Here is a 57,671-nt window from a genome sequence, read left to right on the forward strand (position 1 = left end):
CACGCTGGGGCACATCAGCCCAGAGGCCTTCGAGGCCAGGATGTGTGCTTAAACCCGTGTCCACGGCTGCTGGGCAAGATCACCCTTGGCCATTTCCTGCATCTCAATCGCTAGCCCCGACTGTGCACAGACCGACATCAGGCGCGTGGTAAAGTACCGCTACGACGAACACGGCCAGCTGACCACGGTGATCAACCGCAACGGCGACACCGTGCGCAGCTTCAGCTTCATCACATCGTAATTTCCAACTCAACGGACGTCAGAATGATTGCCTTGAGGAAACAGATGAAGGAGCTGGGGGTCGATATCAATAACAGGAAAAACGGCATCTGGTTACCAAATACAGAGTCTGCAAGGTCCCCGGCACACTTGCAACGCCACACAAGGGCGCCGGCATACATGGTAATGCCTACAAACAACACGTGTATGGTACGCTGGCAGGCAAGACAACCAAGAAAAAGTTCTTGAATGGACGTGCCGAACTCAAAGAGCAGTTAAGTGGCGGTAAAACATTTGCTGTTAGGAGGTAGTTGTGATTCCAGATAAATTTACGGCCTTATTCGAAAAATTACAGTCTAAGCTTGAAATGGACCCTCCCGACGTCGCGGGTGCGCAGCGCATCAAAAATGAAGATGTGAAATGGTCGAAGGGGCCTAGTTTTTCAATATTACCCTATGGGTTGGAGTTGGCTGGAGTGACTCCTTCACCTATCCTGGGAAATGAGCCAAAAAGCAAAAAAAACTGCTTTAAATTTTATTGTAACGAGGCGGGGGAGATCTATAGGTCAGATATATATGGTGTGAGCTCGACAATAATAGAGACTGAAATATGTCAGGTGGAGGGTCAATTGAGGTCTTCAGTTCGATTTGACGACGATGGAAAGGCAGTTCGCGCTTCTGGTGTTGTTTTTGAAAGCGGAAAACCATATATATCATGCCGTCTAGAGGATGATGGTGAGTACTGGTGCTATGAGTATAAGTGTGAGGGGCAACAAGTGGCTTCAATGATTGTTTATGCCTCTAATAGCGTGCCTGGTACCGAGATATTTGTAGAGCGGGATGGTGAGGTTTTGATTGGTCTGTATTTCTCTAGTAAAGAATCAAAGATTTACGTTTATAGGGTTTAATTGAGGCTCGAATGAGCCGATGTGGTGGATCTTCATTTTAGATGCTTATAAGGTGTATCTCTCCAAGGTCGCGATTGCGGTGTACAAGATGAGCTTTGAATAAATGTTTGTCTAGGTTCAACAGGGTTCACCTCTGGCTAGGCGTGAATTTTTCCGAAGAGGAAGAATATCTGAAATACTTTGAAATCGACTACTCAGGCGACTATGAGGTTGACGACCCTCAATACCCGGTCTGTCAGTTCTGTACCGATGTCGGCGAACGCTGGTACGACGAGGATTTCATTGGCATCATCCCACGCAAACCCACACTGGTTGATATCGACGCCATGCTGGGTGACTCCGCAATCGACAGAAGCGAATGGAACAGGGTCAAAGCCATTTGCTTGAGTCTTGGCATTGTGAAGATGAATGCAATGTTCTGGTATTCTGATGGCAGCTTGGTGATCCCGACACCGCTCAAAGAACATTATAACGGCCTGCGCTATGTTGGCTTGTTCGAAGGCGAATGATGGCCATGGAGTCGGAGTGGTCAAAGCGCAAGTAACCTGAATGGAAATGGACTTTCAAATGCCCGCAAGGACGACAAAACGCAAGAAAATGCCACCGCATCCCGGCGCTGAGGTCCACGACCACCTCGTGGAAATGGATTTCTGGGTAAAGTGTGCCTACCTGTTCACGCCGGCGTTCCTGGCGCTTTTGGGTGGCCTACGTGCCGCGATGATCGCCATCTTCATCTACCCCGTGATCAGCATCATCTACTTCATCATCCGCCACCGTTACCTGAAAAGCGTGCCGCCTGAGAAGCTGGTCGATGTGGTGCCCTGGAGTTACATCTACGAAGGGCGAAGCCTGTCGATGATCATCCTGAACCTCTGCGTTCTGGCATGTGGATACGCGCTCTACAATCACTTTTTCTAAGGTGGTTCCACTACGCGGAACCACATTCGTTTGTACTCCCTCGCCACTCGCGCTTATCTGTCGCCAAGCACGACCTGCCTTCCCCGTCGTGATCTCAAAGCGAACAACAAGAACGGGCCCCACCCGCGCGAGGAGATTCCCCATGCAGCAACACCAGCACATCCTGGCCTGGCTCAACGACGTGGCCAGCGACCTGCACGCCATCCGCCACGATATCCACGCTCACCCTGAACTCGGTTTCCAAGAAAGCCGCACTTCGGCCCTGGTCGCCACGCTGCTGCAGCAGTGGGGCTACGAGGTGCACACCGGCATCGGCAAGACCGGTGTGGTCGGGGTGCTGCGCAACGGCAGCAGCCCGCGCAAGCTGGGCCTGCGCGCCGACATGGACGCGTTGCCGATCCATGAGGCTACCGGCGCCGCCTACAGCAGCCGCCACCAGGGCTGCATGCACGCCTGTGGCCATGACGGCCACACCACCATGCTGCTGGGCGCAGCGCGTTACCTTGCCGCTACACGGCAGTTCGACGGCACGTTGACGCTGATCTTCCAGCCGGCCGAGGAGGGCCAGGGTGGGGCCGAGGCGATGCTCGCCGACGGGCTGCTGGAGCGCTTCCCTTGTGATGCACTGTTCGGCATGCACAACATGCCGGGGCTGCCGGCAGGGCACCTTGGCTTGCGCGAGGGGCCGATGATGGCCTCGCAGGACCTGCTCACCGTCACCCTCGAGGGCGTTGGCGGGCATGGCTCGATGCCGCACCTGACGGTCGACCCGTTGGTGGCGGCGGCCAGTGTGGTGATGGCGCTGCAGACGGTGGTGGCGCGTAACATCGATGCCCAGGAGGCGGCGGTGGTCACGGTCGGCGCGCTGCAGGCGGGCGAGGCGGCCAACGTGATTCCGCAGCAGGCGCTGCTGCGCCTGAGCCTGCGGGCGCTGGATGCCCAGGTGCGGGCGCAGACTCTGGAGCGGGTGCGGGCGATCATCGTCAGCCAGGCCGAGAGCTTTGGCTGCACGGCCAGCATCGAGCACCGGCCAGCGTACCCGGTGCTGGTCAACCACGCCGCGGAGAACGCCTTTGCCCAGCAGGTCGGCGAAGCGCTGCTGGGCGCCGACAAGGTCGATGGCAACACCCGCAAGCTGATGGGCAGCGAGGATTTTGCCTGGATGCTGCAGCGCTGCCCGGGCGCCTACCTGTTCATCGGCAACGGTGTGCAGCGGCCGATGGTGCACAACCCGGCCTATGACTTCAACGATGACATCTTGCTGACCGGCGCTGCCTACTGGGGCGCGCTGACCGAGAGCTGGCTCAAGCCGGCCTGATCGACCCTGTATTGACGACTGCCGCTGGCACCCGGGTGCGGCTGCGCCTGGGCGATCACTTGAACAGAAGATGGAGTGTTCCGCATGCAGATTTCCAATACAGGCGCGTCGCGTACCCGGCAAGTGGTGGCGGCGGTCATCGGCAATGCGCTGGAGTGGTATGACTTTATCGTGTACGGCTTTCTGGCGAGCATCATCGCCCGCCAGTTCTTCCCTTCGGACGACGAATACAGCTCGTTGCTGATGGCCCTGGCCACCTTCGGCGTGGGCTTTTTCATGCGCCCGGTGGGTGGGGTGCTGCTGGGTGTGTACTCGGACCGCAAGGGGCGCAAGGCGGCGATGCAGCTGATCATCCGCCTGATGACGGTGTCGATCGCGATGATCGCGTTTGCCCCCGGCTACCTCGCCATTAGCATGGGCGCGCCGCTGCTGATCGTGGTCGCGCGCATGCTGCAGGGCTTTGCCACCGGCGGCGAGTACGCCAGTGCCACGGCGTTTCTGGTGGAGAGCGCACCGGCCAACCGCAAGGGGCTGTATGGCTCGTGGCAGCTGGTGGGGCAGTGCCTGGCGGTGTTTTCCGGGGCGGCGATGGTCGCGCTGGTCACCCACCTGTGCACGCCCGAGACGCTGGACAGCTGGGGCTGGCGGATTCCGTTCGTGCTCGGCTTGCTGATCGGCCCGGTGGGGCTGTGGATTCGCAAGCACATGGAAGAGCCCGAGGAGTTTCTGCAAGCACGAGAGCAGGCCAAGGGGCAGGCGCCGGGCCTATGGCAGGTGCTGCGTGAGCACCGCCGCAGCCTGCTGGTGTCGATGGGCCTGGCCTGTGGCGCGACGGTGTCGTTCTACGTGGTACTGGTGAACATGCCGACCTTCGCCCACAAGAACCTCGGCCTGCCGCTGGACCAGGTGCTGCTGGTGCAGATGCTCGCCGTGGGCCTGATGACCGTGGTGATTCCGCTGTCTGGCGCGCTGTCGGACCGGCTCGGCCGGCGCCCGGTGCTGATGGCCTTCACCCTGGCGTTCTTCGTCATGGTCTACCCGCTGTATGTGTGGGTGGCCGCAGCGCCTTCGATCGAGCGCCTGCTGGTGATGCAGCTGCTGCTGTGCACGGCCATCGGCGGTTTCTTCGGCCCGGCGCCGACCGCGCTGGCCGAGCAGTTCCCGGTCGAGGTGCGTTCCACCGGCGTATCGGTGGCCTACAACGTGGCGGTGATGGTGTTCGGCGGCTTCGCTCCGCTGATCGTCACCTGGCTGAGCAAGGTGCTCGGCACCCCGGTGGCACCGTCGTTCTACGTGCTGTTCGCCTGCCTGCTGACCCTGCTTGGCACCTATTGCCTGAAAGAAGCGCCGCGCGCCAGCAAGGCCGTCGCCTACAACCTTGGAGTGAAACCGTGAACGCGTTAGCTATCGACCCGATCGTCGCCCTCGACGCCGAGGCCCTGTCCCGGGCCATCCATGCCCGCCAGGTGGCGTGCCGCGAGGTGATGCAGGCTTACCTGGGCCATATCGAGCGCTGCAACCCGCAGGTCAATGCGCTGGTGTCGCTGCGCGCCACTGAAGACCTGCTGGCCGAGGCCGATGCCTGCGACCGCGAACTGGCGCGCGGCCAGTCCCGTGGCTGGATGCACGGCATGCCCCAGGCGATCAAGGACCTGGCCGCCACGGCCGGGCTGCGCACCACCCTGGGTTCGCCGTTGTTCGCCGGGCAGGTGCCAGCACACGACGCCATCAGCGTGGCGCGGGTACGGGCCAGTGGGGCGATCATTATCGGCAAGAGCAACGTACCGGAATTCGGCCTGGGCTCGCAGAGCTACAACACGCTGTTCGGCACCACCACCAATGCCTACGACCACAGCCGCGTGGCCGGCGGCAGCAGCGGTGGCGCGGCGGCGGCACTGGCCATGCGCCTGCTGCCGGTGGCCGATGGCAGCGACATGATGGGGTCGCTGCGCAACCCGGCGGCGTTCAACAACGTGTTCGGCCTGCGCCCGTCGCTGGGGCGGGTGCCTTATGGGCCGACGCCGGAGCTGTTCATGCAGCAGCTGGCCACCGAGGGACCGATGGGGCGCAGCGTCACCGATGTGGCCCGCTTGCTGACGGTGCAGGCCGGGCATGATGCGCGGGTGCCGTTGTCGCTCAATGACGGCGGGCGGGATTTTGCGGCCGGGCTGCAGCGAGATTTCAAAGGCGCACGGATCGGCTGGCTGGGTGACTACGACGGCTACCTGCCGATGGAGGACGGCGTGCTGGGCCTGTGCGAAGCGGCCCTGGCCGATTTCGCCGAGCTCGGCTGCGAAGTGGAGGCTTGCCAGCCTGCGTTCGATCAGGCGCGGTTGTGGCAATGCTGGCTGACTCACCGCCACTTCCTGGTGCACGGCAACCTGGCGGCGGCCTATGCCGACCCAGGCAAGCGGGCGCTACTCAAACCCGAGGCGCAATGGGAAGTGGAGGGTGGCCTGCAGCTCAGCGCCGCCGCCGTTTATCAGGCGTCGCTAGACCGCAGCGCGTGGTACCAGGCCCTGCACACACTGTTCGAGCGTTACGATTTCCTGCTGTTGCCCTCGGCCCAGGTGTTCCCTTTCGACGCAGCCGAGGCCTGGCCGAAGGTGGTCGGGGGGCGGCGCATGGACACCTATCACCGCTGGATGGAGGTGGTGGTCGGGCCGACCCTGGCAGGCCTGCCGAGCATGAGCGTGCCGGTCGGTTTCAATGCTGCGGGGCTGCCCACGGGCCTGCAGATCATAGGCCCGGCCCAGGCTGACCATGCCGTGCTGCAGCTGGCCTACGCCCATGAACAGCTGACCCGCTGGGTGGCGCGGCGACCACCGCCAAGCCTTCTGGCACGCTGAAGGGGCTGGCCCGGCCCGTATCTTGCTGGGCATGATGACCATCCACGCACAGACAGGGAGGTCGGATCCATGGGCACAGCGACAGACAGCGGCGGCGTGCGTTCGGTGGAGCGTGCGTTGGCCATCGTCGAATTGCTTGGCGAGCATCAGGCCCTGGGCCTGGAAGAGCTGCATTACCTCACCGGCCTGCCCAAGGCCACGGCCTCGCGCATGCTCGCCACCTTGCAGGAGCAGGGTTGGGTTTACCGCGGGCTCAGCGACCGGCGTTACCGCCTGTGTGCCCGCCGCCTGTTCGGCGACCGCCAGCAGCGCTTCAAGCGCCAGTTGGTAGAAAGCGCTGCGCCACTGCTGCTGGAGCTGAGCGAGCGCACCGGGCTGGTGGTGGACCTGTCGAGCTTCGACGGCGAGCGGCTGGAGGTGATGGAAAGTGCGATTCCGCGGGTGTTGCGCAAGCGTTATCCGAGCAACTGCCAGATCGTCGGCCAGCATGCCAGTTTGTTCCATTCGGCGATGGGCCGGGCGTGCCTGAAGGAGCTGGAGGTAGATGAGGTGCAGCGCCTGGCCCGGCATGAGCGGGGCGGCGGCGAAGAGCTGATGCGTGGCCTGGAAGGGGATGCGCTCAAGGGGTTCGGGCAGCGCACCGAGGGGTATTGGGAGTATCCGGTGCGTTTGCCGTTCCTGATCCGGGCGATTGCCTTGCCGGTGCGGGTACAGGGGCAACTGGCCGGGAGCATTGCCTTGCACTGGCCACTGGATCAGGCGCCGGTGGAACAGGTGATGAGCCTGCACCTGAACAGCCTGGCGGCGACTGTCGGGGAAGTGCAGCATGCGTTGGTGGGTTAGGGGTGTTTGGCGGTAGATGCTTGGTGGTTTCGAGATCGAGCGCCGCCACAAATTTCAAGGCATACACTTGCAATTACCTCCCCAAAGGCAACTCCCATGCTGGTCATCGAGCACCTGCACAAGTCGTTCCCCACCGCCCAAGGCCCGCTCCAGGTCCTGCGCGGCGTCGACCTGACCCTTGCACGCGGCAGCAGCCTGGCCCTGATGGGCGAATCCGGTAGCGGCAAAAGCACCTTGCTGCACCTGGTCGCCGGCCTCGACCGTGCCGACAGCGGGCGCATCCTGATCGACGGCGAACCCCTGCATGGCCACGGCGAATCTGCCCTGGCCCGTTGGCGGCGCGAGGGCATCGGCCTGGTGTTCCAGCAATACAACCTGATCAGCAGCCTCGACGTGGCGGCCAACCTGGCCTTCCAGGCGCGCCTGGCCAAGCGCCACGATCCGCAATGGCTAGCCTACCTGGCCGAGCACCTGGGCTTGGCGGCGTTAATGGATCGCTACCCGGAACAGCTGTCCGGCGGCCAGCAGCAACGGGTCGCCATCGGCCGGGCACTGGCCAGCCGGCCGGAGCTGTTACTCGCCGACGAACCCACCGGCAGCCTCGACGAAGCCAGCAGCGACGAGGTGCTGGCCTTGCTCCTGCAACTGGTCGGCGAGGCCGGCAGCAGCGTGCTGATGGTGACCCACAGCCCGCGCCTGGCCGCTTGCCTGCAACACCGCTGCGTGCTGCACCAGGGCCAGGTGCAAGGGGCATGAGCAACCTGCTGATTGCCCTGCAGGCGCTGGGCAGCCATTGGTGGCGCCACCGCTTGCAGTGCCTCAGCATCTTCACCGGCCTGTGGCTGGCCACGGCCTTGTGGACCGGCGTGCAGGCCCTCAACGCCCAGGCGCGCAGCGACTATGCCCAGGCCAGTGCCGTGCTGAGCGGAACGGCGCACCTGCAGATCGTCGCCCGCGATGGGCCGCGTTTCGACCAGGCGCTGTATGTGCAGCTGCGCAGGCAAGGCTGGCAAGTGACGCCCGTGCTGGAAGGGCGCTTGCGCCTGGCCGGCGAGCCAGCCGTTGCCGTCAGGCTGATCGGCATCGAGCCGTTGAGCCTGCTGCCGGGCATGGCCGTCGCGGGTGCCGACCCGGCAAGCTTCGACTTGCCGGCCTTCATCGGCAGCCCCGGGCAAGCCTGGGTCGGCCCGGATACCTTGCGCCAATTGGCGGGCAAGCGGCGCACGGTCGATGGCCAGGCGTTGCCGCCGCTGATGCTCGATGAACAGCTGGCCCCCGGCGTGATGCTGGTTGATGTCGGTGTGGCCCAGGCCTTGCTCGATGCGCCGGGGCAGCTGTCACGGCTGGTCAGCGACACCGACCAGCCGTTGCCGCAGACGCTCGCTGACCGTTTGAAGGTACAGCCAGCAGACGATGACACCGACCTGCAACGCCTGACCGCAAGCTTTCATCTGAACCTGACGGCCCTCGGCCTGCTGGCATTCGTGGTCGGGCTGTTCATCGCCCATGCGGCCATCGGCCTGGCGCTGGAGCAACGGCGCGGTCTGATGCGCACCTTGCGCGCGTGTGGTGTCAGCCTGAAGGTGTTGCTGGCGGCTTTGGCCCTGGAACTGGGTGTGTTCGCCGTGGCCGGTGGCCTGGCCGGTGTGGCGGCGGGTTACCTGCTGGCAGCGCTGTTGCTGCCCGATTTCGCTTCCAGCCTGCGCGGCCTGTATGGCGCCCAGGTCTCGGGGCACCTGCATCTGCCGTGGTACTGGTGGTTGATGGGCATAGGTGTGAGCCTGCTCGGTGCCTTGCTGGCCGGTATCGACAGCCTGTTGCGCGCAGCGCGGTTGCCGTTGCTGGCGTTGGCTCAACCTCAGGCTTGGCGTTTGGCACAGGTGCCCTGGTTGAAGCGCCAGGCGATGGCCGCCGCCGTGCTTGCGGTAGTTGCGCTGGGCTGCGGTTACGTCGGCAACAGCCTGCCCAGTGCCTTCACCCTGCTTGCCGCGCTGTTGCTGGCGGCCGCCTTGTCGTTGCCAGGCGTGCTGGCCCTGTTGCTCGCGGGGCTGGCGCGGCATACCCGGCGGCCGCTGGCGCAGTGGTTCGTCGCCGACAGCCGTCAGCAATTGCCGGCGCTGAGCCTGGCGCTGATGGCATTGCTACTGGCATTGGCCGCCAGCGTCGGCGTGGGCGGTATGACCGAAGGTTTCCGCCGCACTTTTGTCGGCTGGCTCGACCAGCGCCTGGCCGCGGACCTGTATGTCACACCCCGCGACGGCACTCAGGCGCTGCAGATCTACCAGCAGTTGCAGCATGACCCCGACGTCAACGCCGTGCTGCCAAGCTGGCGAGTGGAGTGGCGCCTGCAGCATTGGCCGGTGCAGGTGCAAGGGGTGATCGATCATCCGTTCTACCACAGCCATTGGCCACTGCTGGAGCAGGCTCCGCACGCCTGGGCGCAGGTGGCCAAAGGGCAGGGCGCCATGCTCAGCGAACAGTTGGCGCGGCGCCTTGGCGTGGGCATCGGCGATGAAGTTCAGCTGCCGGGCGAGCCGCCGCAGGGCATGCGGGTGGTGGGCATCCACGCTGACTATGGCAACCCGAAAGGGCATGTGCTGGTCAATGCCGGCTGGCTGCGCGAGCATGCGACGACGGCCAGCCTGAGTGGCTTGAGCTTGCTGATGCCACGCGGGCAGGTTGCGGTGGTGAAGGAGGATTTGCAAAAGCGCTACGGCCTGGACGACTCGCAACTGGTGGAACAGGCCAGCCTGAAAGCCTGGTCGACGCAGGTATTCAGCCGTACCTTCGCCGTCACCGCAGCCCTGAACAGCCTCACCCTGGGTGTCGCTGGCGTGGCGCTGTTCATCAGCCAGCTGACATTGGGCCAGCAGCGCCTGGGGCAGTTGGCACCGCTGTGGGCGCTGGGCGTGCCGCGCCGGTGGCTGGCCTGGCTGAGCCTGGGCCAGATGCTGATGCTCAGCGGGTTCACCGTGCTGCTGGCGATCCCCCTCGGGTTGCTGCTGGCATGGTGCCTGGTGGCGGTGGTGAACGTGCAGGCATTCGGCTGGCGGCTGCCTTGGCACGTGTTTGCCAGCCAACTCGCGCAACTGGCCGCGCTGGGTGTGCTGACCAGCCTGCTGGCCAGCGCCTGGCCCCTGTGGCAACTGGCGCGGCGCCAACCGGGCGAGCTGTTGCGGCGGTTCAGCGATGAGGGTTGAAACCTGGCTGTTGCTGGCCTGCCTGCTGCTGGCCGGGTGTGACGCGCCTGCGCCGCCAGCCAGGAGCTATGCCGGCCTCGGCGCCGAGGCGGCAGCGTTCAAGCAGGTTAGGCGCGACACTGCGCTGGTGTTCCCCCGCGACCACGGCGCCCACGATGGCTATCGCATCGAGTGGTGGTACGTCACCGCCAACCTGCGCGATGCCCAGGGCCGTGACTGGGGGGTGCAATGGACGCTGTTCCGCTCAGCCTTGCGCCCCGGCCCCGAGACCTACGGCTGGAACAGCCCCAACCTGTGGATGGGCCACGCCGCCCTGACCGACCCCGGCGGCCACCAGGTCAGCGAAACGCTGGCACGCGGCGGCATCGGCCAGGCCGGCGTCGAAACCGGGCCGTTCCGGGCGTGGATCAACGATTGGTCGCTGCAAGGCGATGACAGCATCCAGCGCTTGCAGATGCGCGCCAGCGGCCAGGGTTTTCGCTATGACCTGACCCTGGCCAGCGACAAGCCGCTGGTGCTGCACGGCGATCGGGGGTACAGCGAAAAGTCCGGCAAGGGCCAGGCTTCGTACTATTACAGCCAGCCGTTCTACCAGGTCAGTGGCGAGGTCGAGCGGGACGGGCAGCGCCTTGCGGTAACCGGGCAGGCCTGGCTTGACCGGGAGTGGAGCAGCCAGCCGCTGGCGGCCGGGCAGAGTGGCTGGGACTGGTTTTCGCTGCACTTGGGCAGTGGCGCCAAGCTGATGTTGTTTCAGGTGCGTGAGGATCAGGGGCAGCCGTACCGGGCCGGCACCTGGGTTGGCCCTGACGGGCAGGTGCGGGCGTTGCAGGCGGCTGAGGTCGAGCTGACGCCGTTGGCCTGGACTGATCAGGACAACGGCAAGCGCGTGCCGACCCGCTGGCGAGTTCAAGTGCCCGCGGTGCAACTGGATGTGCAAGTCGAGGCGGTGCAGACCAAGGCCTGGATGGGCACGCGGTTCCCCTATTGGGAGGGGCCGGTGCGGGTGAGTGGCAGCGCGCAAGGGCGGGGGTATCTGGAAATGACGGGGTATTAGCTCAGGCAGTACATTACACCGGCTTGTCACCGCGAAACGCACTCGGGCTAACCCCGCACTGCTTGCGAAAGAACCGGCTGAAATACCCCACATCGGCAAACCCCAACTCATGGGCAATCGCCTTCACGCTAGCATCCGAATGCCCCAGCACCCGCTTGGCCTCCAGCACCAGCCGGGCGTTGATCACGTTCATCGGGGTCATCCCCAGATGCTCCTGGCACAAGCGCCCCAACGTCGCCAGGGTCATGCCCAGTTCACTGGCATAGAAGCCCATCGGCCGGTGCTCGCGGTAATGCCTGTCGACCAGTTCACGAAACCCGGTCAGTTGCTGGCTGCGCCGTGATACCGGGCGCTGTCCGAAAGCCGGCGGTTCCTGAGCATGGCGCAGCGCCTGGATCAGCAGGGTCAGCAGCAGCGCCATGCTGCTGGCCACGTGTTCGCGGGCGCGGTTGTGGTACTCCTCGCGCAGGGCGAGGCACAGCGGCAAAAGCGGGTCTTCTTCGGCGGGCCACTGGGGCAAGGCGATGACCTGGGGTTTGCGGATCGGTGCCAGCAGGTTGGGCGCAAGTACCTGGGCGACGCTTTCCAGCGGTGGCTGCGCAGCGGTGATCACCTGGCCTTCGACCGCACCGGACCAGTGGAAACCGTGCACCACCTGCGCGGGCACATACACCACGCAAGGTGCGCAGACCTGCACGCGCTCGCTGTCGAACAGCACTTCGCCGCTGCCACTCTGCAGGTACAGCAGCTGCAGCAGGCCGTCGTGGCGGTGCGCGGCGATTTCCCAGTTGTGCGCGCCGGAGCGCTGGGAGATCCGCTCCACATGCAGGGACTCGTGCCACACTGGCTGCGCGGTTTCGCCGTACAGGGCGTAGTTGGGGATCTTGTTCATGTGCTTGTAATTGTTCTGATCGCTACCGGGCCACTGTGCCACAGCCAGGCGCCGGCTTCAGGGGGCAGGTACAAAATTGAGCGGAATGTGGCGACGCTTGCAGGTTTTGTCCATTCTGCCGGCCGGCCCGTCGGCCCTAGGCTGTTCGCCAGATCAAGCGACACTCTGGAGAGCAGCATGCATAACAACAAGATTTACTCCAACTGGCTGGGCCTGGATTCAGCCGTTTGCGTGGTTACCGGTGCGGCCGGTGGCATCGGCGCGGCGCTGGCCGCCGCGCTGGTCGAGCAACAGGCCCATGTGGTGTTGCTGGACCGTGACTTTGACAAGTGCCGCGAGCTGGCCGCCAGCCTGGGCGAGCACAGTGTTGGCGAAGTCAGCGCACTGGCCTGCGACATTGCCGACCCAGCCAGCGTCGAACAGGCCGCCGCCCAGGTGCAAGCGCTGCATGGGCGCTGCGATGTGCTGGTGAACAATGCCAGCGTGCTGCGCCCGGGGGCACTGGAGGCCCTGAGCCTGGAGCAATGGAACCAGGTGCTGGCGGTCAACCTCAGCGGCTACTTGCTGTGCGCGCAAGGCTTCGGCCGCGCGATGCTTGCCCGTGGCCAGGGGCGCATCGTGCATGTGGCCTCGATCGCCGCGCATTACCCGCAGCCCAACAGCGGTGCCTACAGCGCGGCCAAGGCCGGGGTCAGCATGCTGTCGCGGCAAATCGCCGTGGAGTGGGGGCCGCGTGGCGTGCGCAGCAACGCCGTGTGCCCAGGGCTGATCCGCACGCCGCTGTCGGCGGCGTTCTATGCCGACCCGCAGGTGGAGCGCCAGCGCAGCGCAATGACCGCCAACCAGCGCATCGGCGAGCCGCAGGATATCGCCGATGCCGTGCTGTTCCTCGCCAGCCCGCGCGCGGACTATGTCAACGGCGCTGAACTGACCGTGGATGGTGGCCTGGAGAGCATGCCCATGGCGCTGATCCCGCGCCCCGGCTTCGAGGGGGTGAAGGCATGAACACGCGCAGCTGCGATGTGCTGGTGATCGGTGCCGGGGCGGGTGGCCTGGCGACGGCGATCACCGCCAGGAAGCATGGCCTGGATGTGCTGGTGATCGAGAAGGACGACTGCTTTGGTGGCACCACGGCCTTCTCCGGTGGCGTGCTGTGGGTGCCGGGCAACCGGCATGACGTGAACGGCAGCCATGAACAGGCGTTGACCTACCTACGCAACGAAACCGGCGCCTGTTTCGATGCCGCTGGCGTCGAAGCGTTCTTGCAATATGGGCCGCAGATGGTGGCGTTTTTCGAGCGTGAGACCACGGTCAAGTTCGTCCCCACGCTGTACCCGGACTACCATCCGCAGGTCGAGGGCGGCGTCGATATCGGCCGCTCTATCCTGGCCGAACCCTACGATATCCGCGGCCTCGGGGCGGACATGGCCCGGCTGCGCCCGCCGCTTAAGACCATCACCTTCATTGGCATGATGTTCAATTCGTCGAATGCCGACCTCAAGCATTTCTTCAATGTCACCCGTTCGCTGACCTCGTTCAGCTATGTGGCCAAACGGCTGTTGACCCACTTCAAGGAACTGCTGCTGTACCGTCGCGGCACCCAGGTCACCAGCGGCAATGCCCTGGCGGCGCGGCTGGTGAAGTCGGCGCTGGACCTGGGCATCCCGATCCTCACCGGCACCCCGGCGCGGCAGCTGCTGCGCGAAGGCGGGCGGGTGAGCGGGGCGCTGGCGCAGCAGCAGGGGAGTGAGTTACGGATAGAAGCGCGGCGCGGTGTGGTGTTGGCGTGCGGTGGTTTTTCCCATGACCTGCAGCGTTTGAAAGAGGCTTACCCGCATGTGCGTCGGGGCGGCGAGCACTTCTCGCCGGTGCCGGCTGGCAACACTGGCGACGGTGCGCGCATGGCCGAGGCATTGGGCGGCAAGGTGGATATCCGCCTGCAGGCTGCGGCGGCCTGGATGCCAGTCTCCAAGGTGCCGATGGCCGGTGGCAAGCAGGTGGCGTTCCCGCACCTGCTCGACCGTTACAAGCCTGGGGTGATTGGCGTGCTGCGTTCAGGCAAGCGCTTCACCAATGAATCCAACTCGTATCACGATGTCGGTGCGGCCCTGATCGACGCGTGCGCCGACCAGCCGGAAACCGCCATGTGGCTGGTTTGCGACCGGCGCACCCTGGCCAAGTATGGCCTGGGCTATGCCAAGCCAGCGCCGATGCCGCTGGGGCCGCTGGTGCGCAATGGCTACTTGCTCAAGGGCAACACCCTTGCCGAACTGGCAGCCAGGGCGGGTATCGATGGCCAAGGCCTGGAGCGCACGGTGCGCGAGTACAACCTGGGCGCGGTACACGGCGAGGACCGGCAATTCGGCCGTGGCAGCAACACGTTCAACCGCTACCTGGCCGACCCGCAACAACAGCCCAACCCTTGCGTGGCGCCCGTGGGTGACGGGCCGTACTTCGCGGTGAAGGTGGTCATGGGCGACCTGGGCACCTTCGATGGCATCCGCACCAGCGTGGTCGGCGAGGTGCTCGATGGCGAACGGCGCGCCATCAGCGGGCTTTACGCGGTGGGCAACGACCGGGCCAGCATCATGGGCGGCAACTATCCCGGTGCGGGCATCACCCTGGGGCCGATCATGACCTTCGGCTACATCACCGGGCGCCACCTGGCCGGGGTCGAGCAGGGGCTGGCCAGTGCCGCTCAGGCACGGGAGGTGGCGTGATGGACAAGGCGATTGTCGACCACCGCATCTACACCATCCGGCCGCGTTGCATGGCGGCGTTTCTCGAAGCCTTCGAGCAGTTGGCGATGCCCATCCTGCGCCGGCACCTGGGTACGCCGCTGGGGTTCTATGTGAGCAGCATCGGGCCGCTTAACCAGGTGGTGCACCTGTGGGGCTATGACAGCCTGGAGGATTTCGAGCGACGCAGCGCTGCGCGCGATGCCGACCCGGATTTTGCCGCGTACCTGCAGGCTACCCGCGACCTGGTGGTGGCGCAGGAAACGCGAATCATCAAGCCGGTGCACCTGCGCAGTTGATGTTGCCCGCTAGCCAGCACCCTCAATAAGAACAACAAGAGGTCAGGTAAATGAATCACGCAATCGACATACGCCAACTGATCGACCAGCAACCCATCGGCGCCTACCAGAAGTGGGTGGTGTTCCTCGGCTTCCTGATCATCGCCCTGGATGGCCTGGACGTCGCCATCATCGGCTTCATCGCCCCGCAACTGAAAAGCGAATGGCAACTCGGTGCCCAGGCGCTCGGCCCGGTGCTCAGCGCTGCGCTGATCGGCCTGGCCCTCGGCGCCCTGGTCGCAGGCCCCTTGGCTGACCGTTACGGGCGCAAGGCGGTGCTGCTCGGCAGCGTGCTGCTGTTCGGCCTGTGGACCTTGGCCTCGGCCTTTTCCCCCAACCTGGAAACCCTGGTTGCGTTGCGCTTTCTCACCGGCCTGGGCCTGGGCGCGGCGATGCCCAACGCCAGTACCCTGGTCAGCGAATACGCCCCGGCGCGCAGCCGCTCGTTGCTGATCACCCTGGCGTTTTGCGGTTTTTCGCTGGGTGCGGCGCTGGGCGGCTTCGTCAGCGCCTGGATGATCCCCAACCTGGGCTGGCGCAGTGTGCTGGCGCTGGGCGGCGTATTGCCACTGCTGGTCTTGCCGTTGCTGTGCTGGCGGCTGCCCGAGTCGGTGACCTTCCTGGTCAGCCAAGGCGCCGACCCGCAGCGCATCCGACGCATCGTCCAGCGCTTGGCACCGGCGTACTGCGGCCCCGACAGTACCTTCGTGGTACCTGCGGTCAGCGCGCACAAGGGCGGCGCCATCGCCACCATCCTTTCGCCGCGTTACCGCTTTGGCACGCTGATGCTGTGGACGGGCTATGTGCTGGCGCTGTTCCTGGTCTACCTGTTCAGCGGCTGGCTGCCGACCCTGGTGAAGGAGGGCGGTGGCTTCTCGGTGTCACAAGCTGCCATCGTCACCGCCTGCTTCCAGATCGGCGGGCCGCTCGGCGCGGTTTCGGTAGGCTGGGCGATGGACCGCTGCCACCCGCAGCGGGTGCTGATGCTGACCTTCCTGTTCAGTGGCGCGGTGATTTTCGCCATTGGCCAGGTGGCCGGTGATTTCGCCTGGCTGTGCGCCATCGCCTGGGCCGTGGGCTTTGGCCTGAACGGCGCGAGCGTGGGCATGAATGCGCTGGCGGCCGCCTTCTACCCGACCGAGGCCCGCGCCACGGGGGCCAGCTGGATGAGTGGCATCGGCCGTTTGGGTGCCATCCTCAGCGCCTTTGCCGGGGCGCAGATGCTGGCGCTGGGCTGGAGTTTCGCCCAGGTGTTCGCCTCGCTGCTGGTGCCAGCAGGTCTGGCGGCATTGGCGGTGTTGCTGCAGGGGTGGTACGCCAAGACCGAGAGGAGTACAGATGTACTCCATTCGTCGCGAGGTTGACGCAGGCTTACTTGAAGCCCGTCACCGCATGCGGCACATAGGGCGCTTCCAGCCGGGCGATTTCCTCGGCGCTCAGCTGGAATGCCAACGCCGCAATCGCGTCATCCAGCTGTGCCACTTTCGACGCCCCGACAATCGGCGCTGAAACACCGCGCTTGCCCAGCACCCAGGCCAGCGCCACCTGCGCCATTGGCACGCCGCGCTCGCCGGCGATCTGCTCGACCACGTCGATCACCCGGCCATCTTCCACTTCGGTCTTTTCGTAGAACGACTGCCCAGAAATGTCGGTACGGGTACGTGCGGTCTGCTGCCCATGGGGTCGGGTCAGCCGGCCGCGGGCCATCGGGCTCCAGGGCATCAGGCCGACACCTTGGTCGAGGCACAGCGGGATCATCTCGCGCTCTTCCTCGCGGTAGATCAGGTTGAGGTAGTTCTGCATCGACACGAAGCGGCTCCAGCCGTTGCTGGCCGCCACCTGCTGGGCCTTGGCGAACTGCCAGGCATACATCGACGACGCGCCGATGTAGCGCGCCTTGCCGGCCTTGACCACGTCGTGCAGGGCTTCCATGGTCTCTTCGATGGGCGTGTGGTAGTCCCAGCGGTGGATCTGGTACAGGTCGACGTAGTCGGTGCCCAGGCGGGCCAGGCTGGCGTCGATGTTGGCCATGATCGCCTTGCGCGACAGGCCTTGCTCGTTAGGGCGGGTGCTGCCTTGCCACATGTTGGCGGGGAAGAACACCTTGGTGGCGATCACCGTCTCGTCGCGGCGGGTGAATTCCTTGAGCAGCTTGCCGAGGATGATTTCCGAGGTGCCGGCCGAGTAGCTGTTGGCGGTGTCGAAGAAGTTGATGCCTTGCTCGACGGCGTGGCGGATGATCGGGCGGCTGTCGGCTTCGCCCAGGGTCCAGGGGTGGGTGCCGGCATCCGGTTCGCCGAAGGTCATGCAGCCCAGGCACAGTTTCGAGATGTCCAGGCCGGTGTTGCCCAGTTTGACGTATTGCATCCGCTGCTCCTCAGTGATCGGTTGTGCGATGCAGGGAAGCTTAGCGGTGCTGGCTGGCTGCGAAAATTCCGAATCGGTGCAGGCGCCATCCGCAAAAATTCACAAGCGCAGCAGCGGCTTCACCTGTTGCTGCAGGAAGTCGGTGACGGCCTTGATGCGCGGCGTGTTGCGTACATCCTCGTGCACCGCCAGCCAGATCTCGATGCTCATGGTCTGTTCATCTTTGCCGGCAACCTCCAGGCCATGCTCCTGCGCCATGAACGCCGGCAGGCAGGCGACACCGACCCCGCCGGCCGCCGCCTGTGCCTGGATGCGCAGGTCGTTGCTCTGCAACACGAAGGGTTGGTTGCCGGTCTGGCTGAGCAGCCATTGTTGCTGCGGTGACTTGGCCTGGGATTCGTCGTAGCCGATGTAGCGTGGTGTGCCCGTGCTGCGCAGGTAGGTGGGGGCGGCGTATAACCGGTAATCCAGATAACCGAGCAGGCTGGCGACCAGCGTCGGCTCGGTGGGCCTGGCCAGGGTGATGCTGATATCGGCTTCACGTCGGGCCAAAGAGGCCCGCGACTTGCTGCCGACCAGTTTCAGGCGCAGTTGCGGATAGCGCTGCATCAGCGCATCCAGGCGCCGGGCAATGATGCTGCCGAGCAGCGCGGGCGGGGCGGCCAGCACCACTTCACCTTCCACCTGTTGCTGGCCGGCATTGGCAAAGTGCTCCAGGGCGAACGACGACTGGGTCATCTGCTCAGCGTATTCGCCAACCCGGCGACCTACCTCGGTCAGCGCGTAGGCCCTGGGGCGGCGGTCCACCAGCTTGAGGTTCAAGGCGGCCTCCAGCGCAGCGATGCGCCGGGCCACGGTGGCGTGGTCGACCCCCAACTGCCTGGCCGCTGCTGACAGCGAGCCGGTACCGACGAAGGCGGAGAAATGGCGCAGGTCTTCCCAATCGAACATGGCGGGCCTCTGAAGTAGAGGGGCCATGATACGGCCTTATGCGCCCGGCAGGTGCTAGGATGGCTGCCATTTCCCGGCCAGGTACTGCCATGCAACCGCTCGATCACCTGTCGTTGCACCTGTTCATCGTGGTCTGCGAAGCCGGCACCATTGCGCGCGCCAGCGAGCGCGCGTTCATGGCGCCGTCGGCGGTCAGCAAGCGGATTTCGGACATCGAGGCGCGCTTTGGCACGGCGTTGCTCAAGCGCAGCAAGCGTGGCGTCGAGCCGACCCCGGCGGGCCTCGCGCTGCTGCGCCATGCGCGTGGCCTGACCCGGGCCATGGAGCGCCTGGACAGCGAATTGAGCGAGTACGCCGAAGGCGCGCGCGGGCATGTGCGGGTGCTGGCCAACGTGTCGTCGATCATGGAGTTCCTGCCTGAGGAGCTGTCGGCGTTCATGCTCGCCAACCCGCTGATCCAGGCCGATATCGAGGAGCGTTTCAGCCCGGACGTGGTACGCGGTGTAGCGGAAGGCAGTGCCGACCTGGGCATCTGCCGCAAGTCCATGGCCGTCGGTGATCTGGAGTTCGTGCCGTACCGCCAGGACCACCTGGCCGTGGTGGTCGGCGCCGATCACCCGTTGGCCGGGCGTGGCAGCATCGCTTTCGAAGAGACGCTGGATTACGAGCACCTGGGTTTGTCGGCCTTCGCCACGCTCAATACCTTCATGCGCAACAGCGCCGAGGCGGCCGGCAAGGAATTGCGTTTTCGCTCGTACGTGTCGTCGTTCGATGCGGCCTATCGCCTGGTGCAGTTCGGCCTGGGCCTGGCGGTGTTCCCGCAGGAGGCAGTGGCGCGCTACGCGCAGCTGTTCGGCCTGCGGGTGATCCCGCTGAGCGATGACTGGGCGCTGGGCGAATTCGTCATCTGCATGCGCGACCGCCATGCCTTGAGCCTGTCTGCGCGTCGCCTGCTCGACCATTTGCTGCTGCGCGCGCCGGCCTGGCAAACACGGGGTTGATCCATCGCGGTTGACGATGGATCAGCCCGTGAAACACGTCTTTTCTGCCTGTCGTCCTGCTCTTAGTCTGGCCCCACGCTTCAGACAGAGAGACCGCGATGACAACAATAACAATCAATGAAGTCGGCATGCGCGATGGGTTGCAAAGCCTGCACACGGTGATGCCGACCGCCGCCAAGTTGCGCTGGATCGACAGTGCCTATGCTGCTGGCGTGCGCCATATGGAAGTCGCCTCGTTCGTGCCGGCCCGGCTGCTGCCGCAGATGGCCGATGCCAAGCAGGTAGTGGCCCACGCTCTGACCTATCCCGATCTGCTGGTGACGGTGCTGGCGCCTAATCTGCGCGGAGCGCAGGATGCGCTGGAATCCGGCGCCCAGCGGATTGTCGCACCGGTATCGGTCAGCACCGCCCACAGCCTGGCCAACGTGCGCCGCACACCCCAGGAAATGGTCGAGGAACTGGGGCGCATGTGCCAGCTGCGCAGTGAACTGGGGCGTCATGAGGTGCAGATGATCGCCGGCATGTCGGTGGCTTTTGGCTGCACCCGCCAGGGTGAGGTGCCGCTGGGCGATCTGTGCGAATTGACCCGACAGGTGATCGAGGCAGGTTGTGATTTGGTCTCGCTGGGCGATACCACCGGCTACGCCAACCCTGCCCAGGTGGCGACGGTGATCCAGGCCGTACGGGCGATTGCCGGCGAGCGCTTGCGCGCCGCGCACTTCCACGACACCCGTGGCCTGGCCCTGGCCAACAGCCTGGTGGCGGTGCAGCAGGGCATCCGCGAGCTGGATGCCTCGCTCGCCGGCCTGGGCGGTTGCCCGTTCGCACCGGGGGCGTCGGGCAATACGGTGACCGAGGACCTGGTGTTCATGCTGCAAAGCATGGGCTTTGACACCGGGATCGACCTGCCGGCACTGATCGCCTCGCGCCAGCTGTTGCGTGAGGCGCTGCCGGATGAACCGCTTTACGGCGCCATTGCCCGCGCCGGCCTGCCGCTCAACTACCCAGGAAATGCGTAATGTCCAGACTCCCGTTGGACGGCATTCGTGTCGTCGAGATTTCGCACATGGTCATGGGCCCCACCTGTGGCATGATCCTGGGCGACCTGGGTGCCGAAGTGATCAAGATCGAGCCCACCCGCGGTGACGGCACACGCCGCTTGCTGGGGGCCGGGGCGGGGTTCTTCCGCACCTTCAACCGCAACAAGCAGTGCATCGCCGTCGACCTCGACACGCCCCAGGGCCGTGAGGCGGTGCTGGCGCTGATCGACAGCGCCGACGTGTTCATCGAGAACTTCAAGCCCGGGCGCATGCACACACTGGGCTTCGACTGCGCCACGTTGCGCCAGCGCAACCCGCGCCTGGTCTATGCCTCGCACAAGGGCTTCCTCAGTGGCCCGTACGACAACCGCCTGGCGCTCGACGAAGTGGTGCAGATGATGGCCGGCCTTGCCTACATGACCGGGCCGGTGGGCCGCCCCCTGCGCGCCGGCAGTTCGGTGAACGACATCATGGGCGGCATGTTCGGCGCCATTGGTGTGCTGGCCGCGCTCAACGAGCGCAACGCCACGGGTGTCGGCCGCGAAGTGCAGAGCGCACTGTACGAGAACTGCGTGTTGCTCGCGGCCCAGCACATGCAGCAGTACGTGGTCACCGGCCAGGCTGCGGCGCCGATGCCCAACCGCATCAGCGCCTGGGCCATCTATGACGTGTTCACCTTCGCGGGCGGCGAGCAGATGTTCGTCGCTGCCACGGGCGAAGGCCAGTGGCAGGCCCTGTGCCAGTTGCTGGGCCAGACGGCCTTGCTTGATGACCCGACGCTGGCGACCAACAATGACCGGGTATTACAGCGGCCGCGGTTGCTGGCGCACCTGGCCGAAGTGTTCGCCAACCTTGATGCCCAGCAATTGGCCGTGGAACTGGAGGCCAACGGCATTCCTTTCGCGCCGATCCGCCGCCCGGAAGAGCTGTTCGACGACCCGCACCTGACCCAGAGCGGTGGCATGGCGGACCTGCTGCTGGAGGATGGCAGCAGCACGCCGATGCCCTTGCTGCCGCTGTCGCTGGATGGCCAGCGCCTGCAGCCGCGCCGGCCGATCCCGCGGATTGGCGAGCACACGCACAAGGTCATGCGCGAGCTGGGCTACAGCGATGAACACATCGCCGAGCTGTGTGCGGCCGGCGTGCTGAAAACCGACGAGCAGAGCCAGGGAGCGCACTGAATGGCGATCTATCGATACGACACACTGACGCCGCACATTCACCCGGAAACGTTCGTTGCCGAGGACGCCACGGTTATCGGCGATGTCACCCTGGCGCAGGGTGTGAGCGTGTGGCCACAGGCGGTGCTGCGCGGTGACAACGAGCCGATCCGCGTCGGCCAGCACAGCAACGTGCAGGAAGGGGCGGTGCTGCATGCCGACCCAGGCTTTGCCCTGACCGTGGGCTGCAACGTCACCATCGGCCACCAGGCCATGCTGCACGGCTGCAGCATCGGTGATGGCGCGCTGGTCGGGATCCAGGCCGTGGTGCTCAATGGCGCGGTGATTGGCCGCAACTGCCTGGTCGGTGCCGGCGCCGTCGTCACCGAAGGCAAGGTGTTCCCTGACAATTCGCTGATCCTCGGTGCGCCGGCCAAGGTGGTACGTGAACTGAGCCCCGAAGCCATCGCCGGCATGCAGGCCAATGCCGCCGAGTACGTGCGCAAGGGCCAGGCCTTCAAGGACAAGCTCGTGCGCATTGGCTGACCCGTTGCACGCGGTGCCCACCACGGGCGCCGTCGCTCTCCAATAATTACAAGAATGGAGATCCACCATGGTTGCCTTGACCGGCGAAGTGGCGCGCGAGCGCGCCGACAGCCACATCAATGAACTGCTGTTGTACCGCCGCGTGGCCTGGCGCATCATGCCGCTGGCCATCATCTGCTTCCTGTTTTCCTACTTCGACCGCATCAACATCAGCTTCGCCAAGACCCAGATGCAGGCTGAACTGGGCCTGAGCGACGCGGCCTATGGCCTGGCCGCGAGCATGTTCTTCATCGGCTATGTGCTGTTCGAAGTACCGAGCAGCCTGGGCCTCAAACGCTACGGGGCGCCGGCCTGGATCTGCCGGATCATGGTGTCCTGGGGCCTGGCCACGGCGGCGCTGGTGTTCGCCTACACCCAGTACACGCTGTATTTCCTGCGCTTTCTGATCGGGGTGATGGAGGCCGGTTTCGGCCCGGCGATCCTGTTCTACCTGGCCTGCTGGTTCCCGCGCAAGCACCTGGCAAAGATGAACGGCCTGTGGTTCCTCGCCGTGCCCCTGGCTGGCGCGGTGGGTGGGCCGGCAGCGGGCTTCCTGCTGGGGACCATGGACGGCGTGCTGGGCCTGGCCGGCTGGCACTGGCTGTTCCTGATGTCGGGGTTGCCGTGTGTGCTGCTGGGCGTGCTGGTGCTGTGGAAGCTGGACCGCGACATCGAGTCGGCCCGCTGGCTGAGCCGCGAGGAAAAAGACCTGCTGGCGGAGAACCTGGCCCAGGACAGGCGCGTGCAGAAACCGGTGATGGGGTCGATCTGGCGGGTACTGCTGACCCGTGAAGTGGCGATCATGGCGTTCATCTACTACGTGGTGAAAACCGCGTCCTACGGCCTGAACTTCTGGATGCCGCACCTGATCAAGTCGTCCGGCGTGCAGGACATGCTGTGGGTCGGCATGCTGTCGGCACTGCCCTATGCGGTGGCCTGCATCGGCATGGTGCTGCTGACCCGGCACTCCGACCGCACCGGCGAACGCAAACGCTACCTGGTGTACTGCCTGCTGGCGTCGGCGCTGGGCTACCTGCTGGCCTGCCTGTTCGCGGACTCGTCCTGGGCGATGATGGCGGCGCTGGTGCTGGCCACGGCAGGCACCTTCATCGCCATCCCGATCTTCTGGACCATCCCCCAGTCGACCTTCTCGGGCCTGGCCATCGCCACCGGTACGGCGGCGATCAACTCGGTCGGCCAGTTGAGCGGCATCGTCGCGCCGGTGATGGTCGGCAAGATCAACGACCTCAGCGGCAGCAGCTACATGGGCATGCTGTCGATTGCCCCGCTGATCCTGATCGCCTGCCTGGTGGTGATGCGCTACGTCAAAAACCCCAAAGCCTGAACCCCAACGCTTTCCTACAAGAACAACAAGGCGTAACCATGAATATTTCCCTCTCCCGGCGGGCATCGCTGATGCTCGCGGCGCTTGGCTGCGCGTGCCAGGTGGCCCAAGCAGGCGTTGTCGACGAAAGCAAGGGCAGCCTGGAGCTGCGCAACTTCTACTTCGACCGCGATTTCCATGGCGATACCGCCACCCAGTCGCGGCGCGGCGAATGGGCCCAGGGCTTCATGCTCAAGTGGCAGTCCGGCTACACCGACGGGGTTGTCGGCTTTGGCCTGGATGCAGCCGGCATGCTGGGCATCAAGCTCGATTCTTCGCCCGACCGCAGTGGCACCGGGTTGTTGCCGCGCGGCAGCGACAAGCGCGCGGTGGACGACTATGGCAAGGCGGTCGCCACGTTCAAGGCGAAGCTGTCGCGCAGCGAATTGCAGGTCGGCGGGCTGAGCCCGCAGTTGCCGCTGCTGGCGTCGAACTACAGTCGGCTGTTCCCGCAGTGGTTCAACGGCGCGCAACTGGTCAGCAAGGATCTGGACGATTTCACCTTCACCGTGCTGCAGGTGGATGCGACCAAGCTGCGGGACTCCACCGATTTCGAAGACCTGACGGCGATGGCGCAACAGGGCGCCTATTCAGCGACGGTGAGCAGTGACCGCTTGTATTACGCCGGGGCGGATTACCAGCCACTGAAGAACCTGACCGTAAGCCTGCACACCAGCGAGCTCGAAGACCTGTTCCACCGTGATTTCGCGGGTTTCAAATACCGCGTTGCCGTTGGGCCGGGTGAGGCGTTCACCGAGTGGCGCTGGTTCAACGCCAGGGAACAGGGCAGGGCGTTGCTGGGGGAGGTGGACAACCGCACCTTGAGCACCAACGTTGGCTACAGCCTGCGCGGCCATACCTTCAGTGGTGGCTATCAGAAGGTCAGCGGCGATACCGCCTACGCCTATGTCGGCGGTACCGATACCTACCTGTTCAGCGAGCAACAGGTCAGCACCTTTGCCCTGGCCAACGAGCGTGCCTGGATGCTGCGCTACGACTACAACTTTGCCGCTTTGGGCATGCCTGGCCTGACCTTCAACGTGCGCTACGTGAAGGGTGATCAGGTCGACCCGCAGCGTATCGCCACGGCCAAGGGCAGGGCGCTCGAGGCACGGGGTGGTGAAGGCGAGGAGTGGGAGCGGACCACGGACATCACCTATGTGGTGCAGTCGGGGGCACTCAGGAACGTGTCGCTGCGCTGGCGCAATGCGAGCATGCGCTCGAACTTTGCCGATGCGGCGGACGAGAACCGGGTGATTGTTGGCTATAGCTTCGAATTCTAGGGTTTTGGCAGTTTTAAGGCGGGAGGCGTGTCAAGGTTCAGGATGTCGCAGGGTATGAAACCGGTTTCAAAAGATGTCCAAACCAGCTAGATTACGCGGCTTTTCCGGCCCCGGCCGGACACCAGATGGCGCAACCCAAGGCCGCCCCGATGCTGATGAGGACCCGAAATGCCTGAGCATGCCCCCGACAACCCGCGCCGGGACTTCCTGCGCAAGACCCTGACCCTGATCCCGGTGGTCACCGTGGCCAGTACCGGCCTGGGTGCCAGCCAGCTGCTGGCCGAGCCGGTGCGCGCCGAACCCTTACACCGCAAGGTGCCGGCCACGCCACCTGCAGGCAACTATCAGCCAACCTTCTTCAGCGCCGAAGAATGGGCCTTCGTGCAAGCGGCCGTGTCGCGCATCATCCCCGCCGACGAACTCGGCCCCGGCGCGCTGGAAGCTGGCGCCGCCGAGTTCATCGACCGCCAGATGAACACCCCGTATGCCACCGGCGCCCAGTGGTACATGCAGGGCCCGTTCAAGGCCGATGCAGCCCCGGAGCTCGGTTACCAGCTGCAACTCAGCCCGCAACAGATCTACCGCCTGGGCATCGCTGCCACGGAGGCCTGGTGCAAGAACGCCAGCGGTAAAACCTTTGCCGAGCAAGATAGCGCTACCCGAGACAAGATTCTCGGCAAGATCGAAGCCGGTGAGATCGTTTTCGAGCAGTTGCCGGCCAAGGTGTTCTTCAGCCTGCTGGTGCAGAACACCCGCGAAGGCTTCTTCTGCGACCCGATTCACGGTGGCAACAAGGGCATGGTCGGCTGGACGCAGATCGGCTTCCCGGGCGCCCGGGCAGATTTCATGGACTGGGTCGAACGCAACGAGCCGTACCCGTTCCCGGCAGTTTCGATACGTGGCGAGAGGGCGTAAGGCATGGCCAATACAATGAAGAAGGCTGACGTGGTGATCGTCGGTTTCGGCTGGGCCGGTGCGATCATGGCCAAGGAGCTCACCGAAGCCGGGCTGCAGGTGGTGGCGCTGGAGCGCGGCCCGATGCAGGACACCTACCCGGAGGGCAGCTACCCGCAGGTGATCGACGAACTGACCTACAGCGTGCGCAAGAAGCTGTTCGTCGATGTGTCGAAAGAGACCGTTACCATCCGCCATAGCGTCAACGATGTCGCGCTGCCCAACCGCCAGCTCGGTGCCTTCCTGCCGGGCAAGGGCGTCGGCGGCGCGGGCCTGCACTGGTCGGGCGTGCACTTTCGGGTCGACCCGATGGAACTGCGCATGCGCAGCCACTACGAGGAGCGCTACGGCAAGCGCTTCATCCCCGAAGACATGACCATCCAGGACTTCGGCGTCAGCTACGAGGAACTCGAGCCACACTTCGACTTTGCCGAGAAGGTGTTCGGCACCTCGGGCCAGGCCTGGACCGTCAATGGCAAACGGGTGGGTGAAGGGAAGGGCGGCAACCCCTACGCGCCTGACCGCTCCAACCCGTTCCCACTCCAAGCGCAAAAGAACGTGGTGTCGGCCAAGCTGTTCGAAAAGGCCGCCGCCAGCCTCGGCTACAAGCCCTACAACCTGCCGTCGGCCAACACCTCCGGGCCGTATACCAACCCGTACGGCGCGCAGATGGGGCCGTGCAACTTCTGCGGGTTCTGCAGCGGCTACGTCTGCTACATGTACTCCAAGGCCTCGCCGAACGTGAACATCCTGCCGGCGTTGCGCCAGGTGCCGAATTTCGAGCTGCGGGCCAACGCCCATGTGCTGCGGGTCAACCTGGACGACAGCAAGCGCAAGGCCACCGGCGTGACCTACATCGACGCCCAGGGCCGCGAAGTGGAGCAGCCGGCGGACATCGTCATCCTCGCCGCCTTCCAGTTCAACAACGTGCGCCTGATGCTACTGTCCGGCATCGGCAAGCCTTACGACCCGATCAACAACGAAGGGGTGGTCGGGCGCAACTTCGCCTACCAGAACATGGGCACGGTCAAGGCGTTTTTCGACAAGGACACCTACACCAACAACTTCATCGGTGCCGGCGGCAACGGCGTGGCCATCGACGACTTCAACGCCGACAACTTCGACCACGGCCCGCACGGTTTCGTCGGCGGCTCGCCGATGTGGGTCAACCAGGCCGGCAGCCGGCCGATCGCCGGGGTCGCCAACCCGCCCGGCACCCCGGCCTGGGGCAGCGCCTGGAAAAAGGCCACCGCCGACTACTACACCCACCAGGTCTCGATGGACGCCCACGGTGCGCACCAGTCGTACCGCGGCAACTACCTCGACCTCGACCCGACCTACCGCGATGCCTACGGCCAGCCGCTGCTGCGCATGACCTTCGACTGGCAGGAAAACGACATCAGGATGAACCAGTTCATGGTCGACAAGCTGAGCAAGATCGCCCAGGCGATGAACCCCAAGTCCATCGCCATCCTCGGCAAGAAGGTCAAGGAACACTTCAACACCGCCAGCTACCAGACCACCCACCTCAACGGTGGCGCGATCATGGGCAGCGACCCTAAGACGAGCGCACTTAACCGCTACCTGCAGAGCTGGGACGTGCACAACGTGTTCGTCCCCGGCGCTTCGGCATTCCCCCAGGGGCTGGGCTACAACCCCACTGGCCTGGTGGCGGCGCTGACCTACTGGTCGGCCCGGGCGATCCGCGAGCAATACCTGAAGAACCCCGGCCCGCTGGTCCAGGCTTGAGGAGCGATGAACATGAAGAACCTGTTGATCGCCACCCTGCTGCTGGGCGCCACGGCGGTAGCCCAGGCCGACGATGGCCTGGTGAAGAAGGGTGAATACCTGGCCCGTGCGGGTGACTGCGTGGCCTGCCATACCGCCAAGGGTGGCAAACCCTTTGCCGGCGGGCTGCCGATGGAAACCCCGATCGGTACCGTCTTCTCCACCAACATCACCCCGGATGCCAGTGGCATCGGCCAGTACAGCTTCGCCGACTTCGACCAGGCGGTGCGCAAAGGTATCGCCAAGGACGGCAGTACCTTGTACCCGGCCATGCCGTACCCGTCCTATGCGCGGGTCAGCGACGACGACATGCAGGCGCTGTATGCGTACTTCATGCAAGGCGTCGAACCGGTCGCGCAGCCCAACAAGCCGGCCGACATCCCCTGGCCGTTGAGCATGCGCTGGCCGCTGTCGATCTGGCGCGGGCTGTTCGCACCCGAGGCGAAAGCCTGGCAGGCGCCAGCTGGCGCCGACCCGGTGGTCAGCCGTGGCGCCTACCTGGTCGAAGGCTTGGGCCATTGTGGCGCCTGCCACACCCCGCGGGCCCTGACCCTGCAGGAAAAGGCCCTTAGCCCGGCCGATGGCGAGCAGTTCCTGGCCGGCAGTGCGCCGCTGGAGGGCTGGATCGCCAAGAACCTGCGGGGCGATTACAAGGACGGCCTGGGTAGCTGGAGCGAGGCGCAGTTGGCGCAGTTCCTCAAGACCGGCCGCAGTGACCGCAGCGCGGTGTTCGGTGGCATGAGCGATGTGGTCGAGCACAGCATGCAGCACATGAGCGATGCCGACCTGACGGCCATTGCCCGCTACCTGAAGACCTTGCCGCCGGGCAACCCGGACGACAAGCCACATCTGTATGACAAGCAGGTGGCCGATGCCTTGTGGCAGGGCGACGACAGCAAGCCAGGGGCGTCGGTGTACATCGACAACTGCGCGGCCTGCCACCGCACCGATGGCCACGGTTATACCCGGGTGTTCCCGGCGCTGGCGGGCAACCCGGTGGTGCAGACGGCGGATGCCACTTCGCTGATCCATGTGGTGCTGGCGGGCGGGACCGTGCCGGCGACGCACACGGCGCCGTCGAACTTCACCATGCCGGCGTTCGGCTGGCGCTTGAGCGACCAGGAAGTGGCGGATGTGGTGAACTTCATTCGCAGCAGCTGGGGGAACCAAGGCAGCGAGGTCAGCGCCACTGAGGTGAAACACCTCCGCTAACGGTATCGCCGTCACCCTGTAGAAGCGGGTTCACCCGCGAATGCGATGTTGGATTCGATGACGCATTCGCGGGTAAACCCACACATTTTTCTGCATCCTGTTCAACATTTATATCAATGGGTTAGGGCGCATACTTGTTGCCTTGTCTCATGCTCCCTGTGACACTCCCGACAAAAGGGAGGTTGACGAACGCGCAAGGTTTTGCTGTATTGAAACCGGTTTCATTCGCCGTCACCGACAACAATCACAAGGGACCCGCAATGACCGATTCACCCTCCAATCCCCGCGAGCGGGTGACCATCAGCGAAGTGGCACGTGTGGCCGGTGTGTCCAAGGCCACGGTCTCGCGCTACATCGGCGGCGATCGCCAGTTGCTGGCCGACGCCACCGCCAAGCGCCTGGAAGAGGTCATCGAGCGCCTGGGCTACCGGCCCAACCAGATGGCCCGCGGCCTCAAGCGGGGCCAGACGCGGCTGATCGGCATGCTCGTGGCCGACATTCTCAACCCCTATTCAGTGGCCGTGATGCATGGCGTGGAAACCGCCTGCCGCCAGCACGGCTACAGCCTGGTGGTGTGCAACACCAACCGCGACGACGAGCAGGAGCGCCACCACCTGACGGCCCTGCAGTCCTACAACGTCGAAGGGCTGATCGTGAACACTCTCGGCCGCCACCCCGGCGAACTGCTCAACCTGCAGCGCGACATCCCCATGGTGCTGGTCGACCGGCAACTGCCGGAGCTCAAGGTCGACCTGGTCGGCCTGGACAACGCCGATGCCATCGAGCAGGCCCTGGACCACCTGCAGGCACGGGGCTATCGCGACATTCTCGCCGTTACCGAACCGCTGGATGGCACCAGCTCGCGCCTGGAGCGGGTGCAAGCCTTTATCGCGTCGATCAGCAACCGTAACGGCATGCGCCAGCAACTGCTGGAGGTCGACGCCGGCCTGCCGGCCAAGCTCGGCGCCTTTCTGGCCAGCAAGGGCCATGGCCCGCAGGCGATCTTCACCTTCAACGGCGTGGCCACCTTGGCGGTCACCCGTGTACTGCATGATTCGGGCTGCAAGCTGTTCAGCGAAGTGGGCCTGATCGCCCTTGACGAACTCGACTGGTACCCCCTGGTCGGCAGCGGCATCACCGCACTGGCCCAGCCCACCGAGCGCATCGGCGTGGCTGCCTTCGAGTGCCTGCTCGAGCGCCTGCGCGGCAGCAATGATGCGCCTCGACGCATCGATTTCAAGGCACAGCTGATTACCCGAGGTTCCACTCAAGCACACGGATAACCCGCGGGCAGCCGGGCTGCCCGCATGCCTGCAAGCAAAAATGAAACCGGTTTCATAAGGACAACAACAATGCACGCGAACCCCGTTTCCATCAGTCTCTCCAGCTATGGCGCCAGCCTTGTGCGCCAGCGTGGCCAGGCGAGTTTCATCGACCTGCTGGCGGCCGCCGGCGTCAGCCGCATTGAATTGCGCGAAGAGTTGTTCGACGCAGCGCCCGACACTGCCGCGCTTTCGGCGGCGATCGCCGCCTCGGGGCTGGAGTGCCTGTATTCCTCGCCGTTGGAGCTGTGGACGGCGCAAGGCGCGCCAGCCCCGCAGTTGCCTGCCAAGCTGGCGCTGGCCAAGGCCTTGGGCGCCGTGGCGCTGAAGGTTTCACTTGGGCATTACCGTGAACAATGCGATGTCAGCGCCTTGCAGGCACTGCTGCGCGAGGGTGATCCTGTGCTGCTGGTGGAAAATGACCAGACCGCACAAGGCGGGCGCATCGAGCCGCTGCTGCGTTTCTTCCAGCATGCACAGGGCTGGGCGCTGCCGCTGGGCGTGACCTTCGACATTGGCAACTGGCAATGGCAGGGCGAGTCCGCGTTGCAGGCTGCGCGCCAGCTCGGTCGGTGGGTGCGCTACGTGCACTGCAAGGCTGTGCAGCAAGGTGCAGATGGCCGCTTGCACGCCGTGCCGCCGAAGGCTGTCGACCTGCTGGGCTGGGAGGCGCTGTTCGATGAGTTCAGCCCTGGGCTGGTGCGTGCGGTCGAGTACCCGCTGGTCGGCGATGACCTGCTGGCGGTGACCCGCGCCCACGTGCACAACCTGGCCAGGCTGGGGGTGAGCGAGGAGGTGAGCCATGCTTGAGCATGACGTGCTGTGTTTCGGCGAAACCATGGCCATGTTCGTCGCCGAGCAGACCGGTGACCTGGCCAGTGCTGGCACCTTCGGCAAACGCATCGCTGGCGCCGACAGTAACGTTGCCATCGGCCTGGCCCGGCTGGGTTTTCGCGTGCGCTGGCTGAGCCGGGTCGGTGATGACTCGCTGGGGCGTTTCGTGCTCGCCAGCTTGCGCCAGGAAGGCCTGGATTGCAGCCGTGTCGAAGTCGATGGCAGCCGGCCGACCGGCTTTCAGCTGAAAAGCCGCTGCGATGATGGCAGCGACCCGGTTGTGGAGTACTTCCGCAGCGACTCCGCCGCCAGCCGCCTTTCCACCGCGCTGCTCGACCCGGCATTGCTGCAGGCCCGCCACCTGCACGCCACGGGCATTCCGCCCGCGCTGTCGGCCAGCTGCCGGGCACTGTCCCATGCCCTGATCGATGGCATGCGCGAGGCCGGGCGCAGTATTTCCTTCGACCCGAACCTGCGCCCGTCGCTGTGGCCCGACCACACGAGCATGGTCCGCGAAATCAACGCCCTGGCCGTCAAGGCCCACTGGGTGCTGCCCGGCCTGGAGGAAGGCCGTTTGCTGACCGGCCAGCACACGCCTGCCGACATCGCTGCCTTCTACCTCGACCAAGGGGTGGAGCACGTGGTGATCAAGCTTGGCGATGCGGGTGCCTACTACCGCAATAGCCGTGGCTCGGGGCAGGTGGCCCCGGTGCCGGTGGCCAAGGTGGTGGACACCGTGGGTGCCGGCGATGCCTTCGCCGTTGGCGTGGTCAGCGCGCTGGTCGAAGGCCACCCGCTGGCTGACGCAGTGGCGCGCGGAAACTGGTGCGGCAGCCGCGCCGTGCAATCGCGCGGCGACATGGAAGGCCTGCCACAGCGCCATGAGCTGCAAGCGCACGAACTGCGCAGAAGTGCCTGAACCGCTGAACGCCGGCATGCCGGCCCTGTTGCGACAAGAACAACAAGCTCAGGAGAACGTTTCATGCAATCGACTCGCCTCGCACCACGCCGCTGGTGGTACATCATCCCGATCGTCTTCATCACCTACAGCCTGGCCTACCTGGACCGCGCCAACTACGGCTTTGCCGCAGCCTCGGGCATGGCCGACGACCTGAAGATCACGCCTGTGCTGTCCTCGCTGCTGGGGGCGCTGTTCTTCCTCGGCTATTTCTTCTTCCAGGTACCCGGTGCGATCTACGCCGAAAAACGCAGCGTGAAGAAACTGATTTTCGTCAGCCTGATCCTCTGGGGCGGCCTGGCGACCCTGACCGGGATGATCAGCAACGTGCACCTGCTGATCGCCATCCGCTTCCTGCTCGGCGTGGTGGAAGCGGCGGTGATGCCGGCCATGCTGGTGTACCTGTGCCACTGGTTCACCCGCGCCGAACGTTCGCGGGCCAACACCTTCCTGATGCTCGGCAACCCGGTGACCATCCTGTGGATGTCGGTAGTGTCGGGCTACCTGATCAAGCATTTCGACTGGCGCTGGATGTTCATCATCGAGGGCTTGCCGGCGGTGCTCTGGGCCTTCATCTGGTGGCGCCTGGTGGATGACCGGCCAGCCCAGGTGACGTGGCTGAGCGAACAGGAGAAGTCTGATCTGCAACAGGCCCTGGCTGCCGAGCAGCAAGGCATCAAGCCGGTGAAGAACTACCGCGAGGCTTTCCGCTCGCCACAGGTGATCGTGCTGTCGCTGCAGTACTTCTGCTGGAGCATCGGCGTGTATGGCTTTGTGCTGTGGCTGCCGTCGATTCTCAAGCAGGCGGCCAATGTCGATATCGTCGAGGCCGGCTGGCTGGCCTCGGTGCCGTACTTGGCGGCCGTGCTGGGCATGATCGGTGTGTCCTGGGCGTCGGACCGGCTGCAAAAGCGCAAGCGCTTCGTCTGGCCGCCGCTGCTGATCGCTGCCGTGGCGTTCTATGGCTCCTATGCCCTGGGCACCGAGCATTTCTGGTTGTCCTATGCGCTGCTGGTGATTGCCGGTGCGTGCATGTACGCACCTTACGGTCCGTTCTTCGCCATCGTGCCGGAGATTCTGCCGAGCAACGTGGCCGGTGGCGCCATGGCACTGATCAACAGCATGGGCGCGCTGGGTTCGTTCGGCGGTTCGTGGCTGGTGGGCTATCTGAATGGCGCTACCGGCGGCCCGGGCGCCTCGTACCTGTTCATGTCGGGGGCGCTGCTGAGCGCAGTCGCACTGACCGCCGTACTGAAAACTTCACAGACCTCAGGCCGGGCCAAGCGCGGCGGCCCACGCCTTGCCATGAGCCAATAGGAAGCAGCCATGAAGAAACGCATCGTCTTGTACAAACGCCTGTCCGACGCCTTGCTGGCAAAGCTGGAGGAACAGGTAGAAGTCACCTGGGTGGACACCGGCGCTGCGGATGGGCTGGCGCGCCTGCGCGATGCCTTGCCGGGGGCGCACGGCCTGCTGGGCGCCAGTTTGCGCCTGGGCAGTGAGCTGCTCGACCTTGCTCCACAGCTGGAGGTGATTTCCAGTGTGTCGGTGGGCGTCGACAACTACGACGTCGCCGACCTGACACGGCGCGGGGTGATGCTGACCAACACCCCTGACGTGCTCACCGAGACCACCGCAGATACCGGCTTCGCCCTGATCCTGGCCGCCGCGCGGCGGGTGGTTGAACTGGCCGATTGGGTACGTGAGGGGAAATGGCAGGCCAGCCTGGGACCGGCGCACTTCGGCACTGATGTGCACGGCAAGACCCTGGGCATCGTTGGCATGGGGCGTATTGGTGAAGCCTTGGCCCGGCGCGGCGCCGCCGGGTTTGGCATGCGTGTGCTGTACCACAGTTCGCGGGCCAGGCCTGAAGTGGAGGCCCGTCATGCGGCGCGTTACTGCAGCCTGGATGCGCTGTTGGCCGAGGCGGATTATGTATGCCTGACGGTGCCGCTCAGTGCCAGCACCGAGGGCCTGATCGGCGCCCGCGAGCTGGGCTTGATGAAGCCCGAGGCGATCCTGGTGAACATTGCCCGTGGGCGGGTGGTGGATGAAGCCGCGTTGATCGAAGCGCTGCAGCGCAAGCGGATTCGTGGGGCTGGGCTGGATGTGTTCGTGCAGGAGCCGCTGGCTGCCGATTCGCCGCTGTTGCAGCTCGACAATGTGGTGGCGACGCCGCATATCGGTTCAGCCACCCATGAGACGCGAGAGGCCATGGCACGCTGTGCGGTTGAAAACCTGTTAAGTGCCTTGGCAGGCCAGCGTCCGCCGAACCTGGTCAACCCCATATAACGGGAAGCACAAAGGTGATGTGGGCGCCGGGCTTGCCGGCACCCACAGGGTAAGCGCTTACTTGAAATCCCACTGCATCTGGGTCGCGATGCTGACCCCGCTGGACGACTTCACGCACACATCCAGGTAGTCGGTGAACCGCGGCGGCACGGCGATGCCTTCCTCAAGCAGGCGGCTGTTGTCGAACAGGTAGTTGAGGTCGGCAAAACCGCTGTACAGGCGCAGGGCGCGCAGTACCAGGCGCGGGTTGGCCGGGCCGATGCGCGCCTCGAAGTCCTGCGCCAGGCTCTTCAGGTCATCGACATCGACCTTGCGGTAGCGCTCGCCCACTGGCTCCGCGCCGTTGGCGTGGGCGAAGGCCTGGTCGATCTCGCCAAAGGTGCAGGCGGCCTGGTGGCCGGCGGAGATGTGGTACAGGTTATGCTCCAGGCGTGGCTTGAGGGTCAGGCCGATCAACGCCTCGGCGCAGTAATCGACCGGGATCACATCGATCTGCTCATCCAGCTCGCAGGTAAAGCTCTCCAGCGCAAAGCCCATGCGGAACACCCAGAAGATGCTCGCCGAGGCCTGGCAACCGAGGGTGCGGTGGCCAACCACGATGGACGGCCGCGCCACCACCAGCGGCAGTTGCGGCAGTTGCTCGCTCATGCGCCGTTCGATTTCGGCCTTCGATGCGGTGTAGTCGACCAGTTGCTGCTCGGCGGCCGGGAATTCCCAAGACTCGCTGATCGGCGACTCGCGTTGCGGCCCGCAGCTCATCGCCGTACCCACGTGCAGGAAGCGCTTGAGGCGCGTCGAGCGGCTCATCACCTCTGCGAAGGCGTAGGTGCCTTCGACATTGACCGGCCAGATGTTCGGGTTCTTCGAGAACGAGGCCACCGCCGCGCAGTTGATCACCCGGTCGATCTGCATCAACCGAGGTGTGGTTTCGGCCAGCCAGGTGGTGTCGAGGAAGTCGCCGCAAATGATCTGGTCGGCGCGCAGGGCCAGGCAGTCCTGCTCGTCAACACCGTGTTGGCGCAGGTTGTCGCGCAGGCGTTCCAGGCCTTGCTCACGGCTGTCGGCGCGCACCAGGAAACACAGGTTGGCGCTGCGGCCATTGGCGATCAATTGGGCCGTTACCGAGCCACCGAGAAAACCGGTGGCGCCGGTCAGCAGCAGATGTTCATGAAGGTCGAAGTTGATGTGTGGGGCAGGCGCGTTCATAAACTTCCTCTGAAAAGTTTATTGGCTGTCATCGAGGTTTGAGCTCGTGCCTAGAGCGCGCAGGGACTGGCGTTCAGCTCGGAGCGGGGGCGATTGTCAGGGCGTTGGGAGGGAAGTTGCAATTACGAAATGCCGGTTTCATATGAAACAAAAGTTAATGAAAGTATTAGCCCTCATTAATTAAATTATGCGCCATGCAAAGATGACACAGGCGGTGTTATCAATAAGTGAGATGAATGTGAAAAATACCTTCGGTGCCCTGACCTGACGCCTATCCTGTTGGGATTGGACGACGATCAGGAGCGGGCATGAATCGAAACGAGCTGCGCAAGGCGGACATCAACCTCATGGTGGTGTTCGAGGCCTTGATGCAAGAGCGCAACCTCACCCGCGCCGCCGAAAAGCTGTTTCTTGCGCAGCCTACGGTCAGCGCGGCCCTGGCCAGGCTGCGCACGATGTTCAACGACCCGCTGCTGATTCGCGTCGGCAACCGCATGGAGCCGTCTGCGCGGGCGGCGGAGGTGATCAAGCACCTTACCCCGGCGCTGGACGCAATGTCGGCGGCGCTGAGCCTGACCCATGACTTCGACCCGCCGACCAGCAAGATGACCTTCAGGATCGGCTTGTCCGATGACGTCGAGTCCGGGCTGTTGCCGCCGTTGCTGCGGGCACTGCGCACCGAGGCACCGCATGTGGTAGTGGTGGTGCAGCATGTCGACTACTGGCGTATCCCCGACCTGCTGGCGTCGGGGGATGTCACGGTGGGCATCAGCCAGACCCGCGGCCTGCCGGCCAATGCCAAACGTAAAGTATTACGTACCATGCAGGCGCGGGTGCTCAGGGCCGACAAGTCGGCGCAACCACTGACCCTGGAGGAGTTCTGCCAGCGCCCTCACGTGCAAATCTCGCCAACGGCCAATACTCAAGGCGTGGTCGATGACTGGCTGAAGGAAATCGGCCATACGCGCAATGTGGTGTTGTCGGTGCCCCAGTTCAGCTCGTTGCCGGCCATATTGGCCGACACCGATCTGCTTGCCTGCTGCCCGGACTACGCCGCCGAGGCCATGGCCAGCTGGGGCAACCTGCAGGCCGAAACCTTGCCGTTCGACACCGTGCCGCTGGAGCTGGCCATGGTCTGGCTGAGCACCACCGACAGCGACCCGGCCGAGCGCTGGCTGCGTGGGCGGCTGGAGTATTACATGAGTGGTAATCGTGAGATTCGGGCTGGGTAGGGGATTGATGCTGGCGGGCGCCTTTGGGTTTCTGGCGCCTATGAGATCGAGCGCCGCGTGGCGGCGCTCGATCTCATAGGCGCCCCATCACTCGGCCATCTGCAACTCCGGCAACTTCACCCGAAAGGCCTTGGTCAGCCCGAACAGGCAAAGCAGGCCAACGCCCATCCAGCTCAGGCCTATGGTGAAGGACATGCTCGACAGGCTGGTCCACAGCCAGATCGTGCTGAGGAAGCCAAGCGCCGGAATCGCACCGTACAGCAGGCCGTTGCGCATCCCTCGCAACTGCTGGTCCACCAGGTAATGCTTGACCACCGCCAGGTTCACTGCCGAGAAGGCAAACAGGGCGCCGAAGCTGATCATGTTGGCCACGGTATCCAGGGTGATGAACAGCGCCACCAACGACAGCAGGCTGACCAGCACAATCGCCGTCGCCGGCACGCGTTTTTTCGTCACCAGCTGGCCAAACACCCTCGGCAGCGCGCCATCGCGGCCCATGGCGAACAGCACCCGCGACACGCTGGCCTGGGACACCATCGCCGAGGCGAAGCAGCCGGCCACATAGGTCGCGGTAAAGGCGGTCACCAGGTATTCGCCCCCCACCCGTCGCATCACGTCCACCGAAGCCGAGTCCGGGTCGGCGAAGCTGGCCCAGTCGGGGAACACCATCTGTGCGAAGTAAGACACCACCAGGAACAGCAAGCCACCGATCAGCGACACCGCCATGATCGCCTGGGGAATACGCCGGGTCGGGTTGCTGGTTTCTTCGGCCATGGTCGACACCGCATCAAAACCGAGGAACGACAGGCACAGTACCGCCGCCCCGGTCATGATCAGCGGCACGCTGAAGCCTTCGTGGTGGAACGGCGCCAGCAGCGATACCGGCGCGGCCTGGCCGCTCATGTGGCGTACCGACAGCGCAACGAACACCACGATGAACACCAGCTGTGCCACCACCAGGATCCAGTTGACCCGGGTGATCGACTCGATGCCGATCAGGTTGAGGAAGGTCACCAGGGCAATCGACCCGGCCACCCACACCCAGGCATGGATGGCCGGGAAGTACTCGGACATGTAGATGCCGATCAGCAGGTAACTGAGCAGCGGCAGGAAGATGTAGTCGAGCAGCAAGGTCCAGCCGGCGATGAAGCCGAAGTGGCTGCCGAAAGCCTTGCGCGTGTAGGTGTAGACGGAACCGGAGTAGGGATGGGCCTGGACCATGCGGCCGTAGCTGTAGGCGGTCAGCAGCATGGCGGCCAGGGTGAGGAGGTAGGCGATGGGCAGGTGGCCCTTGGTCATCTGGGTGACCAGCCCGTAGGTGGTGAAGACGGCAAGCGGAACCATGTAGGCGAGGCCGAACAGCACCAGCGCGGTCATGCCCATGGACTTTCTGAAACGACCTGAAGTGTTGCTGGGTGACGCAGGTTGGTGGGGATGGGGCTGGGCTGTATTTGTTGTTGTATGCATTGCTAACTCCTGAAATGGGATGCAGGAAGCTGCAGTAGGCGAGCGGGCTCGCTACTGGTAAGGGCGTTTGAATAGAGGCGTGGCATGGGGTGGGGCGGCTCGAATGCTCCCACACTCGGGGAGGCCTCGAAATCACCCTTTGGGGGGAGCATTCTGCGCCCGTCGCGTAAACCCTGGCGCCCGCTGCTGGCGAGTATTTTCCTCTGCAAGGGGCAGCAAAAAGCTGGTTTCGCCGGGCCTGCGGCTGGGCCAAGAATGTTGCCCAGACCCATAACAATCGGACCGCAGGGACGGTCGTCAGGAGTGTGTATGTACGATCTCGGATACTGGCAACAGCGCGCGGCAGGCCTGAACTTGCGCGACAAGGCTTTGATCGGCGGCCGCCAGCTGGGTGCCGCCAGCGGGGCAACGTTCGACGCCATCAACCCGGCAACCCATCAGGTGCTCGCCCGTGTCGCTGCCTGTGACCAGGCCGATGTCGACCTGGCCGTCAGCACGGCGCGCAAGGCGTTCGAGCAAGGGCCGTGGCCGCGCATGGCACCCGTTGAGCGCAAGAAGGTGTTGCTGCGCCTGGCCGAGCTGATCATGGCCCACCGCGAAGAACTGGCGCTGCTGGACTCGCTGAACATGGGCAAGCCGGTCATGGATGCCTATAACATCGACGTGCCAGGTTCGGCCCACGTCTTCGCCTGGTACGGCGAGGCGCTCGACAAGCTCTATGACCAGGTCGCTCCGACCGCCGCCAATGCCTTGGCCACCATCACCCGCGAAGCGCTGGGCGTGGTTGCTGCGGTGGTGCCGTGGAACTTCCCGCTCGACATGGCGGCCTGGAAGCTCGCCCCGGCATTGGCGGCGGGCAACAGCGTGGTCCTCAAGCCCGCCGAGCAATCACCGTTCTCGGCCTTGCGCCTGGCCGAGCTGGCGCTGGAAGCTGGCGTGCCGGAAGGTGTGCTCAACGTGGTCCCGGGCCTTGGCGAAACGGCAGGCCGTGCGCTGGGCCTGCACCCTGACGTCGATTGCCTGGTGTTCACCGGCTCCACCCAGGTCGGCAAGTACTTCATGCAGTACTCGGCACAGTCCAACCTCAAGCAAGTGTGGCTGGAATGCGGTGGCAAAAGCCCGAACCTGGTATTTGCCGACTGCCAGGACCTGGACCTGGCGGCCGAAAAGGCTGCCTTTGGCATTTTCTTCAACCAGGGCGAAGTGTGCTCGGCCAACTCGCGGCTGTATGTGCAGCGTTCGATCCATGACGAATTCATCGAACGCCTGCAGGCCAAGGCCCGCCAGTGGCAGCCAGGCAACCCGCTGGACCCGGCCAGCCGTGCCGGTGCCATCGTCGATGCCGAGCAGGCCACGCGCATTACCCGAGCCATCGGCCAGGCCGTTGATGAAGGTGCGCGGCTGGTCTGTGGCGGGCAACGCCTGACCATCGGGGCCTCGGACAACTATATCGAGCCGACCATCTTCGCCGGCGTCGACAAGCGCATGAGCCTGGCCCGGGACGAGGTCTTCGGCCCTGTGTTGGCGGTCAGTGCGTTCGATACCGAAGAGCAGGCAATCAGCCTGGCTAATGACAGCGTCTACGGCCTGGCGGCGTCGGTGTGGAGCGATGACCTGAACCGGGCGCACCGGGTTGCCCGTGCGCTCAAGGCGGGTACGGTGTCGGTGAACACGGTCGATGCGCTGGATGTGACCGTGCCGTTTGGCGGTGGCAAGCAGTCCGGGTTCGGTCGCGACCTGTCGTTGCATTCGTTCGACAAGTACTCGCAGTTGAAGACGACCTGGTATCAGCTGCGCGGCTGATAAAATGCAAGGGCCACGGGGGCGAGCATGGCCTGATGGATTGCTGCATCATGGCAAGCTCGGCCATCCACTTACCCAGGAGACTGCGATGATCAAGCCCGGCGAGCAACTGCCCGACATTACCCTTTACGAATACAGTAACGGCGAGGGCGCCTGCCCGATCGGCCCGAACGCGTTCTCGGTGGGTGAGCGCTGCAAGCAGAAGAAAGTGGTGATCTTCGGTTTGCCCGGCGCGTTCACGCCCACCTGTTCCGAGCGTCACGTCCCGGGTTATGTCGCAGCGGCAGCAGAGCTGTTCGCGGCCGGCGTTGACGAGATTCTCTGTGTTTCGGTGAACGATGCCTTCGTCATGAACGCCTGGGGCAACAGCCTGCAGGTGGGCGACGCGGTGAAGATGATCGGCGACGGCAATGGCGAATTCAGCGAGGCGCTGGGGCTGATCCAGGACCTCTCGGCCCGTGGCCTGGGATGGCGTTCGCAGCGCTATGCCATGCTGGTTGACGACGGTGTGGTCAAGCATATTGCGGTAGAGGCGCCTGGCAAGTTTGAAGTCAGTGATGCAGCGAGCATGCTGGCTGTGGTGCGCTGATGGGTGCCTGGCCCGCAATACACATCTGACCCTGTGATGATTCGAGGGGTGGAGTACAAATGTGCTCCAGCCTGGAATCCTTGGCATGAAGGCCTTTTGATATCGCCCTGCGCTGGCCAAATTCTTTAGGGTTGGTCGACCTCGTCGAGCCGACAAGCGAGACCGTGGCCCGCTTTCAGTGCATCATGTTCATCTCGGTATCCAGACCCGCTTCCACGCAGTATTGAACATGAAACGTCCGCTATTTGTTGCGCTAGATGGCCCCAAGGGCACCGGCAAGACCACGCTGCTGGAGGCCATTACCCAGGCCCTGAGGGCAGACAACCGCAAAGTGATCCGGCTTTGCGAGAAAAAAAGCGACCCCTTCAGGGGCGAAACCATGGCGCTGGTCAACCAGCTCGTGAGAAACCCCTGCAAGGACCTGGAATTGAAGGTCTGTGCGCGGCTGGCCGATAGCCGTGCGTGGATTTCCCAAAACGTACTGCCCAGGCAACCTGCGGACAGCATCATCCTGATCGATCGCTGGTACCCCTCCGATGCCGCGTTTCGCCGCACAGTGCCGTTTGCCGAGATTTTGCGAATGAACCGCGAGCGCAATGTGCAAGTGCCGGACCTGCATGTTGGCGTGGTCACCTCGCCCGATACCTCGTGGGCGAGGGCGGCGGCACGCACGCGTGGGCTGGGTAGTACGGTGATTCACAAGCTGGATGAGCAGGTCGCCTGTACCGAAGCGTTCGAGCGGGCGGTGGCGGATCACGGCTGGGTGCTGTGCCGTAATGAAGGCACGATCGCGCAGGCGACGAGCCAGGTGGTTGCCGAGATCCAGCGCGTGCTTGAGGTTCTGTGCCCGCTAAAATGACGTTGTAATCATTGATGTGCGAGATGAGATCATGGCGCAAACCGACGTTCTCATTGTGGGCGCCGGCCCGACCGGGCTGGCTCTGGCACTTTGGCTCACCCGGCAGGGCATTGCGGTAAGGGTCGTCGACAAGAGTGCTGGCCCGGGCGAAGCGTCCCGCGCCATGGCTGTCCAAGCCCGCACGCTGGAGCTCTATCGCCAGCTCGATCTGGCCGAGGCGGTGATAGACGCCGGCTATAAAACCCCTGCCATGAACATGTGGGCGCGAGGCCGCCGCAGGGCGCGCATCCCGTTGAAGGATGCAGGCGCTGAAATCTCTCCTTACCCCTTTGTGTTGATCTATCCCCAGGATCGCCATGAGCGCTTGCTGGGGCAACAGCTGCATGCACTTGGCGTGGACGTGGAGTGGCAGACCGAACTGATAGCCTTTGAGGAGGGGGAAAGCCATGTCACGGCCACCCTGAAGCAGGCTGACGGGCGGGAAGGGGCATGCACTGCGGCTTACCTGGCCGGCTGCGATGGTGCTCATTCCCTCGTTCGGCATGCCATCGGCAGCGGTTTCGAGGGCGGCACTTATAAACAGCTTTTCTATGTTGCAGATGTCAGGGTAGCGGGCGTCGAACCTGCGGGTGAGGCACACGTGGCTTTTGACAAGTCCGACTTTGTGCTGCTTCTGTGCTATGGCGAAAAGGATCAATACCGCCTGATCGGTACCGTGCGAGACGAACGTGCCGAGCACCCTGAGCACCTGACGTTCGCGGACGTTGGCCATGATGCCATCAACGGCTTGAACCTCCAGACTACCGAGGTGAACTGGTTTTCCAGCTACCGCGTTCATCACCGCGTCACGGATCATTTCCGCCGTGGCAGAGTGTTTCTGCTCGGCGATGCTGCGCATGTTCACAGCCCGGCAGGCGGGCAGGGGATGAACACCGGGATACTCGACGCGAACAACCTGGCCTGGAAGTTGGCTGCGGTGATCAAAGGCCACTCGCCCGATACCCTGCTCGACAGCTATCCGATCGAACGTCAGGCATTTGCCCGCAAGTTGGTGGATACAACCGACAAACTGTTCAGCTTCGTTACCGCCCAGGGTGGCTTCGCTGATTTCGTGCGCACGCGCATCGCGCCGGTCATCGCCAGCGTTGCCTACAAGCGCGAGAGCGTCCGTGAATACCTGTTCCGCGTGGTTTCGCAAACCACCCTTGATTACCGTGGTAGCCCGCTGAGTCAAGGCAGGGCTGGTGCGGTTCAAGGCGGTGACCGTCTACCGTGGCTGCCCGGGGCGGTTGCCGATAACTACGAACCACTGAGCGCCATTGAGTGGCAAGTGCATGTGTACGGCGAAGCCAAACCAGAGCTGGCCCAATGGTGCAGGGAGCAGGGGATTTCACTGCATGTTTTCGCTTGGGAGCCTGTGTGTGAGCGGGCCGGCGTGGCCAGGCATGCTGCTTATCTATTGCGGCCAGATACTTATGTCGCAGTGGCTGAGCCTGAGGGGAATGCATCTGCCTTGAGCCGATATTTTGAAAAGCAAGGCGTTGTGTTGCCAACGGCCTGAGTCTTGGAACAGGAATTGCTGCAGCCTGCAAAACACCACAAAGTGGGTAATACGGCAATGTTCTTTGAAGACCACTGTTTCATGTTTCTGGTCGCCGTCGCCGTGCTTGTCGTGGATGCAGTGGCCATCGTCATGTATCTGCATGACAGCCCGCGGCGCATTGGGTTGGGCATGCAGCACCCATTATTGGGGAAGTGGGTGTTGTGTAGTCCTGGCGGGCAAGGAGGAACGGGAGGCAAAGCCAGAAGCACAGTCAGTGCTCATGGCTGTGGGCGCGAATGGTCAGCGCAGCCGGCACCCTGGTGTTAATTCAAGGTGCTCCCGTCAGCCAGGAAAATCCTGAGCGCCTCGTGCGACATTGGCCTGGCAAAGTAATACCCTTGGAAAATATCGCATCGACCGCTTTCCAGGAAGTCCACCTGAGGTGCAGTTTCCACACCTTCCGCGACCACGGACAGGCCGAGATGGTGGGCCATCGAAATTATCCCTTGAGTGATGGCAGCATCGTGTGGGTTGGTCGAAATATCCTGGATGAAGGAGCGATCGATCTTGATCTTGTCTATTGGCAAGCGCTTGAGATAACTGAGGCTGGAAAATCCCGTACCGAAATCATCCAGCGCAATGCGTACACCCAGGTTTTTTAAACGGTGCAATGTTGCAATTGCGTGTTCAACGTTATGCAGCAAGAGTGACTCGGTTATCTCCAACTCCAACTGCCCGGCGCTAAGCCCATGTTTGCTCAACACTGCCTGGATACATTCAACGAACTGACCGCGCTGGAAATGCATCGGCGAAATATTGACCGCCATCGAGATGTCGGTGAAGCCCTGATCACACAAGTTTCGCAACTGCGCGCAAGCCGTTTCGAGCACCCAAAGGCTCAGAGGGACGATCTGACCACTGTCTTCGGCCACCGGCACAAATACCGCAGGGGAGATGAACCCCCTGACCGGATGCTCCCAGCGCAACAACGCTTCGATCCCGACCACACGCCCAGTGCGCGCCTCGATCTGCGGTTGGTAATGCAGGCTGAACGACCGGGTCTCGAGCGCTTTCTGCAGGTCGTTGCGCAGGCTTCTGTGCTCGCAGACCCGCTGGTTCAGATCGCTGGTGTACCACTCAAAGTTGTTGCGGCCTTGTTGCTTGGCTTTATACATGGCCATGTCAGCCTGCTGGATAAGCTGCATCGGCTGCCCGATGTGACCGTCGCTTAGCGTGATACCGATACTTGCACTGACGTGCAGGTCGATGCCATGGATGCAATAGGGTTTGCCAATGCTGGCCAGCAGTCGCTCGGCCACCGGGACAACGTCTTCGTCACACAGCAGGTCCGTCAGCAAAACGACAAACTCATCGCCGCCCATACGCACGACGGTATCAGTCGGACGAACCTGCTGGGTCATGCGCTGCGCCACCTCGATCAGCACCTGATCGCCGAAGTAGTGCCCGATGGAGTCGTTGATGGATTTGAATCCATCCAGGTCGATGTACATGACCGCCAGGTGGCACTTACGTTGACGGCTGCTGCGACACTCCAGCCCAAGACGGCCCTCCAGGGACAGGCGGTTAAGCAAGCCGGTCAGCCTGTCATGGTTGGCATTGATGCTCAATTGGCGCTCGTAATAGGTGAACAATGAGCGAAAGCGTTGTTCGCTTTCCTCCAGGCGTTGGCCGTCACGCTCATGCCGGATCGCTATGGCAGCCAGCCGCGCCGCGCAGGTCAAGCGCTCGATCTGCGCCTCGCTTGGCACAACCGCCTGGTCCTGGTAAAGCGCAAATGTCCCAAGAACGCAGCCCTGATGCGAGAGTAATGGCAACGACCAGCAGGAGCGCAGATTGTAACCTAGCGCCAGACTGCGAAAACGCTCCCAGCTCGGATCGCGGGCTATATCTGCGGTGACCACCAGCTCGCGCCGGAATGCCGCCGTGCCACACGTGCCTTCCCGAGGACCGATGGGCATGCCATGGATCGCCTCGCTGTAGGCCGGTGGCAGGCCAGGCGCGGCACCCTTCAGCAAATGCTTGCCTTGCGCATCGGTCAGCAGTACCGAACACAGCGTGCCGGGATCCTGGGCGTCGATCATCAAGCAGATGGCGGTGAGGATGTCGTGCAGTTGATGATTGGTCGCGATCATACCGAGTATGTCGCGTTGAGACTCGGGAAGCGCCATGCTGTGAGAGCTCGTGCAGGAGGTGTTCATGGGGGATTGCTGAGTACAGGCGAGGCCTTCCGGTTGCCTGAGCGTCTCGAGCAGTGAGTGCCCGGGCGCAGTCCGATCGCACCCCGATCGCGAGATCTTATAAAGCAGTGGGCCTGCCACGAAAAAGACTCAGGTGATCGATAAAAGAACGTATCAGATGGAGCGCATGCGGCTGAATTCGGCTTGCAACGGCCTGACCACCGCCCGCTGACTTTCACGGAACAAACCGCAGATAGTGCTTGACTTCCGGGCTACCAGGCGCAGACTTTAGCCAGTGTTGCAAAAGTTCCCCTGGGCCTGGCCGCGTCTGTTTGCGGCGCTCGCCCTCCAGCGCTTGACTCCCAGGCATGCTCAATGCTGGCGCTGGACTTCACGGATGCAGTGCTGGCTTTCCTTCGAATTGCCCGGTCTCAAGGAAAGAACATCCCGATCACGCACGACTGCTACAAGAGCAGCAGAAGTGCGCACTCCCTCGTGCCGAACGCTATACGGCTGCTGCCCGCGACCCTTGAACCTGCCTGACGATGCCGATCAGGTTTTGATCAAGCGCCCATTCGACAATGGGCTGCTGACGATCTCCTCGACGAGCGCAAAGCGCGTGCATCGAAGCACAGCCGTTTGATTCCGAATTGAAGCTGACTCGGAGATTTCGTTGCAGTCGTCATGAAGGCCCACCAGCAGACGAGGCGCTGCGGCAGGCTCCACCTCGTCGTCCCTATGATTCAAGGAGCGCCCGCATGGCCAGCAAACAGTGCCAGGTCTGTGGCCAACCCGCCACGACACGGGTGGAAGCCAAGGTCAATGGCCGCCACAGCACCATGCTGTTGTGTGATGATCACTACCGCCAATTGGTGCGCCAGCAAAAACGCACCCTTTCCCCACTGGAGGCCCTTTTCGGCTCGCGCAGCGGTTTGTTCGAAGAATTCATGGGCAGCGATTTCTTCGGCAACGGAGAAGACTCGGTAACCGTTGCCGCAGATGCCGATGATGTGGCCGAAGCGTCGTCTGGCGAACCTGCCCGCGCAGGGGCTGGCGCGCCGCGGCGTCGCGGCAGCGGGCTGGCCAGCCGCATCAGTGAACACTCCGAGGCCCTGTTGCAGGAAGCTGCCAAGCGTGCCACGGAGTTTGGTCGGTCCGAAGTCGATACCGAACACCTGCTGCTGGCCCTGGCCGACAGCGACGTGGTCAAGACCATCCTGAGCCAGTTCAAGCTCAAGGTCGACGACCTCAAACGCCAGATCGAGGCCGAAGCCAAGCGCGGCGACAAACCGTTTGAAGGCGAGGTCGGTGTGTCACCACGGGTGAAGGATGCGCTGAGTCGCGCCTTCGTCGCCTCCAATGAGTTGGGGCACGCTTACGTAGGCCCCGAGCACTTCCTGATCGGGCTGGCCGAAGAGGGTGAAGGGTTGGCCGCCAACTTGCTGCGCCGCTATGGCCTTACGCCGCAGGCCCTACGTCAGCGGGTAAGCAAGGTGGTTGGCAAAGGTGCCGAGGATGGCCGCGCCGAGGCGCCGACCGATACGCCGGAGCTCGACAAGTACTCGCGCGATCTCACCAGGATGGCGCGTGATGGCAAGCTGGACCCGGTCATCGGGCGGGCACAGGAAATCGAAACCACCATCGAGGTACTGGCGCGGCGCAAGAAGAACAACCCTGTATTGATCGGCGAGCCTGGCGTGGGCAAGACGGCCATCGTCGAGGGCCTGGCTCAGCGCATGGTGGCCGGCGAAGTGCCCGAGACGCTGCGTGACAAGCGCCTGGTCGAACTGAACATCAATTCCTTGGTGGCCGGCGCGAAGTACCGGGGCGAGTTCGAGGAGCGCGTGCAGAAGGTGCTGAAGGAGATTGCCGAGCACCAGGGTGAGCTGATTCTCTTCATCGACGAAGTGCACACCATCGTCGGTGCAGGGCAGGGCGGTGGAGAAGGCGGTTTGGACGTGGCCAACGTCTTCAAGCCGATGATGGCGCGCGGTGAGCTGAACCTGATCGGCGCGACGACGCTCAACGAGTACCAGAAGTACATCGAGCAGGACGCTGCGCTGGAGCGGCGTTTCCAGCCGGTCATGGTGCCCGAGCCAACGGTGGCGCAGACCATCATGATCCTGCGCGGCCTGCGCGACACCTTCGAAGCGCACCACAAGGTCAGCATCACCGAGGACGCGATCATCGCTGCCGCCGAACTGTCCGACCGCTACGTCAGCGCGCGCTTCTTGCCGGACAAGGCCATCGATCTGCTCGATCAGGCTGCCGCCCGCGTCAAGCTATCGGCCACGGCACGCCCGGTTGCGGTGCAGGAAATGGAGTCGGAACTGCACCAGTTGCGCCGTGAGCAGGAGTATGCGGCTTCGCGCAAGCACTATGACAATGCGGCGCAGATCAGCAAGCGCGTCGAAGCCACGGAGGCCGAACTCAAGCAGCGGGTCGAGGAGTGGGAGCGCGAGCGCGGCTCGGGCAGCACCGAGGTCAAGGCCGAACATGTGGCGCAGATCGTCTCGCGGCTGACCGGCATTCCGGTCAATGAACTGACGGTGGAGGAGCGCGAGAAGCTGTTGCACCTGGAGCAGCGGCTGCAAGAGCGCCTGGTGGGGCAGGACGAGGCGGTGCGCGCGGTGGCGGACGCGGTTCGGCTGTCGCGCGCTGGGCTGCGCGAAGGCAGCAAGCCGGTGGCCACGTTCCTGTTCCTGGGCTCCACCGGCGTCGGCAAGACCGAGTTGGCCAAGGCGCTGGCCGAAACCATCTACGGCGACGAGAGCGCCCTGTTGCGTATCGACATGTCGGAGTATGGCGAGCGCCATTCCGTGGCTCGGCTGGTGGGCGCGCCTCCGGGCTACGTCGGTTATGACGAAGGCGGCCAGCTTACCGAAAAGGTCCGTCGCAAGCCCTACAGCGTGCTGCTGCTCGACGAGATCGAGAAGGCCCATCCCGACGTCTACAACATCCTGCTGCAGGTGTTCGACGACGGGCGACTGACCGATGGCAAGGGGCGCGTGGTGGACTTCACCAACACCATTATCATTGCCACGTCCAACCTGGGCTCCGACATCATTCAGCGGCGGCTGAAGGCGCCCGGAGCAGCGGGTGAGGAGTACGAGAAAACCAAGGTCGAGGTGATGGATGTGCTGCGCGGGCACTTTCGCCCCGAGTTCCTCAACCGCATCGATGAGATCATCGTCTTCCATGCGCTGGGCAAGCAGGAGATCCGCCACATCGTTGGCCTGCAACTCGACCGCGTGGCCCGCAATGCCGCCAGCCAGGGCGTGACGCTGACGTTCGACGAGACACTGGTCGATCACTTGGCTGAAGTCGGCTACAAGCCCGAATTCGGTGCCCGCGAGCTCAAGCGAATGATCCGCAGCGAGCTGGAGACGGCACTGGCACGTGAGATGCTCGGCGGCGGCATTGGCAAGGGTGATCACGCCCATGCGCGCTGGGACGACAAGGCGGAGCGGGTCGGGTTCGAGCACCGGCAAGCCGTGCCGGCCAAAGAGCTCGACAGTGAAAGTGCGTGAAGCGCAGGCCGAAGGCTGCGGTTTCTCGTTGCAATGATCTTGCTGCTGAAGAGGTGAGGCATGAAGGACAGCAATGAGCCCGAGACCACGCGCATGCGACTGCGTCGCGAGTGGGCGGTGTTGACGTTCTACGAGCGTTTCGAGCAGATCGTCGCCCACATTCTTTCGCTGGTGATCGCGGTGGTTATCGTGGTGTCGCTGGTGCAGCTGATCCAGATAGTCTTCAGCCTGCTGATCATCGATGCGTTCAATCCGCTGGACCACCGGATCTTCCAGAATGTGTTCGGTATGGTCATGACGCTGCTGATCGCGATGGAATTCAAGCATTCCATCGTGCGCGTTGTGTTGCGCCGTGGCAGCATCATTCAGGTCAAGACAGTCCTCTTGATCGGGTTGATCGCGCTGTCACGCAAGATCGTGATCCTTGATCCCGATGTCAGCCCGGCCAAAGTCGCGGCGCTCGCTGGCGCTACCCTGGCCCTGGGGCTGACCTACTGGCTGTTGCGTGAGCGCGATGATCGAGTTGCCTAGGCTCTGTGTGAATGGCGCCAAGGCAAAGACTCAACGGGAAAAAGAACGCGGATGTGTAATGCCATATGCGTTCAGATCGGGGCTTGAAAACCTCGAACGCTACTTTCTCCATAACCGGTCCTGACAGGGGCTGAGGGTCGAGGGCATGGCCGCTGAAGGCAACGCAGGACTGTTGTTGGGCGTCATCACGTTGCTCAGCGCTGCCGTGGTGGCCGTGCCACTGCTCAAGCGCATCGGCTTCGGCTCGGTGCTCGGTTACCTGCTGGCGGGGATGATGATCGGACCCTTCGGGCTGCAGCTGGTCAATGACCCTCACACCATCATTGATGTGGGCGAATTGGGCGTGGTGATGTTTCTCTTCGTGATTGGCCTGGAGCTCAAACCCTCGCATCTGTGGGAGCTGCGCGCGCAGATCTTTGGACTGGGCAGCCTGCAGGTGTTGATCTGTGCCGTTCTGCTCACCGTCGTCGGCAAGGCCTTTGGTTTCCCTTGGCAGGTGTCATTCGTCTGCGCGGCCGGTTTTGTACTCACGTCCACGGCGATCGTCATGCAAGTGCTCTCGGAGCGGGGTGACTTGACCGAGCCGAGGGGCCAACGCATCGTCTCCATTCTGCTGTTTGAAGACCTGTTGATAGTGCCGTTGCTGGCGGTGGTGGCATTTCTGGCACCTACTGCATCGGTGCCCGAACCCAGCTCACCCCTGTGGCAACGCATGGCAACCGCAGCGCTGTCCCTGAGTGCACTGGTGGTCATCGGGTTGTGGTTGCTCAACCCGCTGTTTCGGGTATTGGCCCAAGCCAGGGCGCGCGAGGTGATGACTGCTGCCGCGCTGCTGGTGGTGCTGGGAGCGGCGCTGCTGATGGAAATCGGCGGCCTGTCAATGGCCATGGGCGCGTTCGTTGCCGGTGTGCTGCTTTCGGAGTCCACCTTCCGCCACCAGCTGGAGGCTGACATAGAACCGTTTCGCGGGCTGTTGCTGGGGCTGTTTTTTCTCGGCGTCGGCATGGCGCTGGATCTGCAGGTGGTGGCCAGCAACTGGCTGCTCATCAGCTCTGGCGTGCTGGCGCTGATGGTGGTCAAGGCGCTGTGTATCTACGGGGTCGCGCGCCTTGCGAAAAGCCAGCATGGTGATGCGCTGGACCGTGCCGTGCTGATGGCCCAGGGGGGTGAATTCGCGTTCGTGCTGTTTGCCGAAGCGCTGAAACTCAGGGTCGTCAGTGCCGAAATCAACGCCAACATGACGGCTATCGTGGTGTTGTCCATGGCCCTTACGCCGGTCAACCTTCTGCTGTACAAGCGCTTCGCGCGGCCCCGGGCGGTTTCCATGGACGGTGTGGAGCCGGCACAGAATCTTCAAGGCCATGTCCTGATCATAGGGTTTGGCCGTGTCGGCCAGATCGCTTGCCAGGCACCACTCGCTCATGGCGCCAAGCTTTCAATCATCGACATGGACCCGGAGGTGATCCGCGCCGTCGAGCCTTACGGTTTCAAGGTCTATTACGGTGATGGTGCCCGGCACGACCTGTTGCATGCTGCCGGGGCCCATCACGCCCGCACCATCATTGTGTGCGTGAATGACAAGAAGGCCGCGACACGCATCGTCGAAAGCACGCGGCACTATTGCCCGCAGGTGAAGGTGCTGGTGCGCGCCTTTGACCGCGAGCACGCGTTGGAGCTGGTCAAGCACGACGCCGACTACATCGTGCGGGAAACCTTTGAATCCGCCTTGCTGCTTGGCCACCAGGCCGTGCTGAGCCTGGGTGCCTCAGCGCACGAAGCCGACGCGGTGACCGACGAGGTGCGCACCCGCGATGCCGAACGTTTTGCCCTGGAAACATCCGGGGGGCTATTTGCCGGGCGAGCGTTGGTCCTGGGAAATATCGAGCGCATTGAGCCGCCGCCCCACGAAGCGCGGAATGCTCAGTGAGCATGTCAGCCACGCTTCATCAACGGATCTGACGCAAGCCTTCCATGGCGGCTGTTTTCAAGGTTCAGGGAATGGCAAAGGTGCGGTTGTAGGGCGCCGGACAGCGAAGACGTTGAGCGTCATGGCCACCAAGGCGTAGTAGCCGAAAATCGCAACCAGCTCGACTACAGCGGGCTCGCCGAAAGCCTTCACCGCTTCCTGATAGCGGTCGTCACTGACCCGACGCGTACGGTAGAGCTCTTCACCCAAGTGGTAGACGATGGCCTCATCTTCCTGGATGAAGGTGGGTGTACGCTGTGCGCGCAGCGCGTCGATGACTTCGTCACTCAGCCCGCTGCTTCGAGCAATGGGCTCATGAATTTGCCACTCTGCCTGGGACTGCCACCAGGCTGCGGTGAGCAGTATCGCCAACTCGCTCAAACGCAAATCCAGCCGAGTGTGGTACCTGCAGAACGCCCCAAGGCGTTGTGCGTGATCAGCCAATGCAGGGCTGTGGATCCACGCAAGGAATGGGCCGTCCAGATTTCCCCGTGGCCCTTGGAGGATGTCACTTAGCACCTTGCGCTGTTCTTGGCTCATCTGCTCTTCAAGGAGTGAGGTCAAGCGGGATTGAATGTTCATGAGCGCTTTCTCAAACTCCTGCGATTGAGCTGTCTATTGCCAGCGCGAGCTTATCAATGATTTCGTCGATATGGCTTGAGTCGATGATGAAGGGCGGTGCCAGCAGAATGTGATCCCCTCGTTGCCCATCCACAGTTCCGCCCATGGGGTAGCACATCAGACCCTGTGCCATGGCCGCTTTCTTCACCCGTGCATGCAGTTTGATCGAAGGATCAAAAGGCGTTTTCGTTGCCCGATCATTGACCAGTTCGATGCCACGAAATAGCCCGCGCCCTCGAACGTCACCCACATGAGGGTGCCCGCTGAACCGCTCAAGCAAACGCGCGTGCAGGGCGTCACCCACCGTGACGACCTGGCTCAAAAGCCCGCGTTTCTCGATGGTTTTCTGCACCGCCAAGGCAGCAGCACAGGCGGTTGCGTGGCCTATATAGGTATGGCCGTGCTGAAAGAAGCCTGAACCGTTGGCGATAGCGTCACGGATCTTCGCACTGACCATGGTTGCGCCAATCGGCTGGTAGCCGGCGCCCAACCCTTTGGCGATGGTGATCAGGTCGGCAGTGATGCCCTCCTGTTCAGCCGCGAACAGTGAACCCGTGCGGCCCATGCCACACATGACTTCGTCGAGAATAAGCAGCACGCCATGGCGATCGCAGATTTCACGGACGCGTTTGAAGTAGCCCGCGACAGCTGGAACGGCACCCAAGGTGGCCCCTACGACAGGCTCAGCGATGAAAGCCATGACGTTTGCCGGGCCCAGGCGGCAGATTTCCGATTCCAGCTCTTCGCCTAGTCGCTGGGCATATTGCTCAACGGTTTCACCCGGTAACTGATCACGGTAGGCATAACTCGGGCTGACGTGGCTAACGTTGATCAGCAATGGCTCGAACTGCCGACGTCGCCATTCGTTACCACCCGCCGCCAGGGCACCCAACGTGTTTCCGTGATAGCTCTGGCGACGTGCAATCACATGCTTGCGACTGGGCTGGCCAATTTCCACGAAGTATTGCCGCGCCAGTTTGAGTGCGGTTTCCACCGCCTCAGAACCGCCGGACACGAAATAGACAGACTCCAGCCCTTCAGGGGCGCGGGCGACAAGAAAATCTGCCAGCTCTTCCATGACATCAGTGGTGAAGAAAGAGCTGTGGGCGTAGGCCAGTTGCCCAATCTGATGGCGTACTGCCTCGATGACCTCAGGGTCGCTGTGGCCAAGGCAAGAAACTGCTGCGCCTCCACTGGCATCCAGGTAGCGCTTCCCGGCGCTATCAATCAGATAAGGCCCATCACCTGCTACGGCTGTGGGGTAGGTATGGCTGAAGCTTCGATGCAAGACGTGGCTCATGATCACCTCCAAGGGGTGTGCAAATATTACTTGCATATAAATCAGAAGCAACGGATATTTGCATTTCACCGCAGGAAGCGCCGCTCGTACTGCGCTGGTAGACGCGCGCCCTTGGCATGGAATGCCGCCAATAACAATCAGGGGCCTGCCCCATACCTTGCTACTGCCGCTTTCCCTCGGGCCGACAACGGCAGCCGAGCCTCCCCCTTGAAGAGGAAAGACGATGAAAAAATTTCTTAAGGTATCGCTTGCAGCTTTCGCTCTTGCCATTTCAGGCACCTCGATGGCCGCCGGAAAAGAGTTGCTGATCGCAACCGACACGGCGTTCGTGCCTTTCGAGTTCAAGCAGGGCAATGAGTATGTGGGCTTCGATATCGATCTTTGGGCGGCAATTGCCAAAGAGCTGGGTGTGACCTATCAGCTCAAGCCAATGGATTTCAACGGCATCATTCCCGCGTTGCAAACCCATAACGTGGACGCGGCGCTTGCCGGGATCACAATCAAGGAAGAGCGCAAACAGGCTATCGATTTCTCCGACGGTTACTACGACAGCGGCTTTCTGCTGATGGTCAAAAGTGACAACCAGACCATCAAGGGTGAAGCAGACATTGCCGGCAAAAGCCTGGCGGTGAAGAGCGGAACGTCGGCAGCCGACTATGCCAAGGCCAATCTCAAGGCCAAAGATCTGCGTCAGTTCCCGAACATCGACAATGCCTATCTGGAACTGCGCACGGGGCGCGTCGACGCCGCCATGCACGATACGCCAAACGTGCTCTATTACATCAAGACCGCCGGCGAAGGTCAGGTCAAAGCCGTGGGTGCACAGATGATGGCGCAGCAATACGGCATCGGCTTCCCTAAAGGCAGCGAACTGCGCGAGCCAGTCAACGCAGCCCTGAAGAAACTTCGGGAGGATGGCACCTACGCCAGAATCTATGAAAAGTGGTTTGGCACTCAACCACAGTAAATCCTTCCAAGTTTTCTGAGAGTTCACCGTTATGCAATTTCAATGGAGCGCCATCTGGGATGCGCTCCCGGTTCTGCTGGAAGGTGCCAAACTCACGCTCTGGATCTCGATCCTGGGCCTGATCGGCGGCGCAATCATCGGTGTGATCGCGGGCTTCGCCCGCGCTTACGGTGGTTTCTTCAGCAGTCGGGTAGCGTTGGTATTCATCGAGCTGATTCGTGGCACCCCCATCATGGTGCAGGTGATGTTTATCTACTTCGCCTTGCCCCTGATGATTCCCGTGCGCATCGATCCGTTCGGGGCCGCCGTGTTCACCATCATGATCAACTCGGGTGCCTACATCGGCGAGATTACCCGAGGAGCCGTCCTGTCGATCAACAAGGGCTTTCGTGAAGCCGGACTGGCGCTGGGGCTCTCTCGCCGCGACACCCTTCGCTATGTCATCACACCGCTGGCGTTTCGCCGGATGATTCCGGCCCTGGGCAACCAGTGGATCGTCAGTATCAAGGATACGTCGTTATTCATCGTCATCGGTGTGGCCGAACTGACCCGCCAGGGCCAGGAAGTGATCGCCGGCAATTTCCGCGCGATGGAGGTCTGGTCTGCCGTGGCCGTGATCTACCTGATCATTACCCTGGTGCTCAGCTACATCCTGCGCCGTATGGAAGCGAGGTTGAAAATCCTGTGATCGAATTCAAGAACGTTTCCAAACACTTCGGCAGCACTCAGGTGCTCCATAACATCGACCTGAGCATTGCCTGCGGTGAGGTCGTGGTCATCATCGGGCCGTCGGGTTCTGGCAAATCCACCTTGCTGCGCTGCATCAACAAGCTGGAAGAAATCAGCGAGGGTGAGCTGATTGTCGACGGTTTGAAGGTCAACGACCCCAAGGTCGATGAGCGCCTGATTCGCCAGGAAGCCGGCATGGTGTTCCAGCAGTTCCATCTGTTCCCACAGATGACGGCGCTGGAAAACGTGGCGTTCGGACCGATCCGGGTGCGCGGGGCAAGCAAGGCCGAAGCGCATGCGCTCGGTCGTGAGCTGCTGGCCAAGGTCGGCCTGGCCGAACGCGCTGACCATTATCCGTCGCAGCTGTCGGGCGGCCAACAACAGCGAGTGGCCATTGCCCGGGCGCTGGCGGTCAAACCCAAGATGATGCTGTTCGACGAGCCGACTTCTGCGCTGGATCCGGAGCTGCGGCATGAGGTGCTGACCGTGATGAAGGCGCTGGCAGAGGAGGGGATGACCATGGTCATCGTCACCCACGAAGTGGATTTTGCGCGCAAGGTCGCCAGCCGATTGATCTTCATCGATAAGGGGCGCATCGCCGAAGACGGCAAGCCACAAGAGCTGATCGCCAATCCACCCAGCCCGCGCTTGCGCGAATTCCTCCAGCACGTTTCATAAGGGGCAACGCGATGCTCGCTCAACTTCACATCGCCGGCAATGCGTTCGAACTCGGACGGCGCCTGGGTGAATTCGGTCGTCAATCCGTACATGGCAAACTGCGCCTATTACCACTGTGGCAACACCTCGTTTCGTTGGCCGACACGGATAAGGCGCAGCAAATGAAAACGCAGGTGCGTGAACGGTATCCGCGTTACTGGCAGGAGATCGAAGGCCTTGCCGCCGGGCTTGAGTTGCCGGTCGACGAAGTCTTCATGTGGAACTGCCGGGGCGATTTTCCTGGGCTCGTGAGTGTGGATGGCTGTACCACTGTGTTTGGTCAGGCAGAGCAGGGGACACTGATCGCCCACAATGAAGACGGGCTGCCCCAATTGCGCGATGATTGTGCCATTGTCCACGCCAACCCGGAGGAGGGTGTGGCCTTCATCAGCTTCGTCTATCCCGGCTCGATCCCGGGCCATACGTTTGCAGTCAACGCGTTCGGCGTTGTTGCGACGGTCAACAACATCCGCCCAACGGATATCCCCGCCGGCTTGCCACGGATGATTCTGGGGCGTGCTTCGCTGGATGCCCGTACGCTGGATGAGGCGATTGCGGCGGTCTCCCTGATGCCTCGCGCCGGGGCTTTCCACCACGCGTTCGGGCAAGCTGGTACCTCTCGTGTCGTCAGTGTCGAAGCGACATCAGATGGCGTTGTAGTGCGTGAGGTTGAAGCATCGAGCGGCCACTCGAACCATCTCGTCGATCCGTCGTTTCGGGATTTCAAGCAGATCGTGACAGGGAGTTCTGGCGCTCGTCAGCACAGAGTCGATCACCTGTTAGCCGGCTCAAACCGCAAGCTCGACCTGGCGCTCGCCCTTCAGATCCTGCGCGACGAGGAGCGTGCAACGTTGCCAGTCTACCGGTGTGCGGACGATGATCCTGATGACGAAAATACGCTTGCCACGGCGGTCTTCACGCTGACATCCAGCGCTGTAGAATGGCGGGTTTATGCGCGCCGAGTGACAGATCATCCTGACGCCCAAGGCGCTGTTGTGTTAGTCCAATAGCGGATAACTCCGATGACGCAGTTCAATGAATACCTACCAGAAACAGTGACTGAGCTGAAACAGCTGCTGGCTGCCATCGATAGACAAGAGGTGGATATCGCTTTGGGCGGCAGTTCGACGCGCGTGCTGACCCAGATGATTGAATCGCCGCAACACGCAGCGGTGTCTTCAATCACTGAGTTGGCCGCGCAGTTCGGCGTTAACGCCTCGACGCTGTCCAGGCTCGCCAGGCGTCTTGGGTATTCAGGGTTCAGCAAATTGCAGGACGTCTTCCGACGAGAGCTGACAGAGGGCAAAAGCTTCTACAGCGATCAGGCGTCACGGTTAGTGGTCAATACGGAAGGTGTGGGGTCGATTAGCCAATTGGCACGATTGGGTCGCCAGGAAAGCGCCAACATTGCCAGTATGGTGGAGCAGGTCGATCCCGCTGCGTTTGACGATGTTGTTGGGCTACTTTGCAGCGCCAAACGCGTGCGAATCCATGGTATGAGGCAATTCAACTCTTTGGCGCTGTTCATGTCTTATGGGCTTGGGATGCTTCGGCCGGATGTCAGCGCGCTGGACTCCAGCCGACAAGGTGTTGCTGATGCGCTTGCTCAACTGGATGCAGGAGACCTGTTGGTTGTCGCCAGCTGCTTCCCGTATACCCCGAGCGTGCTGGCGACTGCCGAGGTGGCTAACCGGCACGGGATAAAGGTCGTGGCATTGACGGACTCTGCCAGTTCGCCTTTGGCCAAGACCGCGCTGCACAGCTTCTATGTGCCCAACCATAGCCTGTTCTTCAGCAACAGCATGTGCGCCTTTATGCTCCTGGCGCAGGGGCTGCTTAGTGCGGTAGCAGGCGCCTTGGGCGAGACCGCAGTCGCAGCGCTCAAGTATCGTGAAGAGCTCATCTCTGAGTTGAATTCCTCGCTGTAAGTTCTGCACGAGGTTTTTCAAGAAGCCCGCCGGAGCGGGCAAGGGGGCTAACACTGGCTAGGCCTGACTCTAAGACAG

General features: G+C 63.1%; 51 protein-coding genes and 1 pseudogene (1 of these 52 running past the window's edge). 43 read left to right on the forward strand and 9 right to left on the reverse strand.

All coding sequences use genetic code 11. From position 1 onward, the window contains the following. Positions 1–145: 145 nt before the first annotated feature. The 12 genes and pseudogenes from F6X59_RS29000 (at position 146) to F6X59_RS17910 (ending at position 11,308) form a co-directional block, all read left to right on the forward strand. Positions 146–241, forward strand: a complete 96-nt coding sequence (locus tag F6X59_RS29000; protein WP_372240432.1) for a hypothetical protein — start codon at positions 146–148, stop codon at positions 239–241. Continuing rightward, complete coding sequence (locus tag F6X59_RS17860) at positions 241–468, forward strand: AHH domain-containing protein (RefSeq protein ID WP_372240448.1); 228 nt, start codon at positions 241–243, stop codon at positions 466–468. The genes F6X59_RS29000 and F6X59_RS17860 overlap by 1 nt, the downstream gene beginning before the upstream one ends. Before the next feature lie 64 nt (positions 469–532). Next, entirely contained in the window at positions 533–1,126 is a 594-nt protein-coding gene (locus F6X59_RS17865; protein WP_152957352.1) for a hypothetical protein, read from the forward strand. 107 nt (positions 1,127–1,233) lie between these two features. Further along, positions 1,234–1,635: an immunity 22 family protein gene (locus F6X59_RS17870; protein ID WP_256669366.1), complete on the forward strand. Its 402-nt coding sequence runs from the start codon at positions 1,234–1,236 to the stop codon at positions 1,633–1,635. A 40-nt stretch (positions 1,636–1,675) separates the two neighbouring features. Further along, the gene (locus F6X59_RS17875) at positions 1,676–2,044 is read left to right on the forward strand and encodes a hypothetical protein (RefSeq protein WP_152957354.1); all 369 of its coding nucleotides are present in this window, start codon (positions 1,676–1,678) and stop codon (positions 2,042–2,044) included. Between the two features lie 142 nt (positions 2,045–2,186). Continuing rightward, positions 2,187–3,362: a M20 aminoacylase family protein gene (locus tag F6X59_RS17880; protein WP_152957355.1), complete on the forward strand. Its 1,176-nt coding sequence runs from the start codon at positions 2,187–2,189 to the stop codon at positions 3,360–3,362. An 84-nt stretch (positions 3,363–3,446) separates the two neighbouring features. Further along, positions 3,447–4,757, forward strand: coding sequence for a citrate-proton symporter (locus F6X59_RS17885; RefSeq protein ID WP_152957356.1), 1,311 nt, complete (start codon positions 3,447–3,449; stop codon positions 4,755–4,757). Next, complete coding sequence (locus tag F6X59_RS17890) at positions 4,754–6,211, forward strand: amidase (protein ID WP_372240434.1); 1,458 nt, start codon at positions 4,754–4,756, stop codon at positions 6,209–6,211. The genes F6X59_RS17885 and F6X59_RS17890 overlap by 4 nt, the downstream gene beginning before the upstream one ends. 69 nt (positions 6,212–6,280) lie before the next feature. Next, a complete protein-coding gene (locus F6X59_RS17895) occupies positions 6,281–7,054 on the forward strand; it encodes an IclR family transcriptional regulator (protein WP_152957358.1) in 774 nt (257 codons plus the stop codon). Positions 7,055–7,150: 96 nt separating this feature from the next. Continuing rightward, positions 7,151–7,660, forward strand: a pseudogene (locus tag F6X59_RS17900) (ABC transporter ATP-binding protein); the annotation flags it as partial. Between the two features lie 146 nt (positions 7,661–7,806). Continuing rightward, positions 7,807–10,254, forward strand: a complete 2,448-nt coding sequence (locus F6X59_RS17905) for an ABC transporter permease (protein ID WP_152957360.1) — start codon at positions 7,807–7,809, stop codon at positions 10,252–10,254. Beyond that, complete coding sequence (locus F6X59_RS17910) at positions 10,244–11,308, forward strand: lipocalin-like domain-containing protein (RefSeq protein WP_152957361.1); 1,065 nt, start codon at positions 10,244–10,246, stop codon at positions 11,306–11,308. Before F6X59_RS17905 ends, F6X59_RS17910 begins: the two co-directional genes overlap by 11 nt. A 13-nt stretch (positions 11,309–11,321) precedes the next feature. On the opposite strand, the gene F6X59_RS17915 is transcribed toward F6X59_RS17910, so the two are convergent. Further along, the gene (locus F6X59_RS17915) at positions 11,322–12,200 is read right to left on the reverse strand and encodes a helix-turn-helix domain-containing protein (RefSeq protein ID WP_152957362.1); all 879 of its coding nucleotides are present in this window, start codon (positions 12,198–12,200) and stop codon (positions 11,322–11,324) included. 177 nt (positions 12,201–12,377) lie between these two features. Here F6X59_RS17915 and F6X59_RS17920 point away from each other — a divergent pair, with 177 nt between their 5' ends. Genes F6X59_RS17920 through F6X59_RS17935 form a run of 4 tightly spaced genes read left to right on the forward strand, consistent with a single transcriptional unit; the run spans position 12,378 to position 16,640 of the window. After that, positions 12,378–13,205: an SDR family NAD(P)-dependent oxidoreductase gene (locus tag F6X59_RS17920; RefSeq protein ID WP_152957363.1), complete on the forward strand. Its 828-nt coding sequence runs from the start codon at positions 12,378–12,380 to the stop codon at positions 13,203–13,205. Beyond that, a complete protein-coding gene (locus tag F6X59_RS17925) occupies positions 13,202–14,920 on the forward strand; it encodes an FAD-dependent oxidoreductase (protein ID WP_152957364.1) in 1,719 nt (572 codons plus the stop codon). The genes F6X59_RS17920 and F6X59_RS17925 overlap by 4 nt, the downstream gene beginning before the upstream one ends. After that, complete coding sequence (locus tag F6X59_RS17930; protein WP_152957365.1) at positions 14,920–15,237, forward strand: NIPSNAP family protein; 318 nt, start codon at positions 14,920–14,922, stop codon at positions 15,235–15,237. Before F6X59_RS17925 ends, F6X59_RS17930 begins: the two co-directional genes overlap by 1 nt. Positions 15,238–15,287: 50 nt before the next feature. Beyond that, a complete protein-coding gene (locus tag F6X59_RS17935) occupies positions 15,288–16,640 on the forward strand; it encodes an aromatic acid/H+ symport family MFS transporter (protein ID WP_152957366.1) in 1,353 nt (450 codons plus the stop codon). 7 nt (positions 16,641–16,647) lie between these two features. Here F6X59_RS17935 and F6X59_RS17940 read toward each other — a convergent pair whose 3' ends face one another. Both F6X59_RS17940 and F6X59_RS17945 read right to left on the reverse strand, forming a co-directional pair. Continuing rightward, positions 16,648–17,643, reverse strand: a complete 996-nt coding sequence (locus F6X59_RS17940) for an aldo/keto reductase (RefSeq protein WP_152957367.1) — start codon at positions 17,641–17,643, stop codon at positions 16,648–16,650. A 99-nt stretch (positions 17,644–17,742) separates the two neighbouring features. After that, on the reverse strand, positions 17,743–18,594 hold the full coding sequence (locus F6X59_RS17945) for a LysR family transcriptional regulator (protein WP_152957368.1): 852 nt from the start codon (positions 18,592–18,594) through the stop codon (positions 17,743–17,745). 89 nt (positions 18,595–18,683) lie between these two features. Between F6X59_RS17945 and F6X59_RS17950 the strand changes: the two genes are divergently transcribed. The 14 genes from F6X59_RS17950 (at position 18,684) to F6X59_RS18015 (ending at position 34,407) form a co-directional block, all read left to right on the forward strand. Then, positions 18,684–19,595 (forward strand): LysR family transcriptional regulator, encoded by a 912-nt coding sequence (locus F6X59_RS17950; protein ID WP_152957369.1) that lies wholly within the window; start codon positions 18,684–18,686, stop codon positions 19,593–19,595. A 98-nt stretch (positions 19,596–19,693) separates the two neighbouring features. Further along, a complete protein-coding gene (locus tag F6X59_RS17955) occupies positions 19,694–20,614 on the forward strand; it encodes a hydroxymethylglutaryl-CoA lyase (protein ID WP_152957370.1) in 921 nt (306 codons plus the stop codon). Next, complete coding sequence (locus F6X59_RS17960) at positions 20,614–21,816, forward strand: CaiB/BaiF CoA-transferase family protein (protein WP_152957371.1); 1,203 nt, start codon at positions 20,614–20,616, stop codon at positions 21,814–21,816. Before F6X59_RS17955 ends, F6X59_RS17960 begins: the two co-directional genes overlap by 1 nt. After that, positions 21,817–22,341, forward strand: coding sequence for a gamma carbonic anhydrase family protein (locus F6X59_RS17965; RefSeq protein ID WP_152957372.1), 525 nt, complete (start codon positions 21,817–21,819; stop codon positions 22,339–22,341). It begins immediately after the preceding gene. A 67-nt stretch (positions 22,342–22,408) separates the two neighbouring features. Then, complete coding sequence (locus tag F6X59_RS17970) at positions 22,409–23,725, forward strand: MFS transporter (protein WP_152957373.1); 1,317 nt, start codon at positions 22,409–22,411, stop codon at positions 23,723–23,725. A gap of 38 nt (positions 23,726–23,763) precedes the next feature. Beyond that, positions 23,764–25,047, forward strand: a complete 1,284-nt coding sequence (locus F6X59_RS17975) for an OprD family porin (RefSeq protein ID WP_152957374.1) — start codon at positions 23,764–23,766, stop codon at positions 25,045–25,047. A 168-nt stretch (positions 25,048–25,215) separates the two neighbouring features. Beyond that, positions 25,216–25,962 carry a gluconate 2-dehydrogenase subunit 3 family protein gene (locus F6X59_RS17980; RefSeq protein WP_152957375.1) on the forward strand — a complete coding sequence of 249 codons (747 nt, stop codon included), beginning with the start codon at positions 25,216–25,218 and terminating at the stop codon, positions 25,960–25,962. A gap of 3 nt (positions 25,963–25,965) precedes the next feature. After that, entirely contained in the window at positions 25,966–27,750 is a 1,785-nt protein-coding gene (locus F6X59_RS17985; protein WP_152957376.1) for a GMC family oxidoreductase, read from the forward strand. 12 nt (positions 27,751–27,762) lie between these two features. Further along, the gene (locus tag F6X59_RS17990; protein ID WP_152957377.1) at positions 27,763–29,001 is read left to right on the forward strand and encodes a cytochrome c; all 1,239 of its coding nucleotides are present in this window, start codon (positions 27,763–27,765) and stop codon (positions 28,999–29,001) included. A 260-nt stretch (positions 29,002–29,261) separates the two neighbouring features. Beyond that, positions 29,262–30,284: a LacI family DNA-binding transcriptional regulator gene (locus F6X59_RS17995; protein WP_152957378.1), complete on the forward strand. Its 1,023-nt coding sequence runs from the start codon at positions 29,262–29,264 to the stop codon at positions 30,282–30,284. A gap of 69 nt (positions 30,285–30,353) precedes the next feature. After that, complete coding sequence (locus tag F6X59_RS18000) at positions 30,354–31,133, forward strand: TIM barrel protein (protein WP_152957379.1); 780 nt, start codon at positions 30,354–30,356, stop codon at positions 31,131–31,133. Continuing rightward, a complete protein-coding gene (locus F6X59_RS18005; RefSeq protein ID WP_152957380.1) occupies positions 31,126–32,076 on the forward strand; it encodes a sugar kinase in 951 nt (316 codons plus the stop codon). The genes F6X59_RS18000 and F6X59_RS18005 overlap by 8 nt, the downstream gene beginning before the upstream one ends. 63 nt (positions 32,077–32,139) lie before the next feature. Continuing rightward, entirely contained in the window at positions 32,140–33,432 is a 1,293-nt protein-coding gene (locus F6X59_RS18010) for an MFS transporter (RefSeq protein ID WP_152957381.1), read from the forward strand. Between the two features lie 9 nt (positions 33,433–33,441). Beyond that, positions 33,442–34,407, forward strand: coding sequence for a D-glycerate dehydrogenase (locus F6X59_RS18015; protein ID WP_152957382.1), 966 nt, complete (start codon positions 33,442–33,444; stop codon positions 34,405–34,407). Positions 34,408–34,464: 57 nt separating this feature from the next. Here the strand turns inward: F6X59_RS18015 and cprA are convergent, their stop codons facing one another. Further along, on the reverse strand, positions 34,465–35,613 hold the full coding sequence (gene cprA / locus F6X59_RS18020; protein ID WP_152957383.1) for a cationic peptide resistance protein CprA: 1,149 nt from the start codon (positions 35,611–35,613) through the stop codon (positions 34,465–34,467). Between the two features lie 308 nt (positions 35,614–35,921). On the opposite strand from cprA, the gene F6X59_RS18025 reads away from it, so the two are divergent. Continuing rightward, positions 35,922–36,845 carry a LysR substrate-binding domain-containing protein gene (locus F6X59_RS18025; protein WP_152957384.1) on the forward strand — a complete coding sequence of 308 codons (924 nt, stop codon included), beginning with the start codon at positions 35,922–35,924 and terminating at the stop codon, positions 36,843–36,845. 87 nt (positions 36,846–36,932) lie between these two features. On the opposite strand, the gene F6X59_RS18030 is transcribed toward F6X59_RS18025, so the two are convergent. After that, positions 36,933–38,312: an APC family permease gene (locus F6X59_RS18030; RefSeq protein ID WP_152957385.1), complete on the reverse strand. Its 1,380-nt coding sequence runs from the start codon at positions 38,310–38,312 to the stop codon at positions 36,933–36,935. 309 nt (positions 38,313–38,621) lie between these two features. Between F6X59_RS18030 and F6X59_RS18035 the strand changes: the two genes are divergently transcribed. The 4 genes from F6X59_RS18035 (at position 38,622) to F6X59_RS18050 (ending at position 43,124) form a co-directional block, all read left to right on the forward strand. Beyond that, positions 38,622–40,115, forward strand: coding sequence for an aldehyde dehydrogenase (locus F6X59_RS18035; protein WP_152957386.1), 1,494 nt, complete (start codon positions 38,622–38,624; stop codon positions 40,113–40,115). Between the two features lie 88 nt (positions 40,116–40,203). Then, positions 40,204–40,704 carry a peroxiredoxin gene (locus tag F6X59_RS18040; RefSeq protein ID WP_152957387.1) on the forward strand — a complete coding sequence of 167 codons (501 nt, stop codon included), beginning with the start codon at positions 40,204–40,206 and terminating at the stop codon, positions 40,702–40,704. A 229-nt stretch (positions 40,705–40,933) separates the two neighbouring features. Beyond that, positions 40,934–41,563, forward strand: a complete 630-nt coding sequence (locus F6X59_RS18045) for a dTMP kinase (protein ID WP_152957388.1) — start codon at positions 40,934–40,936, stop codon at positions 41,561–41,563. Positions 41,564–41,594: 31 nt separating this feature from the next. Next, positions 41,595–43,124, forward strand: coding sequence for an FAD-dependent oxidoreductase (locus F6X59_RS18050; RefSeq protein WP_152957389.1), 1,530 nt, complete (start codon positions 41,595–41,597; stop codon positions 43,122–43,124). A gap of 305 nt (positions 43,125–43,429) precedes the next feature. Here F6X59_RS18050 and F6X59_RS18055 read toward each other — a convergent pair whose 3' ends face one another. Continuing rightward, on the reverse strand, positions 43,430–45,325 hold the full coding sequence (locus F6X59_RS18055) for a bifunctional diguanylate cyclase/phosphodiesterase (RefSeq protein ID WP_152957390.1): 1,896 nt from the start codon (positions 45,323–45,325) through the stop codon (positions 43,430–43,432). Between the two features lie 737 nt (positions 45,326–46,062). Between F6X59_RS18055 and clpK the strand changes: the two genes are divergently transcribed. The 3 genes from clpK to F6X59_RS18070 all read left to right on the forward strand — a co-directional run bounded on the left by clpK (position 46,063) and on the right by F6X59_RS18070 (position 51,292). Further along, positions 46,063–48,834 carry a heat shock survival AAA family ATPase ClpK gene (gene clpK / locus F6X59_RS18060; protein WP_152957391.1) on the forward strand — a complete coding sequence of 924 codons (2,772 nt, stop codon included), beginning with the start codon at positions 46,063–46,065 and terminating at the stop codon, positions 48,832–48,834. A gap of 60 nt (positions 48,835–48,894) precedes the next feature. Further along, positions 48,895–49,365: a phosphate-starvation-inducible PsiE family protein gene (locus F6X59_RS18065; RefSeq protein ID WP_152957392.1), complete on the forward strand. Its 471-nt coding sequence runs from the start codon at positions 48,895–48,897 to the stop codon at positions 49,363–49,365. Between the two features lie 145 nt (positions 49,366–49,510). After that, positions 49,511–51,292 carry a monovalent cation:proton antiporter-2 (CPA2) family protein gene (locus tag F6X59_RS18070; RefSeq protein ID WP_152957393.1) on the forward strand — a complete coding sequence of 594 codons (1,782 nt, stop codon included), beginning with the start codon at positions 49,511–49,513 and terminating at the stop codon, positions 51,290–51,292. Positions 51,293–51,349: 57 nt separating this feature from the next. Here the strand turns inward: F6X59_RS18070 and F6X59_RS18075 are convergent, their stop codons facing one another. Next, complete coding sequence (locus F6X59_RS18075; protein WP_152957394.1) at positions 51,350–51,913, reverse strand: carboxymuconolactone decarboxylase family protein; 564 nt, start codon at positions 51,911–51,913, stop codon at positions 51,350–51,352. A 10-nt stretch (positions 51,914–51,923) separates the two neighbouring features. After that, the gene (locus F6X59_RS18080) at positions 51,924–53,252 is read right to left on the reverse strand and encodes an aspartate aminotransferase family protein (RefSeq protein WP_152957395.1); all 1,329 of its coding nucleotides are present in this window, start codon (positions 53,250–53,252) and stop codon (positions 51,924–51,926) included. Positions 53,253–53,475: 223 nt separating this feature from the next. On the opposite strand from F6X59_RS18080, the gene glnH reads away from it, so the two are divergent. From glnH to F6X59_RS18105, 5 genes are read left to right on the forward strand one after another with little or no spacing between them, the layout of a single operon-like run. Then, the gene (gene glnH, locus F6X59_RS18085; RefSeq protein ID WP_152957396.1) at positions 53,476–54,219 is read left to right on the forward strand and encodes a glutamine ABC transporter substrate-binding protein GlnH; all 744 of its coding nucleotides are present in this window, start codon (positions 53,476–53,478) and stop codon (positions 54,217–54,219) included. Positions 54,220–54,250: 31 nt separating this feature from the next. Continuing rightward, positions 54,251–54,907: a glutamine ABC transporter permease GlnP gene (gene glnP, locus F6X59_RS18090; RefSeq protein ID WP_152957397.1), complete on the forward strand. Its 657-nt coding sequence runs from the start codon at positions 54,251–54,253 to the stop codon at positions 54,905–54,907. Then, on the forward strand, positions 54,904–55,626 hold the full coding sequence (glnQ, locus tag F6X59_RS18095; RefSeq protein WP_346652882.1) for a glutamine ABC transporter ATP-binding protein GlnQ: 723 nt from the start codon (positions 54,904–54,906) through the stop codon (positions 55,624–55,626). Before glnP ends, glnQ begins: the two co-directional genes overlap by 4 nt. Positions 55,627–55,637: 11 nt before the next feature. Further along, positions 55,638–56,675, forward strand: a complete 1,038-nt coding sequence (locus F6X59_RS18100) for a C45 family peptidase (RefSeq protein WP_152957398.1) — start codon at positions 55,638–55,640, stop codon at positions 56,673–56,675. 12 nt (positions 56,676–56,687) lie between these two features. Beyond that, positions 56,688–57,593 (forward strand): MurR/RpiR family transcriptional regulator, encoded by a 906-nt coding sequence (locus F6X59_RS18105; protein WP_152957399.1) that lies wholly within the window; start codon positions 56,688–56,690, stop codon positions 57,591–57,593. 47 nt (positions 57,594–57,640) lie between these two features. Here the strand turns inward: F6X59_RS18105 and F6X59_RS18110 are convergent, their stop codons facing one another. Continuing rightward, positions 57,641–57,671, reverse strand: the final stretch of a protein-coding gene (locus tag F6X59_RS18110; RefSeq protein WP_152957400.1) for an NAD(P)H-quinone oxidoreductase. It continues 992 nt past the right edge of the window; the window shows 31 of its 1,023 coding nt (coding positions 993–1,023); its start codon lies off the right edge, out of view — the gene reads right to left on this strand; the stop codon is at positions 57,641–57,643.

Origin of the sequence: Pseudomonas sp. MN1F (assembly GCF_009391885.1) — a bacterium.
Classification (GTDB): domain Bacteria; phylum Pseudomonadota; class Gammaproteobacteria; order Pseudomonadales; family Pseudomonadaceae; genus Aquipseudomonas.

Coding starts and splice junctions, on each gene's coding strand:
- F6X59_RS18000 (WP_152957379.1), top strand. CDS start 30,354: ATGCACGCGAACCCCGTTTCCATCAGTCTCTCCAGCTATGGCGCCAGC.
- F6X59_RS17935 (WP_152957366.1), top strand. CDS start 15,288: ATGAATCACGCAATCGACATACGCCAACTGATCGACCAGCAACCCATC.
- F6X59_RS17895 (WP_152957358.1), top strand. CDS start 6,281: ATGGGCACAGCGACAGACAGCGGCGGCGTGCGTTCGGTGGAGCGTGCG.
- F6X59_RS18035 (WP_152957386.1), top strand. CDS start 38,622: ATGTACGATCTCGGATACTGGCAACAGCGCGCGGCAGGCCTGAACTTG.
- F6X59_RS18005 (WP_152957380.1), top strand. CDS start 31,126: ATGCTTGAGCATGACGTGCTGTGTTTCGGCGAAACCATGGCCATGTTC.
- F6X59_RS18105 (WP_152957399.1), top strand. CDS start 56,688: ATGACGCAGTTCAATGAATACCTACCAGAAACAGTGACTGAGCTGAAA.
- F6X59_RS18050 (WP_152957389.1), top strand. CDS start 41,595: ATGGCGCAAACCGACGTTCTCATTGTGGGCGCCGGCCCGACCGGGCTG.
- F6X59_RS17980 (WP_152957375.1), top strand. CDS start 25,216: ATGCCTGAGCATGCCCCCGACAACCCGCGCCGGGACTTCCTGCGCAAG.
- F6X59_RS18080 (WP_152957395.1), bottom strand. CDS start 53,252: ATGAGCCACGTCTTGCATCGAAGCTTCAGCCATACCTACCCCACAGCC.
- F6X59_RS17925 (WP_152957364.1), top strand. CDS start 13,202: ATGAACACGCGCAGCTGCGATGTGCTGGTGATCGGTGCCGGGGCGGGT.
- glnH (WP_152957396.1), top strand. CDS start 53,476: ATGAAAAAATTTCTTAAGGTATCGCTTGCAGCTTTCGCTCTTGCCATT.
- F6X59_RS17975 (WP_152957374.1), top strand. CDS start 23,764: ATGAATATTTCCCTCTCCCGGCGGGCATCGCTGATGCTCGCGGCGCTT.
- F6X59_RS18040 (WP_152957387.1), top strand. CDS start 40,204: ATGATCAAGCCCGGCGAGCAACTGCCCGACATTACCCTTTACGAATAC.
- F6X59_RS17875 (WP_152957354.1), top strand. CDS start 1,676: ATGGAAATGGACTTTCAAATGCCCGCAAGGACGACAAAACGCAAGAAA.
- F6X59_RS17940 (WP_152957367.1), bottom strand. CDS start 17,643: ATGCAATACGTCAAACTGGGCAACACCGGCCTGGACATCTCGAAACTG.
- F6X59_RS17960 (WP_152957371.1), top strand. CDS start 20,614: ATGTCCAGACTCCCGTTGGACGGCATTCGTGTCGTCGAGATTTCGCAC.
- F6X59_RS17965 (WP_152957372.1), top strand. CDS start 21,817: ATGGCGATCTATCGATACGACACACTGACGCCGCACATTCACCCGGAA.
- F6X59_RS17930 (WP_152957365.1), top strand. CDS start 14,920: ATGGACAAGGCGATTGTCGACCACCGCATCTACACCATCCGGCCGCGT.
- F6X59_RS17920 (WP_152957363.1), top strand. CDS start 12,378: ATGCATAACAACAAGATTTACTCCAACTGGCTGGGCCTGGATTCAGCC.
- F6X59_RS18055 (WP_152957390.1), bottom strand. CDS start 45,325: ATGAACACCTCCTGCACGAGCTCTCACAGCATGGCGCTTCCCGAGTCT.
- F6X59_RS17995 (WP_152957378.1), top strand. CDS start 29,262: ATGACCGATTCACCCTCCAATCCCCGCGAGCGGGTGACCATCAGCGAA.
- F6X59_RS18065 (WP_152957392.1), top strand. CDS start 48,895: ATGAAGGACAGCAATGAGCCCGAGACCACGCGCATGCGACTGCGTCGC.
- F6X59_RS17880 (WP_152957355.1), top strand. CDS start 2,187: ATGCAGCAACACCAGCACATCCTGGCCTGGCTCAACGACGTGGCCAGC.
- glnP (WP_152957397.1), top strand. CDS start 54,251: ATGCAATTTCAATGGAGCGCCATCTGGGATGCGCTCCCGGTTCTGCTG.
- F6X59_RS18070 (WP_152957393.1), top strand. CDS start 49,511: ATGGCCGCTGAAGGCAACGCAGGACTGTTGTTGGGCGTCATCACGTTG.
- F6X59_RS17910 (WP_152957361.1), top strand. CDS start 10,244: ATGAGGGTTGAAACCTGGCTGTTGCTGGCCTGCCTGCTGCTGGCCGGG.
- F6X59_RS17990 (WP_152957377.1), top strand. CDS start 27,763: ATGAAGAACCTGTTGATCGCCACCCTGCTGCTGGGCGCCACGGCGGTA.
- F6X59_RS17915 (WP_152957362.1), bottom strand. CDS start 12,200: ATGAACAAGATCCCCAACTACGCCCTGTACGGCGAAACCGCGCAGCCA.
- F6X59_RS17955 (WP_152957370.1), top strand. CDS start 19,694: ATGACAACAATAACAATCAATGAAGTCGGCATGCGCGATGGGTTGCAA.
- F6X59_RS17950 (WP_152957369.1), top strand. CDS start 18,684: ATGCAACCGCTCGATCACCTGTCGTTGCACCTGTTCATCGTGGTCTGC.
- F6X59_RS18030 (WP_152957385.1), bottom strand. CDS start 38,312: ATGCATACAACAACAAATACAGCCCAGCCCCATCCCCACCAACCTGCG.
- F6X59_RS18010 (WP_152957381.1), top strand. CDS start 32,140: ATGCAATCGACTCGCCTCGCACCACGCCGCTGGTGGTACATCATCCCG.
- F6X59_RS18045 (WP_152957388.1), top strand. CDS start 40,934: ATGAAACGTCCGCTATTTGTTGCGCTAGATGGCCCCAAGGGCACCGGC.
- F6X59_RS17970 (WP_152957373.1), top strand. CDS start 22,409: ATGGTTGCCTTGACCGGCGAAGTGGCGCGCGAGCGCGCCGACAGCCAC.
- F6X59_RS17885 (WP_152957356.1), top strand. CDS start 3,447: ATGCAGATTTCCAATACAGGCGCGTCGCGTACCCGGCAAGTGGTGGCG.
- F6X59_RS18100 (WP_152957398.1), top strand. CDS start 55,638: ATGCTCGCTCAACTTCACATCGCCGGCAATGCGTTCGAACTCGGACGG.
- F6X59_RS17945 (WP_152957368.1), bottom strand. CDS start 18,594: ATGTTCGATTGGGAAGACCTGCGCCATTTCTCCGCCTTCGTCGGTACC.
- F6X59_RS17905 (WP_152957360.1), top strand. CDS start 7,807: ATGAGCAACCTGCTGATTGCCCTGCAGGCGCTGGGCAGCCATTGGTGG.
- cprA (WP_152957383.1), bottom strand. CDS start 35,613: ATGAACGCGCCTGCCCCACACATCAACTTCGACCTTCATGAACATCTG.
- clpK (WP_152957391.1), top strand. CDS start 46,063: ATGGCCAGCAAACAGTGCCAGGTCTGTGGCCAACCCGCCACGACACGG.
- F6X59_RS18015 (WP_152957382.1), top strand. CDS start 33,442: ATGAAGAAACGCATCGTCTTGTACAAACGCCTGTCCGACGCCTTGCTG.
- F6X59_RS18025 (WP_152957384.1), top strand. CDS start 35,922: ATGAATCGAAACGAGCTGCGCAAGGCGGACATCAACCTCATGGTGGTG.
- F6X59_RS18075 (WP_152957394.1), bottom strand. CDS start 51,913: ATGAACATTCAATCCCGCTTGACCTCACTCCTTGAAGAGCAGATGAGC.
- F6X59_RS17985 (WP_152957376.1), top strand. CDS start 25,966: ATGGCCAATACAATGAAGAAGGCTGACGTGGTGATCGTCGGTTTCGGC.